The organism is Exiguobacterium sp. JMULE1 (genome assembly GCF_013337175.1).
GTDB classification, from domain to species: Bacteria; Bacillota; Bacilli; order Exiguobacteriales; family Exiguobacteriaceae; genus Exiguobacterium_A; species Exiguobacterium_A indicum.
Map to the genome: position 1 here is coordinate 1,770,775 of NZ_SGWC01000002.1, position 57,671 is coordinate 1,828,445.

The 57,671-nt window shown below is 47.5% G+C and carries 54 protein-coding genes (2 of these 54 only partly in view); 2 read left to right on the forward strand and 52 right to left on the reverse strand.

The features are described from left to right. From EXW93_RS09640 to prsW, 19 genes are all read right to left on the reverse strand, one after another. A protein-coding gene (locus tag EXW93_RS09640; protein WP_041255514.1) for a tetratricopeptide repeat protein crosses the window boundary here: on the reverse strand, positions 1 to 810 show its 5' portion. 453 nt of this gene lie to the left of the window's left edge; only the first 810 of its 1,263 coding nucleotides appear in the window; the start codon lies at positions 808 to 810; its stop codon lies beyond the left edge, outside the window. A 35-nt stretch (positions 811 to 845) separates the two neighbouring features. Further along, on the reverse strand, positions 846 to 2,102 hold the full coding sequence (gene aroA, locus EXW93_RS09645) for a 3-phosphoshikimate 1-carboxyvinyltransferase (RefSeq protein WP_174316408.1): 1,257 nt from the start codon (positions 2,100 to 2,102) through the stop codon (positions 846 to 848). Beyond that, positions 2,093 to 3,154 carry a 3-dehydroquinate synthase gene (gene aroB / locus EXW93_RS09650; protein ID WP_023468636.1) on the reverse strand — a complete coding sequence of 354 codons (1,062 nt, stop codon included), beginning with the start codon at positions 3,152 to 3,154 and terminating at the stop codon, positions 2,093 to 2,095. The genes aroA and aroB overlap by 10 nt, the downstream gene beginning before the upstream one ends. After that, complete coding sequence (gene aroC / locus EXW93_RS09655) at positions 3,151 to 4,305, reverse strand: chorismate synthase (protein ID WP_035396818.1); 1,155 nt, start codon at positions 4,303 to 4,305, stop codon at positions 3,151 to 3,153. Before aroC ends, aroB begins: the two co-directional genes overlap by 4 nt. Before the next feature lie 19 nt (positions 4,306 to 4,324). Beyond that, complete coding sequence (locus EXW93_RS09660; RefSeq protein ID WP_174316409.1) at positions 4,325 to 5,101, reverse strand: CheR family methyltransferase; 777 nt, start codon at positions 5,099 to 5,101, stop codon at positions 4,325 to 4,327. A gap of 192 nt (positions 5,102 to 5,293) precedes the next feature. Next, positions 5,294 to 5,710, reverse strand: a complete 417-nt coding sequence (gene ndk / locus EXW93_RS09665; protein WP_023468639.1) for a nucleoside-diphosphate kinase — start codon at positions 5,708 to 5,710, stop codon at positions 5,294 to 5,296. A gap of 93 nt (positions 5,711 to 5,803) precedes the next feature. Further along, entirely contained in the window at positions 5,804 to 6,766 is a 963-nt protein-coding gene (locus EXW93_RS09670; protein ID WP_023468640.1) for a polyprenyl synthetase family protein, read from the reverse strand. A 1-nt stretch (position 6,767) separates the two neighbouring features. After that, entirely contained in the window at positions 6,768 to 7,475 is a 708-nt protein-coding gene (locus tag EXW93_RS09675; RefSeq protein WP_023468641.1) for a demethylmenaquinone methyltransferase, read from the reverse strand. Between the two features lie 22 nt (positions 7,476 to 7,497). Beyond that, complete coding sequence (locus EXW93_RS09680; RefSeq protein ID WP_023468642.1) at positions 7,498 to 8,076, reverse strand: heptaprenyl diphosphate synthase component 1; 579 nt, start codon at positions 8,074 to 8,076, stop codon at positions 7,498 to 7,500. A gap of 140 nt (positions 8,077 to 8,216) precedes the next feature. After that, positions 8,217 to 8,489, reverse strand: coding sequence for an HU family DNA-binding protein (locus tag EXW93_RS09685; RefSeq protein ID WP_012370671.1), 273 nt, complete (start codon positions 8,487 to 8,489; stop codon positions 8,217 to 8,219). An 85-nt stretch (positions 8,490 to 8,574) separates the two neighbouring features. Next, a complete protein-coding gene (locus EXW93_RS09690) occupies positions 8,575 to 9,309 on the reverse strand; it encodes a hypothetical protein (protein ID WP_035396816.1) in 735 nt (244 codons plus the stop codon). After that, positions 9,306 to 9,482, reverse strand: coding sequence for a DUF2768 domain-containing protein (locus EXW93_RS09695; protein ID WP_023468644.1), 177 nt, complete (start codon positions 9,480 to 9,482; stop codon positions 9,306 to 9,308). The genes EXW93_RS09690 and EXW93_RS09695 overlap by 4 nt, the downstream gene beginning before the upstream one ends. Before the next feature lie 39 nt (positions 9,483 to 9,521). Beyond that, positions 9,522 to 10,547 (reverse strand): NAD(P)H-dependent glycerol-3-phosphate dehydrogenase, encoded by a 1,026-nt coding sequence (locus EXW93_RS09700; protein ID WP_023468645.1) that lies wholly within the window; start codon positions 10,545 to 10,547, stop codon positions 9,522 to 9,524. 14 nt (positions 10,548 to 10,561) lie between these two features. Next, positions 10,562 to 11,872: a ribosome biogenesis GTPase Der gene (gene der / locus EXW93_RS09705; protein ID WP_023468646.1), complete on the reverse strand. Its 1,311-nt coding sequence runs from the start codon at positions 11,870 to 11,872 to the stop codon at positions 10,562 to 10,564. 123 nt (positions 11,873 to 11,995) lie between these two features. Then, positions 11,996 to 13,129: a 30S ribosomal protein S1 gene (gene rpsA, locus EXW93_RS09710; RefSeq protein WP_023468647.1), complete on the reverse strand. Its 1,134-nt coding sequence runs from the start codon at positions 13,127 to 13,129 to the stop codon at positions 11,996 to 11,998. Between the two features lie 102 nt (positions 13,130 to 13,231). Then, positions 13,232 to 13,831, reverse strand: coding sequence for a lysophospholipid acyltransferase family protein (locus EXW93_RS09715; protein WP_174316410.1), 600 nt, complete (start codon positions 13,829 to 13,831; stop codon positions 13,232 to 13,234). Then, entirely contained in the window at positions 13,828 to 14,502 is a 675-nt protein-coding gene (gene cmk, locus EXW93_RS09720) for a (d)CMP kinase (RefSeq protein WP_023468649.1), read from the reverse strand. Before cmk ends, EXW93_RS09715 begins: the two co-directional genes overlap by 4 nt. A gap of 76 nt (positions 14,503 to 14,578) precedes the next feature. Beyond that, positions 14,579 to 15,235, reverse strand: coding sequence for a flagellar brake protein (locus EXW93_RS09725; RefSeq protein WP_023468650.1), 657 nt, complete (start codon positions 15,233 to 15,235; stop codon positions 14,579 to 14,581). A 19-nt stretch (positions 15,236 to 15,254) separates the two neighbouring features. After that, on the reverse strand, positions 15,255 to 15,932 hold the full coding sequence (prsW, locus tag EXW93_RS09730; RefSeq protein WP_023468651.1) for a glutamic-type intramembrane protease PrsW: 678 nt from the start codon (positions 15,930 to 15,932) through the stop codon (positions 15,255 to 15,257). A gap of 168 nt (positions 15,933 to 16,100) precedes the next feature. Here prsW and EXW93_RS09735 point away from each other — a divergent pair, with 168 nt between their 5' ends. Next, positions 16,101 to 17,069, forward strand: a complete 969-nt coding sequence (locus EXW93_RS09735; RefSeq protein WP_058713740.1) for an asparaginase — start codon at positions 16,101 to 16,103, stop codon at positions 17,067 to 17,069. Positions 17,070 to 17,122: 53 nt separating this feature from the next. Here EXW93_RS09735 and EXW93_RS09740 read toward each other — a convergent pair whose 3' ends face one another. The 8 genes from EXW93_RS09740 to EXW93_RS09775 all read right to left on the reverse strand — a co-directional run bounded on the left by EXW93_RS09740 (position 17,123) and on the right by EXW93_RS09775 (position 25,013). Continuing rightward, positions 17,123 to 18,112 (reverse strand): YpdA family putative bacillithiol disulfide reductase, encoded by a 990-nt coding sequence (locus EXW93_RS09740; RefSeq protein ID WP_174316411.1) that lies wholly within the window; start codon positions 18,110 to 18,112, stop codon positions 17,123 to 17,125. 121 nt (positions 18,113 to 18,233) lie between these two features. After that, positions 18,234 to 19,499 (reverse strand): Glu/Leu/Phe/Val family dehydrogenase, encoded by a 1,266-nt coding sequence (locus EXW93_RS09745; protein ID WP_023468654.1) that lies wholly within the window; start codon positions 19,497 to 19,499, stop codon positions 18,234 to 18,236. A gap of 134 nt (positions 19,500 to 19,633) precedes the next feature. Then, the gene (locus EXW93_RS09750; protein WP_023468655.1) at positions 19,634 to 20,578 is read right to left on the reverse strand and encodes a D-alanine--D-alanine ligase; all 945 of its coding nucleotides are present in this window, start codon (positions 20,576 to 20,578) and stop codon (positions 19,634 to 19,636) included. A 139-nt stretch (positions 20,579 to 20,717) separates the two neighbouring features. Further along, a complete protein-coding gene (locus EXW93_RS09755) occupies positions 20,718 to 21,308 on the reverse strand; it encodes an adaptor protein MecA (protein WP_023468656.1) in 591 nt (196 codons plus the stop codon). A gap of 58 nt (positions 21,309 to 21,366) precedes the next feature. After that, positions 21,367 to 22,251, reverse strand: coding sequence for a MerR family transcriptional regulator (locus tag EXW93_RS09760; protein ID WP_023468657.1), 885 nt, complete (start codon positions 22,249 to 22,251; stop codon positions 21,367 to 21,369). Between the two features lie 71 nt (positions 22,252 to 22,322). After that, complete coding sequence (locus EXW93_RS09765; RefSeq protein WP_023468658.1) at positions 22,323 to 22,517, reverse strand: hypothetical protein; 195 nt, start codon at positions 22,515 to 22,517, stop codon at positions 22,323 to 22,325. A gap of 43 nt (positions 22,518 to 22,560) precedes the next feature. Then, positions 22,561 to 23,991, reverse strand: a complete 1,431-nt coding sequence (locus EXW93_RS09770) for a RecQ family ATP-dependent DNA helicase (RefSeq protein ID WP_254606201.1) — start codon at positions 23,989 to 23,991, stop codon at positions 22,561 to 22,563. After that, positions 23,991 to 25,013, reverse strand: a complete 1,023-nt coding sequence (locus EXW93_RS09775; RefSeq protein ID WP_035396806.1) for a YpbB family protein — start codon at positions 25,011 to 25,013, stop codon at positions 23,991 to 23,993. Before EXW93_RS09775 ends, EXW93_RS09770 begins: the two co-directional genes overlap by 1 nt. Before the next feature lie 230 nt (positions 25,014 to 25,243). On the opposite strand from EXW93_RS09775, the gene EXW93_RS09780 reads away from it, so the two are divergent. Next, on the forward strand, positions 25,244 to 25,492 hold the full coding sequence (locus EXW93_RS09780; protein WP_029342027.1) for a ferredoxin: 249 nt from the start codon (positions 25,244 to 25,246) through the stop codon (positions 25,490 to 25,492). A 129-nt stretch (positions 25,493 to 25,621) separates the two neighbouring features. On the opposite strand, the gene EXW93_RS09785 is transcribed toward EXW93_RS09780, so the two are convergent. The 25 genes from EXW93_RS09785 to rseP all read right to left on the reverse strand — a co-directional run. Next, positions 25,622 to 26,581 (reverse strand): ABC transporter permease, encoded by a 960-nt coding sequence (locus EXW93_RS09785; RefSeq protein WP_023468662.1) that lies wholly within the window; start codon positions 26,579 to 26,581, stop codon positions 25,622 to 25,624. After that, positions 26,581 to 27,651 (reverse strand): ABC transporter permease, encoded by a 1,071-nt coding sequence (locus EXW93_RS09790; RefSeq protein ID WP_029342028.1) that lies wholly within the window; start codon positions 27,649 to 27,651, stop codon positions 26,581 to 26,583. The genes EXW93_RS09785 and EXW93_RS09790 overlap by 1 nt, the downstream gene beginning before the upstream one ends. Continuing rightward, a complete protein-coding gene (locus EXW93_RS09795; RefSeq protein WP_029342029.1) occupies positions 27,648 to 29,177 on the reverse strand; it encodes an ABC transporter ATP-binding protein in 1,530 nt (509 codons plus the stop codon). Before EXW93_RS09795 ends, EXW93_RS09790 begins: the two co-directional genes overlap by 4 nt. Before the next feature lie 66 nt (positions 29,178 to 29,243). Beyond that, on the reverse strand, positions 29,244 to 30,317 hold the full coding sequence (locus tag EXW93_RS09800) for a BMP family lipoprotein (protein WP_055968621.1): 1,074 nt from the start codon (positions 30,315 to 30,317) through the stop codon (positions 29,244 to 29,246). A 129-nt stretch (positions 30,318 to 30,446) separates the two neighbouring features. Beyond that, positions 30,447 to 31,166 carry a GntR family transcriptional regulator gene (locus EXW93_RS09805; protein WP_023468666.1) on the reverse strand — a complete coding sequence of 240 codons (720 nt, stop codon included), beginning with the start codon at positions 31,164 to 31,166 and terminating at the stop codon, positions 30,447 to 30,449. A gap of 222 nt (positions 31,167 to 31,388) precedes the next feature. Then, positions 31,389 to 32,402, reverse strand: coding sequence for a BMP family lipoprotein (locus tag EXW93_RS09810; protein ID WP_055968623.1), 1,014 nt, complete (start codon positions 32,400 to 32,402; stop codon positions 31,389 to 31,391). Between the two features lie 332 nt (positions 32,403 to 32,734). After that, positions 32,735 to 34,882, reverse strand: a complete 2,148-nt coding sequence (locus tag EXW93_RS09815) for a DNA translocase FtsK (RefSeq protein WP_174316413.1) — start codon at positions 34,880 to 34,882, stop codon at positions 32,735 to 32,737. Positions 34,883 to 34,950: 68 nt separating this feature from the next. Next, the gene (locus tag EXW93_RS09820; protein WP_023468670.1) at positions 34,951 to 36,615 is read right to left on the reverse strand and encodes a ribonuclease J; all 1,665 of its coding nucleotides are present in this window, start codon (positions 36,613 to 36,615) and stop codon (positions 34,951 to 34,953) included. A gap of 153 nt (positions 36,616 to 36,768) precedes the next feature. Further along, entirely contained in the window at positions 36,769 to 37,431 is a 663-nt protein-coding gene (locus EXW93_RS09825; protein WP_075642532.1) for a M15 family metallopeptidase, read from the reverse strand. Then, positions 37,431 to 38,690, reverse strand: coding sequence for a lipid II:glycine glycyltransferase FemX (locus tag EXW93_RS09830; RefSeq protein WP_029342035.1), 1,260 nt, complete (start codon positions 38,688 to 38,690; stop codon positions 37,431 to 37,433). Before EXW93_RS09830 ends, EXW93_RS09825 begins: the two co-directional genes overlap by 1 nt. Next, positions 38,687 to 40,150 carry a UDP-N-acetylmuramoyl-L-alanyl-D-glutamate--2,6-diaminopimelate ligase gene (locus EXW93_RS09835; protein ID WP_023468673.1) on the reverse strand — a complete coding sequence of 488 codons (1,464 nt, stop codon included), beginning with the start codon at positions 40,148 to 40,150 and terminating at the stop codon, positions 38,687 to 38,689. Before EXW93_RS09835 ends, EXW93_RS09830 begins: the two co-directional genes overlap by 4 nt. Before the next feature lie 59 nt (positions 40,151 to 40,209). Next, the gene (locus EXW93_RS09840) at positions 40,210 to 41,442 is read right to left on the reverse strand and encodes a M16 family metallopeptidase (RefSeq protein ID WP_023468674.1); all 1,233 of its coding nucleotides are present in this window, start codon (positions 41,440 to 41,442) and stop codon (positions 40,210 to 40,212) included. 74 nt (positions 41,443 to 41,516) lie between these two features. Beyond that, positions 41,517 to 43,736: a polyribonucleotide nucleotidyltransferase gene (pnp, locus tag EXW93_RS09845; RefSeq protein ID WP_035396793.1), complete on the reverse strand. Its 2,220-nt coding sequence runs from the start codon at positions 43,734 to 43,736 to the stop codon at positions 41,517 to 41,519. Between the two features lie 138 nt (positions 43,737 to 43,874). Next, positions 43,875 to 44,144, reverse strand: coding sequence for a 30S ribosomal protein S15 (gene rpsO / locus EXW93_RS09850; RefSeq protein WP_023468676.1), 270 nt, complete (start codon positions 44,142 to 44,144; stop codon positions 43,875 to 43,877). 123 nt (positions 44,145 to 44,267) lie between these two features. Further along, on the reverse strand, positions 44,268 to 45,197 hold the full coding sequence (locus EXW93_RS09855; RefSeq protein WP_055968627.1) for a bifunctional riboflavin kinase/FAD synthetase: 930 nt from the start codon (positions 45,195 to 45,197) through the stop codon (positions 44,268 to 44,270). A 16-nt stretch (positions 45,198 to 45,213) separates the two neighbouring features. Beyond that, positions 45,214 to 46,122, reverse strand: a complete 909-nt coding sequence (truB, locus tag EXW93_RS09860; protein ID WP_023468678.1) for a tRNA pseudouridine(55) synthase TruB — start codon at positions 46,120 to 46,122, stop codon at positions 45,214 to 45,216. A 50-nt stretch (positions 46,123 to 46,172) separates the two neighbouring features. After that, complete coding sequence (gene rbfA, locus EXW93_RS09865) at positions 46,173 to 46,514, reverse strand: 30S ribosome-binding factor RbfA (RefSeq protein WP_023468679.1); 342 nt, start codon at positions 46,512 to 46,514, stop codon at positions 46,173 to 46,175. 39 nt (positions 46,515 to 46,553) lie between these two features. Then, positions 46,554 to 48,725 carry a translation initiation factor IF-2 gene (gene infB / locus EXW93_RS09870; RefSeq protein WP_023468680.1) on the reverse strand — a complete coding sequence of 724 codons (2,172 nt, stop codon included), beginning with the start codon at positions 48,723 to 48,725 and terminating at the stop codon, positions 46,554 to 46,556. A gap of 15 nt (positions 48,726 to 48,740) precedes the next feature. After that, the gene (locus tag EXW93_RS09880; protein WP_023468681.1) at positions 48,741 to 49,043 is read right to left on the reverse strand and encodes a YlxQ family RNA-binding protein; all 303 of its coding nucleotides are present in this window, start codon (positions 49,041 to 49,043) and stop codon (positions 48,741 to 48,743) included. Then, positions 49,036 to 49,305: an RNase P modulator RnpM gene (gene rnpM / locus EXW93_RS09885; RefSeq protein WP_023468682.1), complete on the reverse strand. Its 270-nt coding sequence runs from the start codon at positions 49,303 to 49,305 to the stop codon at positions 49,036 to 49,038. Before rnpM ends, EXW93_RS09880 begins: the two co-directional genes overlap by 8 nt. Before the next feature lie 3 nt (positions 49,306 to 49,308). Next, positions 49,309 to 50,418, reverse strand: coding sequence for a transcription termination factor NusA (gene nusA, locus EXW93_RS09890; RefSeq protein ID WP_023468683.1), 1,110 nt, complete (start codon positions 50,416 to 50,418; stop codon positions 49,309 to 49,311). Between the two features lie 17 nt (positions 50,419 to 50,435). Beyond that, positions 50,436 to 50,903, reverse strand: coding sequence for a ribosome maturation factor RimP (gene rimP, locus EXW93_RS09895; RefSeq protein WP_023468684.1), 468 nt, complete (start codon positions 50,901 to 50,903; stop codon positions 50,436 to 50,438). Between the two features lie 129 nt (positions 50,904 to 51,032). Then, complete coding sequence (locus EXW93_RS09900; protein ID WP_174316770.1) at positions 51,033 to 55,304, reverse strand: PolC-type DNA polymerase III; 4,272 nt, start codon at positions 55,302 to 55,304, stop codon at positions 51,033 to 51,035. 147 nt (positions 55,305 to 55,451) lie between these two features. Then, the gene (locus tag EXW93_RS09905) at positions 55,452 to 57,152 is read right to left on the reverse strand and encodes a proline--tRNA ligase (protein WP_023468686.1); all 1,701 of its coding nucleotides are present in this window, start codon (positions 57,150 to 57,152) and stop codon (positions 55,452 to 55,454) included. Between the two features lie 34 nt (positions 57,153 to 57,186). Beyond that, positions 57,187 to 57,671: the 3' end of an RIP metalloprotease RseP gene (gene rseP, locus EXW93_RS09910; protein WP_174316414.1), read on the reverse strand. 757 nt of this gene lie beyond the right edge of the window; the window shows 485 of its 1,242 coding nt (coding positions 758-1,242); its start codon lies off the right edge, out of view; it ends in the stop codon at positions 57,187 to 57,189.

The window sequence follows — 57,671 nt, forward strand, 5'->3', positions numbered from 1 at the left end:
GTCGCGCTCCATTCCCTGTTTGATGACGTTCAGCGCTTCTTTTGTCAAACCAAGTTCGGCTTGGCTTTCCGCGTATGGTACGTACGCCGACGTATAGTCCGGATCCTGTGCAATCAATTGCTGGAATGTCTCGACCGCTTTTTGGTGTTGACCGACACGGTGAGCCGTCATCGCAAGACCAAACAGTGTATGCAAGTCGGAGCGTTCTGCGACAGCACGTTCGTACAGTGGAATCGCATCTTCAAATTGTCCTGTCATCGCGAGTGATTCCGCGTAAAGGGCATCGAGCGGCAATTCAGCACGTAACTCTGGTCGCTCCGCGATTTCGGCGAATAACGGTACCGCCTGATCAAACGCACCGAGCGTCATGTAGAGCTCAGCCAAACCGTATGCCAGTAACGGTTCGTCCGGTGCAAGGTTACGCGCTTCCTTCAGTTTCGCTAACGCTACTTCGTCAAGACCTTGCGACTGATAGAGGTCAGCGAGTAATACGAGAGAACGTGGACCATATTCCATGTCCGTTGTGTCGACCTGCTCGAGGACGGAGATCGCTTCTTCTTCGCGATCCAAATCGATATAACACTCTGCTAGTAACAAGGCGACTCCCGCATTACCCGCATATTCGACGTAAAGTGGCGCCAAGAGATCGACCGCCCGGTCAGACAATCCGAGTTCGATATAGAGATCGGCTACGGCGAGGCGGTCCTCATCCGTTCCTGTCTTTTCGAGTTTTTCTAATGCTGCTAACGCTTCTGAGGTGTGACCGTGTTCCAATTCTTCGATGATGCCATTCAATAGTTGTTCATTCAAGGCAAACGCCCCACTTTCTGTCATCCGCTTCTTGCTTACTCAGATTGGTCGGATTGAAGTTTCTTTAAATCATCATAGAACGTTGGGTAGCTGACTTCAACTACTTCGCGTCCATGAACCATAATTTCTGGATTGATCGTCGCCGCAATCGTCAACATCATCGCAAGCCGGTGATCACCTGCACTGTCGACTTCCGCTGCTTGCAGAGGTGTCGGTCCTTCGATGATCATGCCGTCATCCGTTGCCTCGATATTCGCTCCAAGACGCTGTAATGCCGTCACGACGGTCTCGATCCGATCCGTTTCCTTGACACGAAGCTCTTGTGCATCGCGAATGATTGTTCGTCCTTCCGCTTGCGTCGCAAGCAAAGCGAGTAACGGAATCTCATCAATCAAGGATGGAATCTGATCACCTTCGACCGTGATTGCTTGTAACGATGTCGTCTCGACGGTCACATCTACCGTCTCCTCTCCACCGTCTTCTGAGCGATGATTGATTTCGACACTTGCACCCATCTGGCGTAACGTCTGTAAAAAACCAATCCGTGTCGGATTCATCAAGACGTGGGTCGTCGTGATGCGACTATCCTGCCCGATCGCTGCCGCCGTCCACCAAAACGCTGCTGACGATGGATCCCCTGGAATGTCGAGTGACGTTGCTTGTAAGCGTACAGGACCTTGAACACGAATGTGCCGACCATCCTCATGTTCAACGATTGCTACGTCAACGCCGAACTGCGGCAACATCCGTTCCGTATGGTCGCGTGACAGGATCGGCTCGATGACCGTCGTCTCACCCGTCGCATGCAGACCTGCAAGCAACACGGCGCTTTTCACTTGTGCACTTGCGACTGGTAACGTATACGTCGTTCCGACAAGCGGCGTTCCTGTAATGTGAAGCGGCGCCGTCTCACCTGTGATGTTCGCTCCGAACAACGCAAGCGGTTCCGTGATCCGTTTCATCGGACGTCTACGTAAGGAAGCGTCGCCATCGAGCGCGTATGTCGCTTGACCGCCTGCTAGGATACCGCTCAAGAGACGAATCGTTGTCCCCGAGTTTCCGCAATCAATTGTCGCTTCTTGGAACGTATCCGTTCCGGTAATCCGAATTTCCTCTGGTGTTCGATCGATTTGTGCACCAAGCGCCTGCATCGCTTCTAGTGAAGCAAGACAATCGGCCCCTTCAAGTGCGTTTCTGACACGTGTCGTTCCCTCGGCGATTCCGCCGAACAGGAAAGCGCGGTGCGTCATTGATTTATCGCCTGGTACTTGTACTGTTCCTCTTAAGCCCATTCTAGACACCTCACTGTTTGATTGAATGCTTGGCGCAATCGTTCTTCGCTAATCGCTTCTAAAATGAAGCGCCCTTCTTTTTCAAGGACGAATCGAATCATTGCTTGGTGGTTCTTCTTGTCGCGACGCATCAGTTCAAGATAGGTCTTAAACGATTGTCGATTCGGTAATTCCGTTCCAAGACGGTGGAGCAATTGCCCGAGCTGCTTCGCCTGTCCGTCATTTCCTTCCAAGAACTTGACGAAGACAAGTCCGATCCCTACTGCCTCGCCATGCGCAAGACCAGGACTCGCATATTCAACGGCATGACCGAATGTATGTCCATAATTCAAGAACGCACGCATCCCTTGCTCCGTCTCATCTTGTTCGACGATATCCCGTTTCACATTGATCCCCCGTGCGAGCCAGTCTTCTAAGTCGAGTCCTTTGACAGCATCCAGCGAAATATCGAGTAACGAATCCGCAAATGATGGTCGCGCAAGGAACCCATGCTTGACTAACTCAAAGAAGCCACTTCGCCATTCCCGGTCTGGTAATGTCTGAAGGAGCGTTAAATCATATACGACACCACTTGGCTGATAAAATGCACCGACTAAGTTTTTACCGAGGGAGAGGTTGAGACCAACCTTTCCACCAACACTTGAATCATGCGCTAACAGTGTCGTCGGAATTTGAAGGAACGGGATGCCGCGCAAAAAGGTTGCCGCGACGAATCCCGCTAAATCACCAATCATTCCACCACCGAACGCAAGGATCAGGCTATGACGTGTCATCCCGTACCGAACCCCTTCTTCGAGTAGAGCGCCATAGACGGCAAGCGACTTACTGTTCTCCCCTGGCGCAACAGTGCTGATATGAACATCGATCGACGGCGATACATCCGCTAATGCAGCCTGCAATCGATCCATCTGCAAGTGATGTACTGTTTCATCCGTGATGACCCAAATGCGGTCCGCCTCGTTCAGCGCGGAAAGATGCGATAACCGGGCTAATGCCCCATTTCCGATAAGTACTGGATATGACGTGTTCAACCGGATATCAAATTCGATCAAAACGTCCGGACCTCCTCTTTGTAAGCAGCGACGGCAGCCTGAAGGCGATCGAGTGTCGATGTCCCGAACATTTCAAGGATAGCGACCGCAATCTCAAACGCGACGACGGCTTCTAGAACAACCGATGCGGCCGGAACGGCACAGGCATCACTTCGTTCGATTTGTGCAGTGAATGCTTCCTTCGTCTCGATATCGACTGATTGTAGTGGACGATAGAGCGTCGGAATCGGCTTCATCGCAATTTGGACGCGAATCGGCATGCCTGTCGACATTCCACCTTCGATTCCGCCTAGATGGTTCGTCCGCCGATGATAGCCGGATGCATCATGAACGATTTCATCTTGGACGGTACTCCCCTTGCGACGACCGAGTTCATATCCGTCACCAAAACCGACTGATTTCATCGCATTGACGCTGATGACAGCTTGCGCAATTCGACTGTCGAGCTTTAAATCGTTTTGAGTGAAGGATCCGACTCCTGGCATCATGCCCGTCACGACGACTTCGATTTCACCGCCGAGTGTATCCCCTTCTTTTTTGGCCGCATCAATTTCCTCCATCATCCGTTGCCCTGCTTGTTCGTCAGCACAGCGAACGGGTGAAGCGTCAATCGTTTCCTGATGTTCGACGGGATCTTTCCACGGTGCATCGATGCCACCAATCGACCGTACGTGCGAGAACACTTCAATCCCGAGTTCATTCAGTAATTGTTTAGCGAAGGCGCCGACGGCAACACGTGCTGCCGTCTCACGAGCGGAAGAACGTTCTAGTACATCGCGTAAATCGCGATGACCGTACTTCAATCCACCAACGAGATCCGCATGTCCGGGGCGTGGACGCGTCAACGTCCGCGGGCGCTCCAACTGTTCTTCGAGCGGTTCCGCTTGCATGACTTGTGTCCAGTGCGTATGATCCTTATTCTCGATGAACAAACTGATCGGTGATCCTGTCGTGTATCCATGACGGATCCCGCCACGCGCATCGATTTGATCCTGTTCGATTTGCATGCGTCGTCCGCGTCCGTATCCGCCTTGGCGACGTGTCATTTCACGCTGGATGGCTTCGAAATCAATCGTGAGTCCTGCTGGCATCCCATCGATGATGACGGTCAACCCTTTTCCATGTGATTCTCCTGCTGTCATGTAACGCATTCGCTTCATCCCTTCCTGATCAACTGATTTTTTCGTAAAAGAAGCTCTGTTTCATCTTTAACCCAAACCGTTCGGGTTGGAAAATTTGTTCCGTTCCACCAACGAATAAGATTCCGCCTGGCTTTAAGGCCTCGACGAACGAACGATAGACGTGCGCTTTCGCTTCTTCTGTAAAATAAATCAGCACGTTGCGGCAGATGATTAAATCAAACCCCGTATCGTACCGGTCTCCTAACAGATTATGTTTACTGAAACGAACGAGTCGTTTGATTTCCGGAACGACTTCGAACGTTTGCTCTTGCTCAATGAAGTATTTCTTTTTACGCGCTTCGACGACTTCATTCAATGCAGAAGCTCCGTATCGACCAAGCTTGGCTTTTTCTAGGACGAGTTCATCCAAATCTGTTGCTTGAATCGTAAAGGCGGATGGATCGAGCCGTTCACTTAAAATCATCGCAAGGGAGTATGGTTCTTCTCCGGTCGAACAAGCTGCGCTCCACGTCCGGATTCGTCCATGTGCTCGCGACTCTAGGATCGGTAAGATATCTTGTTCCAATTGTTGCCAACGAATCGGATTACGGAAAAATTCACTGACATTGATCGTCATTCGATCTAAAAACTCGTCGTATAACGATGTGTCCTTATCCATTGCCTGCATATAAGAAGCAAATGTACTATATCCTTTTTTGTCACGTAACGCCGTCAATCGCCGTTTCATCTGTGCTTCTTTATACTGACCGAGATCAATCCCTGATTTGGTCTTGAATCGTTGAATAAAAAGTTCATAATCTTCCAATTGGCACACCTCGCTCACTATCGATATCGAATGGTCATCTCCATGACCGGTTCAACTTATTTTCTATAGTAGCATAAAGCTATAGGCATTCCAAAAAGCAATTCGACAATTGGGTCATTCCGTTTTACAAGAACACGACAAAAGGGATTCGATCAAATCGAATCCCTTCCCCGTTGTCTTTCTATTCATGAATTACGCGTTGACTGGCTGTCCTTGAAACCAGAGGGCAAGCTCACGCTCCGCGCTCTCGACACTATCTGAACCATGGATGACGTTCTCACTCATCGTGTTCGCGAAATCACCACGGATCGTTCCAGGTGCTGCTTCAAGTGGTTTTGTTTTCCCGATCATCAAACGCGAGACGGCAACGACGTCTGCACCCTCGACACGAAGTGCAACGACAGGACCTGATGTGAGGAAAGTGACCAACTCTCCAAAGAACGGTTTCTCCGCATGCTCTTCGTAATGTGCTTTTGCTAACTCTTCTGTGACGTTCATCATTTTCATTTCACGAATGATGAATCCTTTGCGTTCGATCCGTCCAATGATTTCCCCAATCAATCCACGTTCTACGCCATCCGGTTTGACCATCAAAAATGTCTGTTCCATCTCTAGTTCCCCCTATGAAATGCTTTTAGAAAAGCGCTTACATAGTCAGTTTACTGGCTTTTAAGAAGAACAGCAAGAAATTTTTGACAATCTTCAACCTTTTCGTTTTCCAACGTAGCGCGCGACTTCTTCAAGCGATCGCTTCGCAGAGGATTTAGGTAATGGTTCGAGACGTTTGATGGCACGATGGATGTAATGATCGACTGTTTGTTGCGTTCGTTCGAGAGCACCCGAAGTTTGAAGAAACGACAATAAAGGTGCGACTTCTTCATGCGTTGGCATACTCTCGATTTTTGAAAGACGTTCATAAAAGACAGCATCTTCTGCACCATAAAAGACAGGTAATGTTTTGTGTCCATGACGCAAATCCTCTGCTACGGGCTTACCAAGTTCTGTGCGATTCGCTGTGAAATCAAGCAAATCGTCAGCAATTTGAAACGCAAGTCCGATATCTCGTCCAAACAACCGTAACGCTTTCGTATCGGCTGCAGAACAGTTCGCAACAATGGCACCTAGGTGACAACTCGCTTCGATGAGAATGGCTGTTTTTCGTTCGATCCGTTTGATGTAGCGTTTAATCGACTGTTCCCAATCATATTGGTCATAGATTTGTTCAATCTCACCTTCGCAAATTTCACGCATCGTATGGACCATCACTTGGACAAGTTCCGGCTTTCCGACTTCACCAATCAATCGAATCGCCTCTCCAAACAGATAGTTCCCGGAATACAGTGCGACTTCTTCATCAAAGTATTGCATGACAGTCGGTTTCCCTCGTCGTAGTTCCGCGTCATCAATGACATCGTCATGAACGAGTGATGCCATATGGACGAGCTCAAGACTGGCCGCCACACGAATCAGCTCATCCCGATCTGCTTCACCGAATTTAGACGCTAACAATACGAATGCCGGTCGAATCCGTTTTCCACCAGCCTTCAACAGTTGCTTTCCTGCCGCATCGATCGTTGGTTCCTCAGAAGCGATATGACTGATCAGAAAACGATCGACTAAATTAACTTCCTTCGTGACATCACGGTATATGGAATGCAGTGACATCTCACCACTTCTTCCCAAGGTGCATCGCAGCAGCCCCACCCGCGAATGCCTTGACTTCCACTTGCATGAAGCCTGCCTGTTCGAAGAGTTGTTTCAGTTCGACGCGGTCGAGGAACACTTCCGTCGATTCTTGTAGCCAGTTGTATTGATCGTATGATTTCGCAAGCAATCGCCCGACTTGTGGCATGATTTTTCCGAAATACAATGAATATGCCTCGCGGAAAATCGGTGCCGTCGGTTGACTCGTCTCGAGACAGACGACCGTTCCACCTGGTTTTAAGACACGATGCATCTCTTTGATGACCTGTAGATAATCCGGTACGTTTCGTAGACCAAACCCGATCGTCACATAATCGAACGAGTTATCACCGAACGGTAGATCCATCGCATTTCCGTGAATCAATTCGATGTTTTTCATATCGAGCGCTTCTACCTTCTCCACGCCGACTCTTAGCATGTTCTCTGAAAAATCAAGTCCTTTGATGACACCTGTCGGACCGGCTGCTTTCGCTAGTTGAATCGTCCAGTCCGCTGTTCCACAACAAAGATCGAGACATTTAGCACCCGGGAAGACTTGCATCCGGCGCATCGTCTCGCGTCTCCATAGTTTATGCAGTCGGAAGCTGATGACTGAATTCATTTGATCATAGTTCGTTGATATCGATTGAAACACTTCATATACTTTTTTTTCTTTATCTTTTGCCTGCACACCGCTCACCCTTTCCAAGATCTCATGCTACCGCCATCTGCTCGAGATGCGATAACAGTAATTTCTGTGCGACCAGATCCAATTGTTCTGCCTGTTGTTGAATGATCTGCCGCCCCTGTCGTGTCAGCCATTCTCGTTTCGTGATTGCTGCGAGTCCTTGCATTAATCCGAACTCTGCTGTTAACCATAAGAGAACTCGTTCTTCCGTCGATGCATAATTCATTTCGTGAAGGGCACACTTTGCCTCGTTGACCCGTTGAATCGTCCGTCCGAGTGAAACGAGAATCTCTTTTGGTAACCCAGCTAGCTGTTCGAAAAAGTAGCTCGAGAATAAATCTCCTGCTAATACAAGCAACTGTCGCTCCTTCGAACCGCGTAGCGTTTCATTGACACGCTCATGCAGACGTAGCGCTACTTGTGCGAAATGAATCGCTTTGACGAGTGCTTCCGTATCCAGCGTGTCATGTTGAGCGACATCAATCAACCAACTGATCTGTTCACGATCGATGGAAGGGAAATCCACATGTCGAGCCAATCGTGTCGTTTGTTTAGTGGTGAGTGCAGTGATGATTTCATCCACGCGCAGCTCATGTTGTTCCATGCTTTTACCCCCCGATCTCCAGTGCCATCTCGTTGATGGACGTTCTTCTTTTTTAATATACCATAATCGGCGGGCTTTCACGCTTCTGAATGTCCACAAAAAAGCCGCCCGAGAAAATCTCGGGCGACTATGTAGCCGGATTACTTCACAGCATCTTTCAATGCTTTACCTGGTTTGAAGGCAGGTACTTTACTTGCTGGAATCTCGATATCTTCTTTCGTACGTGGGTTGCGACCTTTACGGGCTGCACGCTCACGGACTTCGAAGTTACCAAATCCAATCAATTGGACTTTTTCTCCAGACTGAAGTGTCTCAGTGATCGATTCGAATGTTGATTCAACAACTTTCGTCACGTCTTTTTTTGTAAGACCTGATTTTTCGACGACTGCTTGAATGAGTTCAGTTTTGTTCATTACTTTCACCCCCTCCCAATCACTTCTTCGAGGGTAATCATACCCCATAAACGTTGCTATTACAACATTTTCGTGTAAATAACGTTCAATTTTCAGATTCTTCGCTCGATTTCTCTGAAAACACAGGTTCGCCTTTTTCGTTTATCGTGTAGCTTTGAGAATAGGCAGGAACAAAAGGTTGATCTTCATAGAGCAAATACCGAATATCTTGACCGACTTTCGGCTTTTTCTTCGCAGTTTGAACAGCTTTCTTCAACTCTGGTAAATAGTTGATGAAGAGGCGTCCTTGACCATCGACATAGATTGACAACTTTTCATCTGAATACGGACTTGGGACAGTCGGTTCTTTTTTGATGAATAGTTTTTTATAGTCAAGCGTAAACTGGTTTTTTCCGAACGATCCTTTAAACGGATACTTTTCGTTCTTCTTCCGATACGCATCAATCCGAACTTGGAGCTTCTGTAACTCTTCTGCAACAAGTAAATCCATCAACTTAACAGTTGGTTTCGTGTCGACATCAACTAACAGATAGATGAATGTTCCGCCACCTTCAAAACTGTTTGATGGTGGGTCACTCATATAACGCGGAATGAGCCGCCCTAATTCGATTTGATAACGCTCCATGAGCGGAGTGTCCGCTTCCATCGTCTTAATGGGCAAAACACCCGTGTCTTTTTGATACGCATCGACAGCATCCTGTACGGTACGTAACTGTTGCGGATACGGTACGCGGTTCGACGGTTTCTGACTGTCTGGAAATAGACAACCTGATAACAACGTCACCGGAATGAGCATGAGGATCACGAACCACTTCTTCATGCGCTTGGTCCCGCCATGACGATGAACACCATGATGATCGATGCGACGATGAAACAGACGAATGCCAAAGTCGATACGAGAATCTGCCATATCCCTTTCAATTTCGTCCGACTGACCGTGACCAGCAAGACACTGATCGCAAAGAGTCCGATGCCAGCGAACGAGATCCACATTTTTATTAATCCTGGACTCAAGGTTTCCACCCCACTCCGTTAATCTTTCGTCGTGAAGAGATGCTCGATTTCATTTTTTTGTGGTCGTTGCATCAACTTTTTGACTTCTTCTTCCGGCGTATGACCATCGAAAAGAACGTGGTATAACGCAGAAGTGATTGGCAGTTCGCACTGCTTCGTCTCCGCTAAATCATAGGCGGCTTGTGTCGCACGAACACCTTCGACGACCATTCCCATGTTTTCTAGCACCGTTTCTAACTTTTCACCGCGACCGATGGCATTCCCCGCACGCCAATTGCGACTATGGACCGATGTACAAGTAACGATCAAGTCACCCATTCCCGTCAATCCAGTAAACGTCATCGGTTTAGCTCCAAGCATCGTACCGAGACGCGCCATTTCGACCATTCCACGCGTTATCAAAGCAGCTTTCGCGTTGTCACCATAACCAAGACCATCCGTCATCCCGGCGGCAAGCGCGATGATGTTCTTCAAAGCACCACCGAGTTCTGCGCCAATGATATCCGCATTCAGATAGACACGGAAGTTTTCATTCGTGAACAGCTCTTGAACACGACCTGCTTCTTCTAAATCTTCTGAAGCAATCGTTACCGTCGTCGGTTTACGTAATGCGACCTCTTCAGCATGGGATGGACCCGTCAAGACACAAATCGCTTTACGCTTCGCTGGATCGACCTCTGCTTCGATTAATTCTGACAACCGAAGATGTGTCTTTGGCTCGATTCCTTTCGATGCATGGATCAAAACGACAGGTTCCGTCAGCAACTCATTTAGTTGACGAGAAACCGCTCGAATCGCAGAGGATGGTGTGACGATCAAGATATGCGTCGCCCCTTCGACCGCTTCTTTAAGATCCGTCGTTGCCTTTAATGCTTTTGGTAACGCAACACCTGGCAAGAACTGCGTATTTTCATGATGCTCATTGATGCGGTCGACATTCATTTGTTCACGACCGTAAAGAATGACTTCTTGATCATTATCAGCTAAGACGAGCGAGAGGGCTGTTCCCCAGCTCCCTGCTCCGATGACTGCGATTTTGGTCATACTGACTCACCTCATTATTGTTTTTGACGGGCTAAAATCCGGATTGGTGTACCTGTGAAGTCAAATGCCTCCCGGATCCGGTTCTCAAGATATCGTTTATAAGAGAAGTGCAGCAATTCTGGATCATTGACGAACAAGACGAACGTTGGCGGACGTGACGCGACTTGAGTCGCATAGTTGATCCGAAGACGAACCCCTTTATCCGTCGGCGCCGGGTTCATCGCGACAGCGTCAACGATGACATCGTTCAAGACACTTGTCTGAATCCGTTGTGCATGACTGTGTGCTGCTTGTTGAATGACCGGTAACAACGTCTGCAAACGACGTTTTGTTTTTGCTGAGACGAAGACGATCGGTGCATAGTCAAGGAAACGGAATTCTTCCCGGATCTCTTCTTGCATCTTTTTCATCGTCTTATCATCTTTTTCGACAGCATCCCATTTATTGACGACAATGATGACCGCACGACCTGCTTCGTGCGCATATCCCGCCACTTTTTTATCTTGCTCGATGATGCCTTCTTCGCCATCAAGAACGACACAGACGACATCTGCCCGTTCGATTGCTTTTTGAGCACGCATGACGCTAAAACGTTCTGTTGATTCATAGACTTTCCCGCGTTTTCGCATCCCGGCCGTATCGATGATGACGTATTCTTGATCATCCCGTGTAAACGGTGTATCGATCGCATCGCGTGTCGTACCAGCGATGTTCGAGACGATGACACGTTCTTCACCGAGAATCGAGTTCGTCATACTTGATTTCCCGACGTTCGGACGACCAATCAAGGCAAACTTGATCGTACTTTCGTCATATTCTAATTCTTCTTTATCTGGTGCGAGTTCAAGGACACGATCAAGTAAATCACCGAGACCAAGACCATGTGTACCAGAAATCGGGAACAAGTCTCCGAATCCAAGGGAGTAAAATTCATACATTAAATCACGCATTTCAAAGTTATCGACTTTGTTGACAGCGACGACGACCGGTTTGTTCGAACGGAATAACATGTTCGCGACTTCCTCATCCGCTGCTGTAATTCCTTCGCGTCCGTTCACCATGAAAATGATGACATCCGCTTCATCAATGGCGAGCTCCGCCTGATGACGCATCATTTGAAGTAGGGGCTCATCCCCGACTTCGATTCCACCTGTATCAATCAAATGAAAATGACGATTCAGCCATTCTCCAGTTCCGTAAATACGGTCGCGGGTAACGCCTGGCTTGTCTTCTACGATTGAAACCCGATCTCCAATCACCCGGTTAAAAATCGTCGACTTTCCGATATTTGGGCGACCTACGATCGCCACGACTGGAATTGCCATCCCAACACCTTCTTTCTCTTCTCTCGCTTCATAGCCGTTCTATTGTATCAAATCAAACTGTCATATACCATAACAAACCGCATATAAAAAGCGGACACGCTTGTGTCCGCTTTGTGTCATTACTTATTCTTTCTGATCAGAATCGTCTTCAGTCAAGTCAGCGACTGAGAATCCTTCTGATTGATTCGTATAATCCGAATAATCGTCAGCGGATGATTCTTCCTCTTCAAGGACACGTGTTGATAGCGAAATCTTATGCTCATCAAGACGCACTTCGAGTACTTTCGCCTCAATTTCCTGTCCTTCTTCGAGTACTTCCGAAGGTGAACCGATGTGACGGTTCGCGATTTGCGAAATGTGTAAAAGTCCTTCTACTTGTGGCGCAAGTTCGATGAAGGCCCCGAACTGGACGAGACGACGCACACGTCCTTTGACGATATCGCCAGCTTCGATCTTCCCTTCCATCTGTTGCCATGGACCAGGTTGTGTTTCCTTGATCGATAACTTCACCTTTTCCGTATCACGGTCGACACCAAGTACTTTGACTTCGACTTTTTGACCTTCCGTGACGATATCCGAAGGACGTTCGACACGGTGGTGTGCCATCTCCGAGATATGAACGAGACCGTCGACGCCACCGATATCAACGAAAGCACCAAAGTCCGTTAAACGTTGGACTGTACCTTCGAGGATTTGACCTACTTCTAAATTTTCGAGTGTCTCTTTTTTCTTCGCGTTCAATTCGCCTTCAACGACGGCTTTATGCGAGAGAATGACACGGTTCTTCTCTTGATCGAGTTCAACGACCTTGACTTCGATCGAACGACCGATGTAATCCGAGAAATCCTCGACATAATGCCGTTCGACGAGTGACGCCGGAATGAATCCGCGGACACCGATATCAACGACGAGTCCACCTTTGACGATGTCCTTGACGACAACTTCAAAGATCTCACCTGATTTATACTTCTCTTCTACTTGCTCCCACGCTTTGAGCGCGTCGATTTCTCGTTTCGAGACGACGACCTCTTCATCCGTGATTTTCTTGACCTTCACTTGTAGTTCATCTCCGACGTTCAGCACGCCGCGAATATCATCGAGATGAAGACTCGATACTTCGCTGATCGGTAAGATGGCTTCTGTTTTATATCCGATATCAATGAGTGCTTGCTTGTCTTCAATTTTCACGACCATTCCGGTAACTACCTGGTCCCGATGAATTTCAAAATCAGGCATATCTTTCATTTCTTCGACCATTCCAAAACAACCTCCTCACGATGAGTACAAGAAACGCCTGACATGTGTCAATGCGTTTATCCTGCTTCTAACTTCTTACAATTCTGACTATTTGTCAAGGTATTAAGCGTGATTGAAGTAGACGGATTTGATTTCGTCCATGATTCGGTCAGAAATCGATTTCGCCGCGCCCCGTTGGTCACGTAAATCCGAGATATCAACTGGTTTTCCGATCGCAACATGCATCCGTTTGAACGGGCGGTATGATCCGATGATTGCAATCGGTAAAATCTGAGCATTCGATCGTAACGCAAAGAAGCCGACACCTGGTTGTGCTGATGTGAATTCACCTGGCGCAGATCGCGTTCCTTCTGGGAAAATACCGACCGTCTCATCCGTATTCAAGAGCTCAATCGTCCGTTTCAAAGCTTGACGATCGCCTTGACCGCGACCGACAGGATATGTTCCTGCCGCAATCATTAATTGTTTTAAGGCAGGAACTTTGAACAGTTCTTCTTTTGCCATGTAACGAACCGCGCGTTTTGGCGGAATCGCGCTGACGAGGAAGACTGGGTCCCAGTTCGAGCTGTGGTTGGCACAGACAAGTAAGGAACCGTCTTTCGGAATGTTCTCTTGCCCAGTCACTTTCAATCGGAAGACTGTTTTCGCAATGATCCAGACGACAAACCGCGCAATCCGGTAAATGGTATCTTGACGTTTCATTTTAGGACACCCTCTGCTAGCTCCATCAATCGGACGACGACTTCATCAATCGTCATCTCTGTCGTATCGAGATATAGTGCATCGTCAGCTTGGCGTAATGGCGAGACTTCACGCTCACTGTCGCGCTTATCACGCAGTGCGATCTCTTCTTGAAGAATCGTGATGTCACTGTCCATTCCACGCGCGATATTTTCACGATGTCTTCGAGCTGCACGCTCTTCCACAGTTGCCGTTAAAAAGACTTTTAATTCTGCATCCGGCAATACGACTGTGCCGATATCACGTCCATCCATGACGATTCCGCCGCGTTCAGCTAATTTTCGCTGTGCCGTGACGAGTGCAGCCCGGACTTCTTTTTGACGAGCGACGAACGAGACATTATTCGTGATTTCGATGGAACGAATCGCATCCGTCACTTCGCGATCACCAATAAAGACACGTTGCCCGTTTTCGCCTGGTGTTAAACGAATATCAAGCGATTTCATTAATTCTCCGAGCGCTTCCCCATTATTGAGATCAAGCGATTGTTCAAGTGCTGCCAACGTCACGGCCCGGTACATAGCTCCTGTATCGATGTATACATAGTCAAGGCGTGCTGCCAATTGTTTTGCGATCGTACTTTTCCCAGCACCCGCTGGTCCATCTAAAGCGATTTGAATCTTTTTCATCATCCATCCAATCCTTCCATCTTCCCTATGATTGATAGGGATTCATTCTTCCGAACGTTATCATAGCAAAAAAATGCGGTCAGGTGAATGGATTCATGCCCCTTCTTGAACTTTTCATTTGCATTTGATAACAGTGACGCAATACAAGTTCACGACTTCTGTCGGGAATCATCGTAAATTGGAAGGCTAGTTCATACCTTTCTTCCCGTCGATCGATTCGAACAAGTTCAGCCACGACGTCCAGTGTACTTGATACTCCATCACCCGTAGGTAAGATGAATGTCATCTCCACTTCTTCATCTTTTGCAATCGGTAATTGATCTGACAAGATCATCATTCCACCAGCCGATAGATCGAGCGTCACCGTCGTAAACGGCTCGAAATGCGCTTTATGAGGATGTACAGCGACATCGAGTATTTGCGGCACTCGAACGAACTGACGTCGTTGGATGCGTTCGATTTGATCATCCTTTGGTCGTTTCAAAGCATAACGTTGACCACGAAGTGGATCATTTTGTCGTTCAACGACGACCGTATCAAATCCAAATAATTTGCCTTTCTCCTTGAAAAAATAAAATGAAACTTCTTCTTGCTCTGACAAGATGAATGTTTTAAGTGTCGCGACCTCACTCGGCGCTTCAATCCAAATCAAACGGTTCGTCACGGCCGTCACTTTTGAGCGACCTTGTCGATCCTCACTATTCGAAAGCATTACCAAATCCCCGATTTCCATCATGTTACTCCGCTCCTACTCTCTATTCGATACCATCTGAATGTTGTTTTTTCCGTTTAAATCGTCGATTCAAACGATTGGCACCTCGTACTTGAAATAATCCAATCGTCCATAAGATGACCATAAAGACGATTGGCAAAAAGGATATACCACCATTTTCCAATATTAACAAATTAAATAAGATATGCGCAAATACCGGAAGCGCAATCGAGAGGGATAGCCAACGATAAGGATGAGGCGAGAATTTCGCCATCCCCATGAAGAATCCCATGATGACCGCAAACAATGCATGCCCAGATACGGGTAAGAGTGCCCGGAAGAGCATATGTTCGACGGTTCCATTCACCATCAGATATAAAATATTCTCAAGCGTTGCGAACCCAAGTGAACAGGCTACCGCGTAGATGATCCCGTCGTAATAATCATTAAACCGTTGATGAATATAGACCGTATAAAAGACGACAAACCATTTGGCGAATTCTTCCGTAACGGCTGTTCGAATCAACTGCACCTCTTCACGCCCACCAAATTCGGTCTGGACGATATAGTCGATGAACATCAAGGGAAAGACGAGTAATATGCCGAAAATGAAACTTCGAAGGATATAGCCGACTGGCTCCGACTCATGTTCGTGACGGAGATAAAAATAAGTTAGGAGTGCGATGCCTGGGGCAACTCCGGAGAAAACGATTTGAACCACGCTTCCTCTCCCCCTTTCTTCCTCATTTATAAGAATAAAGGTTTCTTGGAAAAAAGAAAACGTCCTCGTTGTTTCAAGAGGGAAAAAGGTTACAATATGGGAGAACGAATCGAATCCGTCATAGAAAGTAGGTGAAGGTCTTCTGTCTGTAGACAAGGACCCTTTAGCATGAAATCATTATTACTCATTCATACGGGTGGAACGATCGCCATGGCACAGGATCATGCTGGTCATGTCCTACCAAACGATATCAATCCACTCGACGCCTCACTCCCGCGAGCAACAGATATTGCCAACATCACGACGCGTCACTTCGCAAACTTACCTTCTCCGCACATGACACCTGACATCATGTTGCGTCTAGCCCATTTCATCGAGAGTGAGTTCAAGAAGGAACATTACGACGGCGTCGTCATCACTCACGGCACGGACACACTGGAAGAGACGGCTTATTTCTTACATTTGACGCTTGGTGCACCCGTTCCGATCGTTTTGACAGGAGCTATGCGTTCTTCCAATGAGGTCGGATCCGATGGTGAATTTAATCTGATTACGGCACTTCGTGTCGCTGTCAGTGAAGCTGCGCGCGGAAAAGGTGTTCTAGTCGTCTTCAACGGGGAAATTCATTCGGCATTCAACGTCACAAAAACACATACGTCATCCGTCGATACATTCAAATCCGTTCATTTCGGAAACCTTGGAATGGTAACGAAGGATCATGTCTACTTATTCAATACACCACTCTTAAAACAAACACACATGGTGACTTCGCTCTCAAAACGCGTCGCCGTTCTCAAAGTCTATGCCGGTATGGAACCCGACCTGTTACTTGCTGTGAAACAACTCGGCTATGATGGACTCGTCCTTGAAGTCCTTGGTCAAGGAAATGTACCACCAAGTATCGTAGATGCGATCGCTGAATTGATTACCGTCATGCCGATCGTCATCGTCAGCCGTTGTTTCAACGGAATCGTTCAAGACGTCTATGGATATACGGGTGGCGGACAACAATTAAAAGAACTCGGCGTCATTTTCTCAAATGGACTGAATTCACAAAAAGCACGGCTTAAACTGATGGTCGAACTTGAAATCGATGCTTCACAACTAGAACTCGAAGAATCATTTCGTGTTGAATAAATGAACAAAACCTCTTGATTCGGAAATTTTCCTTCCAAATCAAGAGGTTTTGTTTAGGCTTGTATCGATGCACCACGTAACCGTTCAACAAGATGATTGGCAATACTTGCACCGTGAAAACGACCATTTTCAATGAATATCTTATTGGCGTCATATCCTGCTGCCACGACACCTGCGATATAGATGCCCGGGACATTCGACTCCATCGTCTCTTCGTCATGACTTGGAATACCTGTTTTACGATCAATCGTAATGCCTGTGTCAGCGAACAATCCGACATCGGGTGTGTAACCTGTCATCGCAAACACAAAATCAGCACGGACGGTCTGTTTATCTCCATCTATTTGATAAACCACCTCTTGCTCCGTAATTTCTTCGATTGACGCTCCAAAAATCATCTTGACCTTTTCCGAACGAACGAGAGATTCGAAGTTCGGCAACACCCATGGTTTGATGGATGGACTATACTCCGGTCCACGGTAAAGGACTGTCACACGTGCTCCCGCTTTTTCAAGTTCAATCGCTGCATCGACGCTCGAGTTTTTTCCACCGATAACGACGACATCTTGATCAAAATACGGATGTCCTTCCGTAAAGTAGTGCGAGACATGAGGTAATTCCTCTCCAGGAACATCCATTCGGTTCGGTAAACCATAATAACCTGTCGCAAGCACGACGAAGCGAGCTTCTCGGCTTCTTTTTTCCCCGGAACGCTCCGAATGGATAATAAAATGATCCGCTTGACGTTCAATCCGCTCAACCGTCTCAAACGGACGAATCGTCAACTGTTTTCGTTTGACGACTTCTCGATAATAGACGAGCGCGTCGAGACGTCGCGGTTTTAATTCTTTATTGATAAACGGTATACCACCAATTTCTAACTTCTCACTACTTGAAAAGAACGTTTGATGCGTCGGATAACGATAGATCGCTTCGACGATATTTCCCTTTTCGAGCACTTCGACGTCTAGTCCCCGATCTTGCATTTCGATCGCTGCCGATAACCCACACGGTCCTGCACCGATTACGATACAATCTAACATTCGAATATCTCCTCTTCCGGTTGCTTTTTTTATATCTTAGCAAATCTCTACCATAGACGAAAGAAATTGCAATGCAAAACGCCCGCTCTTCGTAAAGAAGAAGCGGACGTTCATCTTAATATTAGACCCAGCCACGGAAACGAGATGCTTCCGCCATCTTCCGGACACCTACCATATAAGCGGCAAGTCGCATGTCGACATTTCGCGTCTGCGCTGTCTGATAGACTTGGTTGAACGAGTTCACGAGTACTTTTTCAAGTTTCTCGTGTACTTCCTCTTCCGTCCAGTAATATCCTTGGTTGTTCTGTACCCATTCGAAGTAAGAAACCGTTACGCCACCACTCGAAGCAAGAACATCCGGAACGATCAAAATGTCACGTTCAGCGAGAATTTTCGTCGCTTCGTTCGTCGTCGGACCGTTAGCCGCTTCAACGACGATCGCTGCTTTGATATCGTGCGCATTGTCTTCTGTGATTTGATTCTCGATTGCTGCCGGAACAAGAATATCACATTCAAGTTCAAGCAATTCTTTATTCGAGATCGTATTTTTGAACAATGTCGTCACGGTACCGAACGAGTCACGACGGTCGAGTAGGTATGGAATATCGAGACCGTTTGGATCATGGAGTGCCCCGTACGCATCGCTGATCGCGATGACTTTTGCACCTAAATCATACATGAATTTCGATAAGAAACTTCCGGCGTTGCCGAATCCTTGAACGACGACACGTGCGCCTTCGAGCGAGATACCCTTTTTAGCAGCCGCTTCCCGAATCATGATTGCGACACCTTTCGCCGTCGCTGTCTCACGACCGTGTGAGCCACCGAGGACGAGCGGTTTCCCTGTAATGAAACCAGGTGAGTTGAATTCATCGATTCGACTGTATTCGTCCATCATCCATGCCATGATTTGCGAGTTCGTGAAGACGTCAGGTGCTGGAATATCCTTCGTCGGTCCAACGATTTGACTGATAGCACGGACATACCCACGGCTGAGACGTTCGATTTCACGGAAGCTCATCTCACGTGGATCACAGATGATTCCGCCTTTCCCGCCGCCGTATGGTAAGTCAACGATACCTGCCTTCAGACTCATCCAGACGGATAATGCTTTGACTTCGACTTCCGTCACGTTCGGGTGGAAACGAATTCCACCTTTCGTTGGTCCAACGGCATCGTTATGTTGCGCACGATATCCTGTGAAGATTTTCGTCGAACCATCATCCATCCGTACCGGAATCCGGACTGTCAACATCCGGAGTGGTTCTTTAAGTAATTCGTACATCTCGTCTGGATAACCAAGTTTCCCTAGTGCCTCCTTGACGATTTCTTGTGTCGCTTCCAGTACGTTCTTGCGATGATTCGCATGTTGTTGGTCAGTGATCATTCCAACGTTCCTCCCCATAAGTGGCATCCCCTATGCCGTTTCCTTGTTCGGATAAAGTATACTCTTTTCTCGAACGTAATGAAAGGGGTTACGCCTATATTTGTAAGCGCTTTCTCACTTCTTTTCCTAGGATATCATTGATTTGGTTGTTTTGTTTGACGATGTCGTTCGATCGCAAGTTCCATGAAATATTCGACCAATTCCGGATATTCAATTCCCACTGCTCGTGCACCGTCCGGGAATAGACTAGTCGAAGTCATACCAGGAAGTGTATTCGTCTCCAAGATGACTGGATTTCCGGATTCCGGCACAAGGAAATCAGATCGCGAGTATCCTGCACAGCCAAGGACTTGATGCGCTTTAACAGCCCATTCTTGAAGTTTTTCTGTCGTTGCTTCATCCAGTTCAGCAGGACAAATATGCTCCGAACCACCGATGGCATATTTGGATTCATAGTCATAAAAGGCGTTCTTCGGAATGATCTCGATGACAGGTAGTGCTTTTTCTGCCCCTTTATGACCGACGACCGGGACTGTCACTTCACGCCCTTTAATGAATTGTTCAACAAGCACTGCATCGTCCGCTTCGAACGCCTTCGCGATTCCTTCACGTAACATCTTCTCGTCTTGAGCAATCGTCAATCCGTTTGATGAGCCTTCTTGTGCTGGTTTGACGACACAAGGAAATTGACCATCCCACTCTGCGATTTTCGCTTCGATATCAGCTCCACGCTCTAACAGCACATCACGGGCGATCGTAATGCCTGCTTTATCAAAGTGAACTTTCGAACGTGCCTTATCCATCGCAAGCGCTGACGCTAACACACCTGAACCTGTATATGGAATGTCTGCCAGTTCAAGCAATGCTTGTACGCGTCCATCTTCACCAATTTTCCCGTGAAGAGCGATGACAGCCACATCTACATCCAGCTGGAAGAGTTCATGCGCTTGATCAGGATGGAAATCAACAGCCGTGACCTCATGCCCTTTACTGTTTAATGCTTCCATGATCGACTTTCCACTGTTTAATGAAACCTCCCGTTCTCCTGAAGTCCCACCGTATAATACTGCCACTTTCATCCTACTTCACTCCTTCTTCTTACGTTCAATGATTATCATACCATCCTTCTGACGATGAAAAAATACAAAATGGTGCCACTTCCAGCAGAAGACAAAAAGGTGCGGCATCCCCCTGTGATGGAATGTCGCACCTGATGTTTTACATATTAAACTGTTCGGCTATCGTTGCGACGGCATGTTCCGCCTGAATCGTTTTCCCATACTCCGCCATGACGAGTGGACTTTTCGGGCTCGGCTCACCGTATTCAGACAAAATCGTCGTCACCGTCTGCTCGAGCGCCTCGTTCATTCGTTCTTGGAAATAGAGATAATAGCTTCCCTCGAAGAAGTAGAGGCTACCACCTGTCTCTGTCCGAGGCATATGTCGCAATAATCCATGACTCGCTTGAATGACGTCTTCTAGCGAGTGTAGAGCATATAAGACGTGATGGACGATATCGACTGTCATGCGGATTTCGACTTGATCGAACTCCTCGTTCATCTCTTCTGGCAAATCGCCTTCACGACGTACATCAACGAGCATCCCGTCATTCGGAAAGAATGTAACGAAAAATTCGAGTGTTCCCGCTGCTTGAAAACCAAAATTCGATTCGGCTTCTTCTAATAGATTGCGCAATAAAGCTTGTCCCTTCCCGATAGCCAACGTTTCTGGTCGGACGTCGTGAAGCGATAACTCTTGCTTTGTGATGAAGACACGAAGGTGTCCTTGTTTCATTTGTTCAAACCTCATAATAGACTCCTCCAGTCAAAACCGGAAACACAGATGTCTCCGTTCGTTATGAACCATACTATACACCAGTTGTCGGAGTGAGTCGACTTAACCAACTTTTCCAAGATTGATCGTCTGCACCAAGTAAATGTGGACCATATCGTTCCGGGAGCTGATCGACCGCATAACCACCAAGACCAATCTCAAGATCCGGAAAATCAGACATTAGACGTGCTAACGCTTCATCAAGTAACGGTAAATGATCGGATAACGTGCAGGAAAGAATAACGGCTTTCGGTTGCAACTGATGCGTGACCGTCACCAAGTCCTGAACCGGTATACCGGAACCGAGGAAAATGACATCAAATCCAGATTGACGTAAGTAAAGCGTGAAGAACAGTAGCCCGAGTTCGTGTTCTTCTTCAGGAGCGCAGACACAGACGATTCGCGGTAAAAATGGATTGATCGGCATCTGTAACGACAGTGTCGAGAGGCGAGCTCTTAGAAATGCCGTCGCAAAATGCTCATGCGCAATCGTAATCTCTCCCGACTCCCACTTCACTCCAATCTCATGTAAGAGCGGACCGACGATGTCCTGAATGACTTTATCGAAGCTAAACATCGAGAATGCTTTATTCATAATATCGTGCGCATGTCGTTCTTCAAAGTTCGTCAATGCCTGGAACAACTGATCTCGCAGTTCGACTCCATAATCGTGCGGTACCTCAGCCCGATTAACAGGCATCTCATACAACTGGATTGCTTTAGAGACAGACAATCCCTCTTTTTGTTTATCGACGATCCAGCGTAATTTCGCGACGTCGTTATCACTATAAATGCGATGTCCGGATTCACTTCGATCCGGATCGAGCACCTGATATCTCCGCTCCCAAGCACGAATGGTCGTCGGGTTGAGTCCCACTAACGCAGCGACTGCTTTGATATTATATTTCCCACGATCCATGCATCGTGCCTCCTTCCCCTTCCTTTCTAGTATACGCTGAAAGGAAAAAAATCTCCGTTCACAATGTGCCCTTACATCATGAAACCGATGGAGACGAAGGCGATGATGATCGTGATCATGAGTACCGTCAGCGTGATTGCTAGCGGATTTTTTCGAAACGGTTGTTTCAATCGCTCGTTACGAACGTGTTCGATACGCGAAGAACGCGGTGGCAATGACTGATCCTCTTCGTTCTGATGCAACCGTCGTTGATCTTGTTTACTCAATGTTTATCACCTTTTCTTGAAAAATATAACGATATTGTCTAGTTTACACCGAATCTAGTGATGAAAAAAAGACTTGTTCTAAACGCATTTTCCAATCTACCGGTTGATGGGTCTTTCTCTTCACCGGATTTTCCCATTCAATCGTTCCGCACACATCACAACACCGTGGTTGTACGATTGCCTGCTCATCAAAATGATGCAACAACATCGTACGGCGACATTCGTTCCGATGAATGTAGTCCATCATCAGGTTGACCTCTTGTCTTTTTAATTGTTTACGTTCCGTTTGCCACTGGATGATGCGTTCCTTCGACCACCCGTTCTCGAGTTGCGATTTGAGTAATCGATATGCCGGATCTTCCGGATTAAGACGAAGACGACTTTCCATCTTGGCATAGGATTCGCCTTGATTCATCCCTTGTTGCAATTGATCGATCCATAAGACGGGTGCATATTGCGTGTCGATCAAGTACGTCTGTAATTGTTCATCTTGAGCAGCGTAGAGTAAAATCGCCGTTGCCTCTTTACCATCACGACCAGCACGTCCGACTTCCTGCATATAGGCTTCAATCGTCGCAGGAATCGTATAGTGAATGACCGTTCGGACGTTACCTTTATCGACACCCATTCCGAACGCACTCGTACACACGAGACAGTCCATCTCATCATGAAGAAACTGTTGTTGAACAAGTTGGCGATCTTCTATCGTCAACCCAGCATGATAATAGGTCGCACCGTCAATGATTCCAGCAATTCGTTCCGCTTCTTTACGGGTCGTCGTATAGATGACGCATGGGCGAACGATGCGTTCCATCCACCGAGCAACTGCCGCATCTTTTTCTTCTCGATCAACGCGATCGACAACATATTGGATTTCTGGTCGGTTGACAGAACGACGGATGATTTGTGGCTCATGCATACGCAGTTGTGTTCGAATATCTTGCTCGACAGCACGAGTTGCTGTTGCCGTTAAGGCGAGACATGGTGGAAGGCCGAGTTCTTGTCGAATGTGACCAAGTCTTGCATACTCCGGTCGAAATTCGTGACCCCATTGGGAGATACAATGCGCCTCATCTACGACGAAGAGCGCAATCTTTACCTGTTTTAGCCGAGCCCGAATCTGCGGCAGCGCGAGTTGCTCCGGTGATAAGTAAAGATATCGTAGATGTTCGAGTACAGATAAAATCTGTTCTTTCTCTTCTCGCGTCTCGACAGATGTTAATTTAGCGACAGATCGCTCTCCTCGGCGCTTGATTTGCATGACCTGGTCTTCAATCAACGAGAGTAAAGGAGACAAAATCAACGTCAGCCCTTCATTTTGTACATAAGAAGGAAATTGATAACAGACAGACTTTCCTCCACCTGTCGGCAAAATTGCTAGTGTATCTGTTCCGTTTAGGATGGCATCGATGATTTGGCGTTGCCCTGGTCGAAATGCTTCGTAACCAAAATGACGATGCAATAACGCTTCCATTACATTCCCTCCCATTTACTACGTGCTAACACCAATCGAATTTGAAAATAAGATATATCGGATTGCATCTCACTCTTGATTCGCTTTAGCGCGTAGGTTCCGAGTCGCTGTGCAATCTGTCGTACCTCTTCTTGCTGAGATGGCGTGACAAAATGATCCAGCGGAAACGAAGGAGCATACATCGCAATCTCAACGAGATGATCTTCCATCGTACTATTTTTTAATCGTCTTCGGATCGCAACCGCTTCAACGGTTAACCCCTGTTGCAATAACTCCCATGTTTTTTTCGCAGACTGCGTCATTTTTGTCGTGTGTAGATCAGCGCCTATTTGCTTTAAAAGTGGTGTTTTTTCCAAGTCATCGATGCACTTTCGCCAAGCGATCGTAAATTCGTATTGGACAGTCTCCACATCTGTTTTCATCATTTGAGCTAATTGTGGATAAGACCATCCTGCTTGCACGCCAGACAAGCGGTAACTAATTAATGTCGCATCTCGTTCTGATAAGCGCTCAAGGAGAAATATCAACTCTTGCTGCATATCATGTAACCATTCTGCTCGATTTGAGATGATCGGAAGAACACTTTTTACCCATTCACGGACGATGGTTTCCTGTTGCACAGGAATGAACGGCTGTTTTGCTTCCAAGCAAATCATGGTTTGAACCAAAAGGCTGAGTCGTTTCCACATCATCTCAGCATAACCACGAAGTTCTCCACCTAGTTGATCAATGATCGCACGATCCGTTTGATTTATTAGTCGTGCGCCTTCGTGCGTCAGTCGCAAGGTCTCTTGCCGCTCAATCCAATTCTTCTGCGCGAGTTCAGCCAAGATTGTTTCGAATCGTTGTTTACTGACTAATACAGTACCGAACACCGATTCCAAATCATAAAAATGGGCATCTTGCAGAGAAGTCGCTGATTTCTTTCCTTGAAAAACATGATAAAGACTCCGGTCTGATCGTTCATTTCGAAGGCGCTGAATCGATTCCAGAAAAATACGCTCGAGTAAAGAAACTTCCATATGTCACGCTCCCTTCTAATGTAAATTGTTTATCAATTTGAAGATGATTTCCCATCCTTTTTCTTTTCGTTACGTTTTAGACATACTATTTGCGGGCATGTGATGATATATACATTTTCTGTTGTCACTTACGCTTCGTCATTGAAATGCAACGATGAGTCCGATACAATGACATATAGATGAGAACAGCGTGTTTCAATAATGTTTTCGTATAGAGAGGAGACCGTTCAATGGCTAAATTTACGATTGTCGACAAAGATACTTGCATCGCTTGTGGTGCTTGTGGAGCAGCGGCACCAGATATCTATGATTATGATGATGAGGGTTTGGCGTATGTCATTCTTGATGATAACAATGGTACTGCCGAAATTCCAGAAGCATTATTCGACGATATGATTGATGCATTCGAAGGTTGCCCGACGGATTCAATCAAAGTAGCAGATGAATCGTTCGAAGGCGATGCGTTAAAATTCGAATAAGTGAATAAAAAAAGATGTTTCCTCGCGAAGCATCTTTTTTTATTGGACTTTTTCTCATTCAATCTATCGATTATCTAAAAAAACCGGACATCGCCAATTGGCAACATCCGGTCTATGATTAGTAAAAATTTAGCGTTTTCCTTTGATATACGGTACACCGACAGCTTTTGGTGCATCCGCACGACCAACGACACCAGCAAGTGCTAAGATCGTCAATAAATACGGCGCAATCAACAGATACACTTGTGGAATTTGATCGAGTAACGGCAATTGCTGACCGATGATCGAAATCGCTTGAGCGAACCCGAAGAAAAGGGCTGCCCCCATGGCACCGAGTGGGTTCCATTTTCCGAAGATCATCGCTGCAATCGCGAGGAAGCCTTGACCGAGAATCGTCGTCACACTGAAGTTCAATGAAATCGACGTCGCGTAGACAGCACCAGCAAGACCACCGAAACCACCAGAGATCATAACACCGATGAAACGCATCTTCGTGACGTTGATTCCCATCGTGTCCGCTGCCATCGGGTGTTCTCCGACAGAACGTAAGCGAAGACCGAATGGTGTCTTGAAGATGATGTACCAGGCGACGAACGCGAGAACGATTGCGATATACGATGTGTAGTAGACGTTTGCGAAGAACATCTTCAAGACTGGAATATCAGACAAGAATGGTACATTCTCTTTCGAAATCCGGTTTGGAATCGAATCTGTCTGTCCTTTACTGTAAAGTGCCCGAACAAGGAAGATTGCAAGACCGACCGCAAGCAAGTTGATCGCTACTCCAAGAACCGTTTGGTCTGCTCGGAATAGGATTGCTGGAATCGCAAGGAACAGTGAGAAAACTGCTCCAACGACGATCGCGATGAGCATCGCAAGCCAAGGACTCGCAGCACCCAAGCCCATTTTCGATAAAGTCAATGCTGTGACGACACCTGTGAAGGCACCCATGACCATTAATCCTTCTAACGCGATATTGACGACGCCAGAACGCTCACTGAAAATGCCGCCAAGTGCTGCAATGATTAACGGAGCCGAATAGGCGAGTGCGATTGGCACGATGATATAAAGTACTTCAAGAAAGCCCATTATTGACCGGCTCCTTTCGCTTTTTTAGATTCTTTCTTAACCGTGAACTTCTCGATGACGAGACGAATCGCGTAACCCGAAGCCACGAAGATGATGATGAATGCGATGATGATTTTGATCAGTTCCGGTGGAATACCAATCTGTTGCATCGACAGACCACCGATGTTGAGTCCTGCAAACAGTAACGCCGCGAGAACGACACCGATCGGGTTATTCGCACCTAACAAGGCAACCGCGATTCCGTCGAATCCAACACCTGTGAAGGACGCGTTCAATGTCATGTTTTGGAACGTCCCAAGACCTTCCATCGCTCCAGCGAGACCTGCGAACACACCTGAGATGACGAACGATAAGATGATGTTTCGGTTAACGCCCATCCCTGCATATTCTGCAGCATTTTTATTGAATCCAACTGCTCGGAGTTCATAACCAAGCGTTGTTTTCCACAAAATGAACCAGAAGACGAGGGCAGCGATGACTGCGATGAAAATCCCGTTATGCAATCGTGAAAAATCCGTCATCTCTTGTAAGAACGGTGAAGCAAGGGATGCTGATTCCTTGACTGACTCCGTCCGCTCGTTCGTAATACCGATGACATGACGTAAAATATCATTCGTCACATACAATGCGATATAGTTCATCATGATTGACGTGATGACTTCATGCACATGAAACTTCGCTTTTAAGATACCAGGAATCGATGCCCAAAGTGCACCTGCTAAACCTGCTCCAATTAGAGCAAGCGGTAAATGAATCGCCATCGGTAGATCAAACTCAATCCCGATCCAAACTGCGACCATCCACCCGACGAGAACCTGACCTTCAACCCCGATGTTAAAGAGTCCAGTTCGGAAAGCAAATGCGACAGCAAGACCGGCAAAGATCAACGGAGCTGCTGCTCGCAATGTTTCACCGATGCTGTATGGTTCGCCAAAAATACCATAGAATAACTGATCAAAACCGGCAATCGGATCATACCCGCCGATGACCATGACGATCGCCCCGACGACCATTCCAAGGATGATGGAAAGAATCGGAATGAGGATGCCGTAAAAACGCTCTAACTTCATGAATGACCTACCTCCTCTTTCTTACCGCCGGCCATCAAGAAGCCAAGCTCGATCTCATTCGTTTCTTTTGGATCCAAGAAGGCAACTGTTTTTCCTTCATAAAGAACGGCAATCCGATCTGATACTTGAAGAATTTCTTCGAGTTCGAATGAAATCAACAAGACAGCGCGACCTTTTTCGCGTTCAAGAACCAACTGTTCATGAATGAACTCGATTGCTCCGACATCAAGACCACGTGTCGGCTGTGCTGCAATCAATAGGTCTGGTGAACGATCGACTTCACGCGCAATGATCGCTTTTTGCTGGTTACCACCTGACAAGGCACGAGCAAACGTCTCTGGACTTGGAGTTCGGACGTCGAACTTCTCGATGAGCGTTTTTGCTTTTTCCATGACTTGTTTATAGTTCATGATGCCTGCTTTTGAATACGGTTGTTTGTAATACGTTTGTAAGACCATGTTATGTCCGATTGAATAATCGAGGACAAGTCCATGTTTATGACGGTCTTGCGGAATGTGACCGACACCTGATTCCGTCACTTTACGTGGCTTCAAGTTTTTGATCGATTTATTGTTGAGGAAGATTTCTCCACTATCCGCTTTACGGAGACCAGTGATGGCTTCAATCAATTCCGTTTGCCCGTTTCCGTCGATTCCGGCAATTCCGACGATCTCTCCGGCACGAATGTCGAGATTTAATCCATCGACGGCTTTGATGCCGCGACTGTCCTTGACGACTAGATCCTTGATGTCGAGAACGAGTTCTTGTGGAGTTGCCTTGGAATACTCCGCATTAAAGTTGACTTCACGACCTACCATCATTTCAGCAAGACGCGACTGTGTCATCGTCTCATCGATATCGACCGTTCCGATATACTTACCACGGCGAATCGTCGTACAGCGATCAGCTACTTCCATGATTTCCTTCAGTTTGTGCGTGATGAGGATGATCGACTTTCCTTCTGCGATCAAGCGATTCATGATCTGAATCAATTCTTTGATCTCTTGTGGTGTCAAGACAGCAGATGGTTCATCGAAGATCAAGATGTCTGCACCACGGTACAACGTCTTTAAAATTTCAACACGCTGTTGCATTCCGACTGAGATATCCTCGATTTTTGCATCAGGATCAACAGCAAGACCATACTGTTCAGAAATCTGGCGTACCTTCTCACGTGCAGTTGCACGGTCGATCTTAATTCCGGCACGTGGCTCTGCACCTAAAATGATGTTTTCAGTAACAGTGAAATTTTGAACGAGCATGAAGTGTTGGTGCACCATACCGATTCCAAGATCGTTCGCGACGTTCGGACTCGTAATATTGGCTTTTTCACCACGTACACGAATTTCTCCAGCCTCAGGCTGATACAAACCAAATAAGACGTTCATCAGCGTCGATTTTCCGGCACCGTTTTCACCAAGTAAAGCGTGAATCTCACCTTTCCGAAGCTGGAGCGTGATGTTATCATTTGCGACGAAACTGCCAAACTCTTTTCTGATGTTTAGCATCTCAATGACGTATTCCAAGAAAATCCACTCCCATGTTTAGTTTAAAAGGGGGAGCCGCAATGCTAGCGACCCCCGCTTTCATTATTATTTCAGTGACGCTTCGTATTCTTTGTACTCGTCGTCTGTCGCTGGGACTTTAACGTCGCCATCGATGATTTGTTTTTTGTACTCTTCGACTTTGTCGAGCGCTTCTTTCGAAACGTTGTCTTTTGAAGGTGCGATATCAACACCGCCGTCTTTCAGACCAAACTCAACGACTTTACCTGCAGGGAAGTTGCCGTCTTTCGTATCTTTAGCGACTTGTTCAACTGCTGTATCAACACGTTTAACCATTGACGTCAATGTGACGTTCTCAGGCATACCTTCTTCGACTTGGTCACGGTCTACACCGATAACCCAAACATCTTCACCGTTTTTCTTACGGTTTTTCGCTTCTGTGAATACCCCTTGTCCTGTACCACCAGCTGCATGATAGATGACGTCGACTTTTTTACCGTACATACCTGAAGCGATTGCTTGTCCTTTTTCAGCAGCATTAAAGTCTTCTGCATATTGAACTTCGATGTCAGCATCAGGGTTGACTGCTTTAACACCTGCTTTGAATCCACTTTCGAACTTCTTGATCAAGTCAGAGTTAACGCCGCCGACGAATCCGACTTTATCTGATTTCGTTGTCAAACCAGCAACGACACCAACGAGGAACGATCCTTCATTTTCTTTGAAGACGATTGACGCTACGTTTGGCTTGTCAACGACCATATCGACGAGTGCGAAGTTGCTCTTTTTGAATTGATCCGCTACTTTACCGATATCTTCCCCCATCAAGAACCCGATACCGAGGATCAAGTCATATTTAGCACGAGCTAATTGCTGAAGGTTTGGTTGGTAATCCGATTGTTTTGCAGATTGAAGATATTTGTAACCAGTACCTTCTTTTAAGTCGTTGTCTTTTCCGAACTTTTGGATACCTTCCCAAGCAGATTGGTTGAATGATTTATCATCAACACCGCCTGTATCTGTAACCATACCTACTTTAAAGCCGTCTGATTTGCTGCCGCTACCTGAATCTTTTGAATCGTCGTTGCCACCACATGCTGCAAGGACCGAACTCATTGCTAAACCTGTTGCTGCTAATGCGAGAAGTGACTTCTTTTTCATCTGGAAAATCCCCTTTCGAATATGGTCATACAAAGTTCAAGACTACGTCTAGCACCCGAGGCTGGCGATGAGGAGCGTTACGTAGGTTATGACGGAAAGCGCTTTCAGTATTCATCCTAAAACAATGGCTCACACACGTTTACGGATGACGTGGAAATCAAACTTATCTGCTCGGAAATAGTTCGCTGAAAAAAGAACGGAACGGTCGAGCTCATCATAATGCGTTTGACGCAACGCGAGCAAAGGTTGGTCCGTATGTAATTGTTCAGCGATTTTCGGATCAATACGTGGCTCGATGTGCGTCACGGCATGCGTGACACGTCGTCCAAGTTCTTTTTCTAAAGCATCAAATAATGATGTCGAAGAGGTGAACTGCTCTTCATTTTTAATATAATGGCTTGGAATCTTATCGATACAATAGACGACAGGAACATCCCCTGCGAGTCGGATTCGTTCGATTCGATAAACCAATTCATCCGGACCAAGTTGAAAACGCTCTCGGTCGCGCTCAGTCGGTTGGACCATCTCGGATGATAACACTTCTGATGTCGGAACCATACCTGCTCGCGCAATCATTTCTGTTACGCTGTACAATTCTTCGATTCCAGAAGTAAACGGTGGTCTTGCATTGATAAACGTACCGACACCGTGTTTACGGATGACGATGTTCTCATCTTCAAGAATTCGTAAAGCCTCTCGAAGAGTAGCTCGACTGACGCCAAGTTGCTTTGAAAGTTCAAACTCTGAAGGGAGCTTCTCGCCTTCCTTGTAAACGCCGTCATCGATGTCAGACTTGATCTTTTCAATCACACGTAAATAAAGCAAACGATGATCTAATTTAATCGACATGACGCATCTCCATCCTCTATCTAGTTGTAACCAGTGCTCAGACTTCTGACGTATGAGAACTCCAGCCAAGATAAGTATATGACGCCCAACACAATCCTGCAATCATTTTGTAACAGGTTAGAAGTCTGACTTCTGGCGCTTTTGTAACCCTTTTCATAACGCAATCAATAATGGAAGAAAATAGGGCATTCTACCTAAGAATGCCCCTTCTTTTTTCAACGCTTATTGCTCAGGTACTTCGATTTTTCCAGAAACGACATCTGTTTTTGCTTTCTCAAGCGCAGTCAACGTCTTCTTCGAAATCTTTTCAGATGGTACGATATCAACGCCATCTTCTTTCAGACCATAACGAATCGTTTTGCCGCCCTCGAGTTTACCGTCCTTCGCTGCGTTTGCTGTATCTTCGACTGCACGGTCGACACGTTTGATGACAGAAGTTAATGTAACATCTTCCGGCATACCCTCTTCTTTTTGGTCTCGGTCGACACCGATGACTGAGACGTTTTCACCGTTTTTCTTACGGTTCTTCGCCTCTGTGAAGACACCGTTTCCTGTACCACCTGCTGCTGGGAAGATGATATCTGCGCCTTTACCATACATTCCAGCTGCGATCGCTTGACCTTTTTCTGGAGCTGCGAAGTCTTCCGCATATTGGACATCGATTTTAATCTTCGGATTGACGGACTTAGCACCTGCTTCGAAACCGGCACGGAAACGCTCGATGACGTCCATCTTCATCCCACCAACGAAACCGATATGATTTTTTTTCGTCTCCATTGCAGCAACGATCCCTGCAAGATACGCTCCTTCATTTTCCTTGAATGTGATCGACGTGACGTTTTTTCCTTCAACGACGTTATCGATGATTGCGAATTGTGTGTCTTTGAATTGATCAGCAACTGTTTTGATATCCTCATTGAACGTGTTCCCGATTCCGAAAACTAAATCTTCTCCCCCACGAGCAAGACGTGATAGATTCGGCTGATAATCTTGTTGCGATTTAGATTGTAGATAAGAGAACCCTTCATTCTTTTGAAGTTTGTTGTCTTTACCGTACGCTTGCAGACCTTCCCAAGCGGATTGGTTGAACGATTTATCATCGATCCCACCCTTATCGGCTACCATCGCAACAGAGAATTGATCTTTTTGATCGGCTTTCTCACCTGAACCACCACAAGCAGCAAGACCAACTGTCGCTACTGACATCATCGATACGATTACCTGTTTCTTCTTCATTTCATCCATCTCCTCTGCAATTATGAGAGCGCTTTCATTATCTATTTGTGAAAAAGCCGCTCCCAGCCCTCGTGTTGAAGGTCGGTCACTCATATGACTGAGTATGCCAAAAACACTACTGAAAATCAACAGACGTCTGACAACTATTTTCATGAAAGCGATTTTATTTTTGATGCCTTCATTAATTTTTCCAGTCATTTCTATTTTTACAAAATCATCATGTCTTTTTTTCATGTGCCTTTTCTTTTTTCGAGATACCGAGTCTTCTCTATACATTTTTCTAGAAAAGAAAAGGAAGCCTTGGAATATTCCACGACTTCCTTTCTACTCGATTAACGTCCCATGACGCGGCGTGGTTTAGATCCTTCAGATGGACCAATCAGACCGTTTTCTTCTAACGCATCAATAAGACGGGCAGCTCGGTTGTAACCGATGCGGTACTTTCGTTGAATCATCGACGTTGATGCCGTCTCTTGTGTCAGAATGAACTGAACGACCTCATCGTATAGTGGATCGTCGACCTCTGTTTCGCCCTCTGGTACATCTTTTGGAATCATCGCTTCAACATACTGTGCCTTTTGCTGACTGATGACATGATTGACGACCTTCTCGACTTCTTCGTCCGATAAAAAGGCTCCTTGTACGCGGACCGGTTTGTTCATGCCGTTACCAAGTAACAACATATCTCCTCGTCCGAGCAATTTATCAGCGCCTCCCGTATCAAGAATCGTCCGCGAGTCAGTCGCACTCGATACACTGAATGCGATCCGCGACGGGATATTCGCCTTGATGACACCGGTGATGATGTCAACACTCGGACGCTGCGTCGCAATGACCATATGAATTCCTGCTGCTCGCGCCATTTGTGCAAGTCGCATGATCGCATCTTCGACTTCGTTTGACGCGACCATCATCAAGTCAGCTAACTCATCGACGATGACAACGATGTACGGTAATCGTTGATGCACTTTCTCCTCTGCGTTCATCTTATCAATGAGTGCATTGTAGCCTTCGATGTTGCGCGCTCCGTTTTGACTGAAGATCTCATAACGGCGTTCCATTTCCGAGACAACCTGTTTTAATGCCTGTGCCGCTTTTTTAGGATCGGTGACGACGGGCGCTAAGAGGTGCGGAATGCCGTTGTAGACGTTCAATTCGACCATTTTCGGGTCAATCATCATCAAGCGGACTTCATCCGGTCGTGCCCGCATCAATATCGAGACAATCATCCCATTGATACAGACCGATTTACCGGAACCCGTCGAACCGGCAACTAAGACGTGTGGCATCTTATTCAACTTCGCTGTCACCGTCTCACCAGAAATGCTTCGTCCGAGTGCGACGAGCAAACGATCGCTGTCCGATTGGACGCTCTCCGCTCCTAGTACTTCTCGAAGTGATACCATGGCCACTTCACGGTTCGGCACCTCGATTCCAACAGCCGCTTTACCCGGAATCGGTGCTTCGATCCGGATATCTTTTGCGGCTAACGCTAGCGCTAAGTCATCGGCGAGTCCCGTGATTCGACTAAGCTTGATTCCTTGTTTTGGTTCAATCTCGTACTTCGTGACACTAGGTCCGAGATGAATCTTTAAAACTTTTGCTCCGATCCCGAACGACTTTAAGGTCGCGATTAATTTCGTCGCATTGTCCTTCAATCGTTTGTTCTCACCGGACAAGTCTTTTGATGTTGGTTCTGCTAACAAATCAAGCGACGGCAATTGATAACCGTCGGGTGTCTCTGTCATCGTCAACGGTCCTTGTGTCTCCGCTGCTTGCGGTTCAACATGATCCGTGAAACCGATGATCGGAACGTCTTGAATGTTGACTGAAGGATCTTCTGCTTCTTGTTCCGTTTCGATGGGTTCCTCGATAGTTGCTGGTCGCAATGTCTTCGTTTTTTTCTCACGAACCGGTTTCGCTTTCAACTCTTTTTCGACACGAGGACGTGGTGTCCGTTCACGATTGCGAAACTCTTCTGCACGTTCTCGGAGCCCAAGCCACAGCTCTCCATAAAACGATGGGTTTAGTATATGAACGGCCGTTCCGATGAAGAACAGACCAATCAAGAAGGCACCCACGCTCGAAATATAATAAGCTGCGTTTTGATAGAGCCATCCATTGAGAATACCACGTGGTGCTCCGAGCAATAGATCAATCCAGACGACTGAACCCATCAGTAACATCGACCATGCCCATTTTTGAGCACGCGACGCATTCGAGAGGAGTAAAAGTAGCACAGCACCGATTCCACCATATAATAAGGAACCGAACTGACCAATTAACCGCTCTCCTCCATCGGCTAGCGTCAGTCCGACTTTCCCGAACTCCCCGAAAGCGAGAACGAAAGCTAATAATGAGACGATTGCGATGATGGTCGCATATGTACGATACGCAATCGGCTGACGTTGTTTCTTCGCTGCCGGTCGTTTCCGTGGCGGCGTTTTTTTTCGTACAGGTTTTCGTTTCGTCGTCGCCATACGTCATCCCTCCTGATAAAAAAACGGCTCAGTGGACCAGGTATTGGTCAATCTGAGCCGCTCGTTTGTTAAATCTCCATGATGATTGGAAGAATCATCGGGCGGCGTTTCGTCTGTTCATAGAGATAAGCACTCAGTTTATCTCGAATCAACGACTTCATCTCCGTCCAATCCAATTCTCCGTTTAATTTACCTTGTAGTTGTTTCGCAACGATTCGGTTTGCTTCGTTGATCATATCCTCTGATTCACGCATGTAGACGAATCCGCGAGAGATGATTTCTGGTCCCGATACGATCGTTTTGTTTTTCCGGCTGATCGTAATGACACAAAGGACGACACCGTCTTGCGATAACAAGCGACGATCACGAAGGACGATGTTTCCGACATCACCCACACCGATTCCGTCGATCAAGACGTTTCCAGCGTTCACTTTGCGTGACATCCGTGCTTTGCGCTTCTCGAACTCAACGACATCCCCATTCTCGATGATGAAGATGTTGTTCGCATTGACGCCAACCGTCTGTGCGAGACGACTGTGTGCCTTTTGCATCCGGAATTCTCCGTGAATCGGTAGGAAAAATTTCGGTTTGATCAAGTTGAGCATCAACTTCAGATCTTCCGCATGACCGTGACCGGATACGTGTACTTTCCGTTGGTTGTAAATGACATTCGCACCAGCACGGAACAAAAGATCGATCGTTTTCGAAACCGACTTTTCGTTACCCGGAATCGGCGAAGCCGCAACGACGACCGTATCGTTCAAGCGAATATTGACTTGCTTATGTGCGTTACGCGCCATTCGTGTCAAGGCTGCCATCGGCTCACCTTGCGATCCTGTCGTCAAGATGACGACTTGGTTGTCGTCGAGGCGGTTGATGTCAGATAGATCAATCAATGTTTTCTGTTTGAAGCGTAAGTAATTCAAACGCTGTGCCACTTCGACGTTATTGACCATGCTACGACCAACGACCGCTACTTTTCGATTGTTCGCTTCTGCTGCCGCAAACACTTGTTGTAGACGATGAATGTTCGAAGCAAATGAAGCGACGATGACACGTCCTGGTGCCTCATAGATGACGTCGTTCAGTTCAGAACCGACGATCGATTCTGATCCAGACATCCCTGGTCGCTCTGCATTCGTTGAGTCAGACAGTAAGCAAAGTACTCCCCGTTGACCAATTGCTGCAATCTTTCCGAAATCCGCCTGTTTTCCATCGACTGGTGTGTAATCGAACTTGAAATCCCCTGTATGGACGATTGCACCTTGAGATGTTTGAATACAAACCCCGACTGCATCCGGAATCGAGTGGTTGACCCGGAAGAACGTAATAAAATGACCTGCAACGGTTAATTTCGTCTTGGCATCAATTGGACGAAGATCTGCCTTTTTCAATAAACCGGCTTCTTTTAATTTGTGTTCAATCAAACCGAGCGTCAAACGCGTTCCGTAAACCGGTACTTTTAAGTCACGCAAGACGTAACTGAGTGCCCCGATATGATCCTCGTGACCATGGGTAATGAAAATCCCTTGAATCCGCTCTTTGTTTTCTTTTAAATAACTGATGTCTGGAATGACTTTATCGATTCCAAGCATCTCGTCTCCTGGGAACATTAATCCGGCATCGATGACGAAGATGTCCTCGTCGAGTTCGACGACGTACATGTTCTTCCCGATCTCACCGGCGCCACCAAGAGCAAAGACGCTTACTTTTTCCGTCTTCTTCTTTGACACAACATGACCTCCTATAATTCATATTCACTTTTCGTGAGCCGTCCACTTATCACTATCACTATTCTAGCCGAATTTTCACAATCTGCCAACAATCGGACTAGGAAATCTAAAAAAAACGTCATTCCTGCCACATTACTCCAGGAATGACGTTGATCACGTATTCAACAAATCTTCGACTTCTTCCGTTCGTTTCGCTTTTTCCGAACGGCTTGGACGTTCACCAGCCTTCAGTTCGTCGAGCGAATACCCGAACGTCATCTCAAAATGAGGATAGTCGACGAATCGTTTCCAATCGCCTCCCCATTCGAAACCGAGCGCTTTTCCGATATCCGCGACTTCACGCCAATCACTTTTCCCTGACCGATTCCCATCATACTCAAGATCATATGAAATCTCTCCATTCACGAGCTGAACGAAATCGACAGCGAGTCCATAATTGTGCATTGATTCACCACCACGTGCATTCGTGACGACTTCCCCTGCCTTAGAACGTCCTTGTTCATAAAGCGCGTTCTGTTGCTGAATCGAGCGGTATCCTTGCGTAATCTTGATATCGATATTGTAGCACGAATGCGCAACACGGATCAGATCCTTTGCCCCTGTCTCGACAGCAGGGTGGAGACGCTTCAGGTTCGTCTCGCTTGCATTAATTAAGCGATCTTCCCCCGCTACATCTCGTGGACAACTATCAATCCCGAGCTCCGGTTGATCCATTAAAATCGTCGGCATCCGATTCATGGATGCCGCAAGAAACAATCCAATCGCAAACATCGTCAATAAAAATACGATCCAACCGAAGATTGTTCCCCGTTTCATCAGCGGCGAAGCTTCTTCCGAAGTTTTTGTAGAATCGGCAACCCAGTCTCAAGCAACAGATAGAGCGGACGATTGAGTACATAATCGAACTCACCGATTTTTTCAATCATCCGGCTACCCCAACCAGATTTAAAGGCATAGAGTCCCGCGTAATGATCATCCGGGTCTGTCGAACCACTGACTCCACCGAAGTCATAGGAGAGCGCACCATGTTCTTTCGCATATTGCATCATCGTCCACTGCATCAAGTGGTTCGGCATGAATTCCCGGTACTCGTTCGATGAAGCGCCGTATAAGTAATACGAGCGACGACCAGCAAGCGTCAAAAGACCACCAGACAGGATGACACCGTTTGGATGTTTGGCAGCAATCGTCATCAGTTCCGTCTTCGACTTCTCGGCTTTTTCGATTTGTGCTGTCGTCTGCTCCAAGCGATTGTTTAAGCTCTTTAACTTTTTCTCAGCCGTCTCTTTCTCAAGCTGACGATGAATCTTCGAGAGTTCCTTATCGGCTTGAAGTAATAAAGCTTCTGTATTCTCAAGCGCACGTACGACATCGAGTTTCGTCAAAAACAAGACCGCATCACCTTTTGGATGGAGATGATCGTACAGATTCTCGAAATAATCCAGACCGCGGATCGAGAAACCATCCCGTTCGCCCGTCTCGACCATCAGTTTCGCAAATGTCTTTAGCCCTTCACGATCCGCTTGTTCGCATACGATACCTTTGCGTTCAGCAAGGCGGACGTTGTAGCGGAACTTCGAATGGAAACCGTCGAAGATCTCTTTTTCTGTCCCTACAAGACTCGTCTCCATCGTAAAGCGTGGCTGCGCGTAGTCAAAACCGCCACCGAAGCCATTATGTTTAAAGCCAAGTCCTTGCATCTCCTGCAACAGACCAGGATATTCTTCCCGCTCGACGTTTGGATCAAATTTAATCGCAATTGCCTTCTGTTGTTTTGCGACACGAATCGCTTCGTCACGAAGGGCGCGAAGTGCGTCCGTATCCGTATAATCGACGACGAAACCGCGCGGTGCATAACAAAGCGTGAACGGTAGCTTCGGTACTTTCTTGAACAAAAGAAGACCAACTCCGGCAATCTCACCGGAAGCCGTTCCGACCGCGATCCGTTCATGTGTCCATCCTGTCGCGCTTTTGACTTCTCCCCATGCTGGAAGCTGGAGTAAGTCGCCTTTGGGATGTGTTTTTACGAATGTTTCAAATTGATCTATGGTTACAACGATTGGTTGATAAGTCACTTCTGTTCCTCCATTTGCCGTATCATCTCTTTGACGATGATTTCCTCATCGAGCGGGAATTTCTCATCCCCAATGATTTGATATTTTTCATGGCCCTTACCGGCTAAGATGACGATATTATCTGGTCGTGCGAGTCGTGCTGCGTAACGCACAGCCTCTTCCCGATCACCGATTTCAACGAACTGATCGTGGGTCATCCCTTTGGCGATGCCGGATGTAATCGACTCATATGCTTCATATCGTGGATCATCCGTTGTGATGACAACGGTTCCTGCGTACGTCGAAGCGAGTTCGCCCATCTTTGGTCGTTTCGTCACATCGCGATTTCCACCTGTCCCGATCAGGAAGACGATCTTTTCCTTCGGTACGTCAACGAGTGCTTTCAGACACTGTTCGATGCCGTCAGGCGTATGCGCATAGTCGACATACACGTTATATCCTTCAATCGGCAAGCGTTGCATCCGACCTTTTGCCGGACGGATTGCTGAAATCGCGCCTGCAATCGTCGCTAGCTCATATCCGCAAGATAAGAGGATCCCTGTCGCAAGCAACAGATTGTAGACGTTGAAGCGACCGATGAAATTCGCCGTGACATCGACTTGTTCTTCCTTGTACAGCATCGTGAACGTCGTTTGTTGAAGCGACTGTTCAATCGCTGTTGCTCGAAGATCAGCTGCGTTGTCGATGCCGTATGTCATGACACGAGCACCTGTCATCATCTCATACAGCTCACTCGTCGGATCATCCGCATTCAAGACCGCGACTTTCTCTGTCGACAGCCGTTGACCGAGTTGTGCAAACAACAATCCTTTGGCACGCGCATAGTTTTCAAACGTTTTGTGGAAATCAAGGTGATCATGCGTCAGATTCGTAAATCCCGCAACGTCGTAATCGACACCCGTTACCCGACCAAGCTCTAATCCATGTGAAGAGACTTCCATGATGACATCTTGGACATCTTCTTCGTGCATCTGATACAGAAAGGCTTGTAACTCGGAGCTTTGTGGTGTCGTATTGCGACTTGGCACGACGCGGTCACCAATCTTGACTTCAACCGTACCGATGATGCCCGTCTTCCGACCAAGGTGCGCTAATATATCACGGACGATCGTCGTCGTCGTCGTTTTCCCATTCGTTCCCGTAATACCAATCATCCGCATCTTTTCAGAAGGATAATCATAGAATTTGCCAGCCAACTCGGCAATGGCACGTGATGTACTACGAACAAGAATGACAGGAATCGACACGTCGACCGGTTGTTCCGCAACGATCGCGACCGCTCCTTGTGCTTCCGCCTGTTTAGCATAGTCGTGTCCATCAACAGTATATCCTTTGATGGCGACGAACAATGTTCCCGGTTTAACATCCCGTGAATCGGTCGTAATGGACGTAACGTCCACTTCTACCATTCGTTCGATTTTTTGCGTCTGTATGACTTGAATCAATTCAGCTAAATTCAACGGTATTCCTTCTTTCTCGACATCGTCATTTCATATGTTTCATCTATTCCGTTCTGCTATCATGCTTCCTCTTCTTCGTCTGCCGGAAGAATATAGGCCTTTGCCGGTTCCTCCGAAAAGATGTGCTCAATCAGCCCTTCGATATCCGATGGACGAATCCGTTCGACATCCGCTAACACTTCTTCAAGTGATGGATGGCGATGTAGATGCAACTCATTTCGGGCGTTTCGATTCATGTGACTCGATGTGCCTTCGTTGCCTAGAATCAGAGAACCTTTCAGCTGTTCAATCCCATCTTCGAGTTCCTTCGTCGATAATCCATCCCGCTTCAAGCGATCGATTTCAGCAGCGAGGACCTGTTCGACCTCTTCGACCGATTCCGGAGACGTGCCGACATAGATCGTGAACGTTCCATGATCGTCAAACGTCGTGTAATAGGAAAAGACTGAATAGGCAAGACCGCGTTCCTCTCGGATGGATTGGAACAAGCGACTCGACATCGTCGCACCGAATGCATTATTGAGTAAGGCGAGGGCAGGCAAACGTGGGTCAGCAGAAGGAATCGCACGGAAATTATAACAAATATGAGCCTGCTCCGTATCCTTTTCCTTACGAATCACACCATTTTGTAACCTTGGCTCTGTCGTCTCGCGTGTCTTCGATCGTGATTCGAGAATCGACATCCGCTCTTGAATCTGCGCAATCAACTCGTCTGAGACGTTTCCGGCAACGGAAATGACGATTTGATCCGGAGCATACGCTTCTTCGAGATATCGTCCGATCATCGCACGATCAATCCGAAGCACACTCTCTTCCGTTCCAAGAATCGGTCGAGCCATGACATCTTCTCCGTAAGCCGCAACAGCTAATAACTCATGGACGAGATCATCCGGTGTGTCATCGTACATCTTGATCTCTTCAATGACGACCTTTTTCTCTTTTTCCAGTTCATCCGCGTCAAACGTCGATTCAAGGAACATGTCCGCCAATACGTGAAAGGCTTCGCCTGCATGTTCATCTAGTGTCTTGACGTAATAACACGTTTGATCCTTACTCGTGAACGCATTAATATTTCCACCAAGTCGGTCAAAGTAAACCGCAATCTCTTTTGCCGTATGGCGTTTTGTTCCTTTAAACATCATATGCTCGATGAGATGACTGATACCATGCTCCTCGATCTGTTCCGTCCGACTTCCTGCTTGAATGAAGATTCCGGTCGCGACGCTGCGTGCTTCCGGCATCCGTTCAACGATCAGTCGAACTCCGTTTTCTAATTGTATCCGTTCGATCATAGTAATTCCTCCAAATATAGGAAACAAGGTGGCTCTCGTTGCATTCTCTGCACCGTCGAGCCACCTTGGATTCATTAGTTACGACGTGGTGGACGTTGTCCGTCACGTGGTGGGCGTGAACCCTGATCCCGACGTGGCGGGCGGTTCTCACGCTCTGTCTTTTTCTTTTCTTCGTATGCAGCACGATCTTCTTCACTTAAGCCTTCGACGAGCAGGACTTTGTGTGAAGCGTTGACGCGTCCTTTGTCATCGATTTCCGTGACACGGACTTTTAGCTTATCTCCAAGTTTGACGACATCTTCCGTTTGACCGACACGGTTAAGTGCGAGTTCCGAAATGTGGACGAGTGCGTCTTTTCCTTTGAACAATTCGACGAATGCACCGAATTTCTCAACACGACGAACTGTTCCATCGAACTCTTCACCGACGACGACTTCACGGACGATATCTTCGACCAATTGACGGGCACGATCGATGCCGGCTTGATCCGTCGAAGCGATAAAGACGGTTCCGTCTTGATCGATGTCGATCTTGACGCCTGTCTCATCGATGATACCGTTGATGACTTTACCACCAGGTCCGATGACATCACGGATTTTATCTGGATTGATTTTGAGTGTGACGATTTTTGGTGCGTATTGTGACAATTCGACACGTGGTTCAGCGATGACCGTTTGCATATGCTCAAGAATGTGCAGACGACCAAGACGTGCTTGCTCGAGTGCTTCTTCGAGGATTTGACGCGTGATTCCGCCGATTTTCATATCCATTTGCAGAGCTGTGACACCTTCGTGAGTTCCAGCGACTTTGAAGTCCATATCTCCGAGATGATCTTCCATCCCTTGGATATCTGTCAAGATCGAGTAATTGTCGCCTTCCATGATCAAGCCCATCGCGATACCAGCGACAGGTGCTTTAAGTGGAACACCAGCATCCATCATGGCAAGGATCGAACCACAGATTGAAGCCTGTGATGAAGAACCGTTCGACTCAAGGACTTCTGACACGAGACGAATCGTGTACGGGAAATCGACTTCATTCGGAAGAACTGGTAAGAGTGCGCGTTCTCCAAGTGCCCCGTGACCAATTTCACGACGACCTGGTGCACGCATCGGACGTGCTTCCCCGACTGAGAATGGCGGGAAGTTATAGTGGTGCATGAAACGCTTCTCTTCCTTCAGACCCAGTCCATCGATGATTTGAGCGTCACCCGCAACACCGAGTGTCGCAACAGACAAGACTTGCGTCTGACCGCGTGTGAACAAACCTGAACCGTGTGCACGTGGTAAGAGACCGACTTCTGAATCAAGTGGACGGATCTCAGCAAGACCACGACCATCTGGACGGATTTTATCTTCTGTGATCAGACGGCGGACTTCGTCTTTGACGAACTTGTTGAGAACGCCTGATACTTCTGCTAGTTGTTCTGCTGTGACTGACTCGTCAGCTGCATACAACTCGATGTATTTTGCGATGACTTCGTTGATGGCAACGTCACGTGCTTGTTTTTCTTCGACTTGAACTGCTTGTGTGACTTCTGCCAATGCTTCTGCTTTCAGGCGATTGACGATTGTCTCATCGAAGCTTGATACCGTATATTCGAACTTCTCTTTACCGACTTGTGCGACGATCCCCTCTTGGAAAGCGATCATTTCCTTGATGACATCGTGTCCAAGCAAGATCGCTTCAAGCATTGCTTGTTCCGATACTTCCTTCGCACCTGCTTCGACCATGTTGACGGCATGTTTTGTTCCGGCAACTTGAAGGTCGATATCGCTGACTTCCATTTGCGCTGAAGTCGGGTTCACGACGAACTCTCCGTCGACGCGACCGATCGTCACGCCTGCGATTGGACCATCGAATGGAATATCCGAGATCGAAAGGGCAATCGAAGCCCCGATCATCGCAGCGACTTCTGGTGAATTATCAGCATCTGACGAAAGGACCGTCGTCGCGACTTGTACGTCGTGACGGAAACCGTCCGGGAATAATGGACGGATCGGACGGTCGATCAGACGCGAAGTCAAGATCGCGCTCTCTCCAGGGCGTCCTTCACGTTTAAGGAATCCACCTGGGATTTTCCCTGCCGCATATAATTTTTCTTCATAGTTCACTGTTAATGGGAAGAAATCTAAGTCCTTCGGTTGTTTTGATGCAACGACCGTAGCAAGAACGGCTGTATCGCCGTAGCGAATCAATGCTGCTCCGTTCGCTTGTTTTGCTAATTGACCGATTTCAATCGTTAATGGACGTCCACCGAGTTCGGTCGAAAACGTCTGTTTTGTTTGTGACATGCACAAATCTCCTCTCACTGCTATCCGTTTTTTCATTCAAATCTAATTATGTAGGTTCTTGCGCAAAAAGTCCATGAATCGGCAAAAAAAAGAAACAGGAGACGATGCTCCTGCTTCCCTACCTCGTTCTCGTCGGGATTAGCGACGGAGACCAAGACGCTCGATCAACGAACGGTAACGTGCAACATCCTTGTTACGAAGGTATGTGAGCAAGTTACGGCGACGACCGACCATTTTCAAGAGACCACGACGTGAGTGGTGATCCTTTTTGTGTGTACGTAAGTGATCGTTCAAAGTTGTGATCTGTTCAGTTAAAACAGCAACTTGTACTTCCGGCGAACCAGTATCGCCTTGTTTCGTAGCATATGCTTCGATGATTTCGTTTTTACGTTCTTTTGTGAGTGCCATTGTCACTCCACCTCCATCTTATGAATGACCGTATTCCCGAGCATCGGATGGTGAGACCAGATGCCAAGTGAATCGGCTGTACGTAATCGTACTGACCTATCATAACGAACCCTGTCCGTACTGTCAAACGCTTAATCGTGTATTTGCCTCTTCGCGGTCTCGTGTCAACTGTTCTTTCAATTGATCGATACCATTGAAGGCTTTTTCATCGCGTAAATAAGCAATCCATTCAAGCGTCAATTCTTGACCATAAAGATCCTCATCAAAGTCAAGAAGATGTGTCTCAATACTGACGTCTCCCGTCTCATAAAACGTCGGGCGTCTGCCGACGTTCGTCATCGCTTTGAATCGACGACCGTCCGCTAAGCGAACGAATGTCGCATACACACCAAGTTTCGGTATGACGTAGGCGAATTCTGGGCGCATGTTGGCTGTCGGGAAGCCAATTTGTCGACCGCGTGCGTCACCGTGAATGATCGTGCCTTTGATTTGGTAGGGTTCTCCAAGCAAACGTGCAGCCGGTTCGACTTCTCCTGCAGCAAGTAAACGACGAATCCGGGTTGAGCTGATTTTTTCTGCTTCTTCTTGGAACTCTGCTACAACGGTGTGCGTGAACGTGCCACGACTATGAAAATCAAGCGTCGTCATTTTGCCAGCTCCGAAGCGACCATAGGAATAATCAAATCCAGCGACGACATGCTCTGCACCGGACGCAATCAGATATTCATCGACGAAAGCTTGCGGTGACAATTCCGAGAAAGGAATCGTGAACTCAATGACGTAAACACGATCGACACCAAGGCGTTCGATTTTCTCTAATTTACGTTCAAGCGGCGTGATGTAGCGGACCGGTTCATCCCCTTTACCAAGTACTTGTTTCGGATGTGGATCAAAGGTCATGACAGCCAAAGGCAGGCGACGAGCCTCCGCTTCTTTCCGTGCTGCTGCGATGACTTGCTGATGTCCGAGATGTACACCGTCAAAAAAGCCAAGTGCGATGACAGCAGGGGCTTTTTGAGGCTGTTCCGGATATGTCAAATGTATGATGTCCATGATGCTCTCTCCGATCTTAATCGATTTGTAGCATGACCTCGACGCGTGCTACCTGTTCTTCTGGAAGACGTCGATATAGCGCTAAAGGTACGTCCTCTTCATTATAGACAGTAAACAGCTCGAATTCGACTGGAATGCTTGTCAGCTTTGCTCCGTTCAAGACACGTTGCGCTGTTGCTGCATCAACCGTCAATCGTGGCCATTTTTGGATGACGTGTTCGATCGGAAGGACGTGTTGCATCCGCTCTTCGACTGTCTCATACGATTCGAGTGTCTCGAGTGTGACGGTGTCCGTCTCAGCAATCGCACCAGAACCTGTCCGGCGTAAGTCGCTCATGTGTGCCGCATAACCGAGTCGTTCTCCGATTTCGACTGCTAGTGTCCGGATATAGGTCCCTTTTCCACATGCGATATCAAGGCGGAAGCGACAAAGACCATCTTCGAACACAAGGTCCGATGTCCGTTCCAATCGATCGATACGGACGATCCGTGTCGGTCGCTCGACTTCAATCCCTTTTCGTGCATATTCGTATAGTTTCTTCCCGTTCACTTTGACTGCTGAATAATACGGTGGCGTCTGTTCGATCTCTCCTGTCAAGGCGCTCAGAATATCAGCGATCGCCTCTTCAGTAATACTTTCGGGTTCGACCGGTGTTTCACGAACGATCTCTCCGTGTGCATCTTCTGTCGTCGTTGCAAAACCGATCGTCACTTCCGCCGCGTAACGTTTTCCTTCATCCGTGATGAAACGGGCAAGTTTCGTCGCTCGACCGAGACAAATCGGTAAGACACCTGTTACTTCTGGGTCAAGCGTCCCTGTATGTCCGACTTTTTTCGTCTGAAACAAGCGACGTAGACGAAAGACACAATCATGACTCGTCATGCCGGCTGGTTTATCTAGTGGTAATACTCCGATGGGTTCCACGTGATGTCCTCCTTGAAAAAAGGCAACCACACGCGTGGTTGCCTTAGGTGTTAATCTTTGTTCAAATTCCGAAGCAACTCATCAATGCGTGATCCGTATTCGACAGAAGAATCGACCTCGAACAATAGTTCAGGTGTTTTCCGCAGACGAATCCGCGATCCGATTTCCTTACGCATGAAGCCTTTTGATTTTTCAAGACCGATGCGCGCATCCTCACGTGCTTTTTCGTCACCGAGGACTGAATAGAAGATCGTCGCTTGTTGCAAGTCTCCTGTCACTTCGACACCTGTGACGGTAATCGGCTTGACGCGTGGATCCTTGACATCCTTGATGAGCAGTTGCGTAATTTCCTTACGCACCTGTTCGGCGACACGATTCGAGCGTAAACTCATGTTTGTTCCCTCCAGTTCGGAAGAATGGATTCCGTTCTGTTACTTCCGTTTGACTTCTTCCATGATGAACGCTTCGATGACATCATCGACTTTTACGTCATCATAACGTTCGATCTTAATACCACACTCGTAACCAGCAGCGACTTCCTTGACATCATCTTTAAAGCGGCGAAGTGTATCGAGTTTTCCTTCGTAAATGACGATGCTGTCACGAACGACACGGACACCTGCATCACGCGTTAACTTACCTTCCGTGACATATCCACCTGCGATCGTACCGACTTTCGATACTTTGATGACATCGCGGACTTCAGCTTGACCGATGATTTTCTCGACGAATTCAGGATCAAGGAGACCTTTCATCGCTTGCTCGATTTCTTCAATCGCGTTATAGATGATCCGGTGAAGACGAATTTCAACCTTCTCCTGATCTGCCATTGATTTCGCGTTACCATCCGGACGAACGTTGAATCCGATGATGATTGCATTTGCTGCTGAGGCGAGGATGACGTCACCTTCCGTGATCGCACCAACACCTGAGTGTACGATGTTAATTTTAACACCTTCGACATCAATTTTCTTCAATGAACCGGCTAAGGCTTCAACTGAACCTTGGACATCACCTTTGATGATGATGTTGAGGTCCTTGACTTCGCCTTCTTTGATGCGGTCGAAGAGATCTTCTAAGCTAACTTTCGCTGAATCGCGACGTTGTGCTTCGATTTCACGTTGGTAACGTGCTTCACCGATTTGGCGTGCTTTTTTCTCATCTTCGAATGCGAAGAATTGATCGCCCGCTTTCGGAACATCATTTAAACCTGTGATTTCGATTGGCGTCGATGGTCCAACTTCTTTGACACGACGACCGATATCGTTGACCATTGCCCGGATACGACCGAACGTGTGACCGACGACGATCGGGTCACCGACACGAAGTGTTCCGTGTTGAACGAGAAGGGTAGCGACTGGACCGCGTCCTTTATCGAGTTTCGCCTCGATGACTGTTCCGCGACCGTTCATGTCTGGTGTTGATTTGTATTCTTGAACTTCTGAAACGAGAAGGATCATCTCGAGCAATTCGTCGATACCGTCTCCTTTAAGAGCTGAAACCGGTACGAAGATCGTATCGCCGCCCCAGTCTTCTGCAACGAGTTCGAACTCTGTCAATTCTTGTTTGACACGGTCAGGGTTTGCGCCTTCTTTATCCATCTTGTTGACCGCGACGATGATCGGAACGCCAGCTGCTTTCGCGTGGCTGATCGCTTCTTCCGTCTGCGGCATGACACCGTCATCGGCTGCAACGACGATGATCGCGATATCCGTGACATCTGCTCCACGTGCACGCATCGTTGTGAACGCCGCGTGACCTGGTGTATCGAGGAACGTGATCTTCTTGCCGTCGATCTCAACTTGGTAAGCACCGATGTGCTGCGTGATCCCGCCGGCTTCGCCTGCAGTGACCTTCGTGTTACGGATCGAGTCGAGCAATGTCGTTTTACCGTGGTCGACGTGTCCCATGATCGTAACGACCGGTGGACGCTCAGACAATTCGTACTGGTCAAGGTTCAATTCGTATTGATCAAAGTCCGTCTCATCGACTTGGACTGTCTTTTCGACTTCAAAACCAAACTCTGTCGCGAGCAGTTCGACTGTCTCGTCATCAAGATCTTGGTTGATCGTCGCCATGACACCGAGACCCATCAATTTCATGATCAGTTCATTCGGTTTTTTCGCCATTTTTTCAGCGAGTTCACCGACTGTCAAGTTGTCAGAGTATTGAACGACATTTGCCATCGCCTCTTCTTGCGCCCGGCGAGCTGCTTTCCGTTGACTCGACTTCGAGTTCGGATCCGCAACTTCAAGTTTGCGTGGTTCTGCTTTCTTTTGGTTCGGACGACGTTTGCCGCCACGGTTGTTACGGTTGCCGAATTCTGGGCGTCCGCCTTTGCTGTTACGTGATTGGTTACCTGCTGGTTTGTTTGTACTTCCTGGTCGGTTCGGTTTATTATCTGATTTCACTTGTTTTGGAGCCTCCGTCTTTTGAGCCCGATATTTTTCGGGATTAAATACTTGATCGAGTTGCTGTACTGTCTGTTCATCTAATACTGCCATATGATTCTTGACTGGTTTCTCCAGCTTTTCGAGCTGGGTGATGACCTGCTTACTTGTTACGTTTTGTTCCTTGGCGAATTCGTATACACGTTTACCCAAAGGATCCACCTCCAATTAGTCGTTCGAGAGGAGTTCAGTTAGCTTTTTCGCAAATCCGGCTTCATTGACTGACACGACAACACGCGCATCCTTTCCTAATGCTTGACCGAGAATCGTCCGGTCGGCGACTTCTAGGTAAGGAACTTGATAACTCGTACATTTATCTGTGACTTTCTTACGCGTGGCAGCCCCCGCATCTGCTGCTAAAAGAACAAGCTTCGCTTGTCCTCCTCGTACTTCTTTCAGTACGAGTTCTTCTCCCGTCGTCACTTTTCTAGCTCGATTCGCGAGACCGAGAAGGGATTCCCATTTACTCATTTGTACCTCCCGCGATTTCAAGCAATTCATCGTATAAGGCATCTGTCGTCTTGACCTTCAAATGATGATCAAGCGTCCGTTTTTTCTTCGCCGTCGCAATGACTGCCGCATCTTTCGATAAATAGGCACCTCGCCCATTCATCTTACCATTTAAATCGATGACGACCTCTTGTTCAGGTGTCCGGACGACACGAATTAATTCTTTTTTCGGTTTCATTTCTTGTGTGATGACACACTTACGTAATGGTACCTTTTTTTGCACGAATTATTCCTCGCCTTCGACTTGGACCGCTTCTACTGCCGGCTCTTCCGTCGCGAAGACATCTTCGAGATCCATTGCTTCCGCTTCAGACTCGCTCTTGATGTCGATTTTCCATCCTGTCAATTTCGCTGCGAGACGCGCGTTTTGACCACGTTTCCCGATTGCAAGCGACAATTGGAAATCTGGAACGACGACGATTGTCGCTTTCGCTGGTTCGTTCACATAGACCGCAACGACTTGAGCTGGGCTGAGTGCGTTCGCGACATATTCTTTCGGATCATCCGAGTAACGGACGATATCGATTTTTTCCCCGTTTAAATCATTGACGATGCGTTGAACACGCGCCCCTTTTTGTCCGACACATGCACCGACTGGATCGATGTCATCCGCCGCGACTGCGATTTTCGAACGGTCGCCCGCTTCACGCGCCACAGACTTGACTTCGACTTCGCCACTTGAAATCTCTGGTACTTCGATTTCAAAGAGACGTTTTAAGAGACCTGGATGTGTCCGTGATACAAGAATCGATGCCCCTGATCCTTTGACCATTGGATCAACTTTCGTGACGTACACCTTGATGCGATCACGAATCCCGAAACGCTCGTTCGGCATTTGCTCGTGTGTCGTCAAGACAGCTTCGATACCTTCTAGGTTGACGTACAAGTTGCGTGCATCTTGACGCTCGACGATACCTGTCATGATCTCATCTTCACGATCCGCGAAGTGATTGTAGATGCGTTCGCGTTCTGCTTCACGCATTTTTTGTGTGACGATCTGTTTCGCTGTTTGTGCTGCAACACGACCGAAGTCGCCTGGCGTCACTTCGACTTTATGGAAATCGCCGAGTTCATATGTCGGATCGATCTCGTGCGCTTCTTCAAGCGAAAGTTGCTCTTCTGGTTGTGTCAATCGTTCGACGACTTCCTTAAGCGCGAAGACACGGATGTCTCCTGTCTGCTGGTCGAATTCGACCTTTACAGCCTCCGATTCTTTTCCGAAGTTGCGTCGGTACGCTGAAATCAATGCCTGTTCGAGCGCATCGATGATGATGTTCTTGTCAATTTCCTTCTCTTTCGCGATTTGATTGATCGCCTCGAGTAACTGTGGTCCCATCGTTCTCTTCCTTTCCGTCAGAACATTACCGCAAGTCGCGCAAGTGAAATCTTGTCGACCGGTATCTCAATTTTCAATTTTCTTGTTTTGACACGCACTTCGATTTCAAGCATCTCAGGTGTGTACGCGAGCAACGTTCCTTCGAATTCAACCGCATTCTTTACTGGATCGTGCGTTTTGATGTACACATGTTTCCCAATCGCCTTTTCGAAGTCCTCGTCTTTCTTCAGTGGACGTTCCGCTCCTGGACTAGCGACGTCGAGGTAATACGGCTCGTCGATCGGATCATTGTCATTCAATGCTTCCGATAACTGTTCATTGATTTTGACGCAGTCTTCAAGATCCACGCCACCCTCTTTGTCGATGGAGACACGTAGGAACCAATCCGCCCCTTCTTTGACGAATTCAACGTCGACTAGCTCCATCCCCTCTCGTTCGACGATTGGTTTTGCGAGCGCTTCGACCTTTTCCGTTACGTTCGTCATCTTCATCCTCCTTCAAAAAACAAACAAGAAAGGAGCAGGTCCCCCTACTCCTTCCAAGTCGTAGTATAAAAAACATTTCCTCACTCAATATAGCATAGGAAAGCGCTCAAAGCAAGTGTTCCTAAGGGTTTACAAGTCGAACAAGGAGAGCTGATTCTCGTCCGGTAACCCTTCGAGACAGCCTAGGTTATCGAGCGTCTCAATGATCGATTTCGATAACTTAGCGCGTTTTTGGAGGTCTTCCTTCGAGAGGAATTCGCCGCCTTTACGTGCTTCGACGATCTGCTTCGCTGCATTCGTCCCGAGACCTGTCACGGCATTAAACGGTGGTAACAACGTATCTCCGTCAATGAGGAATTCCGTTGCACTTGAGCGGTAGAGATCGACCTTTTGGAACGTAAAGCCACGTTCGATCATCTCAAGCGCGATTTCAAGAACCGTATACAGCCCTTTATCCTTCGCCGTCGCTTCAAATCCTTTATCCTTGATATCTTGCAAGACTTTCCGAACGGCAGCAGAGCCTTTATTCATCGCACCGATATCAAAGTCACCCGCACGAACCGTAAAGTACGAAGCGTAGTAATACATCGGATGGTGGACCTTATAGTAAGCAATCCGGACAGCCATCAAGACGTAGGCGGCAGCATGGGCTTTCGGGAACATGTACTTGATTTTCTTACAAGAATCGATATACCAGAGAGGTACATCGTTCTCGATCATCGCCTCTTCCATGTCAATCGAGAGTCCTTTCCCTTTTCGGACCGACTCCATGATTTTAAAGGCAAGCGACGGTTCAAGACCGGCGTAGATCAAGTAGACCATGATGTCATCTCGACAACCGATGACGTCTTTTAGTTCACACGTTCCGTTGTAGATCAATTCGCTGGCGTTTCCGAGCCAGACATCCGTTCCGTGCGAGAGTCCTGAAATCTGAACGAGCTCTGAGAACGTCGTCGGTTTCGTCTCTTCTAACATTTGGCGGACGAACTTTGTTCCAAACTCCGGAATGCCGAGCGTTCCTGTTTTTGAATCAATCTGTTCCGGCGTTACACCGATCGATTCCGTCGAACTGAAGATTTTCATGACTTCTGGGTCATCGACCGGAATCGTCTTCGGATCACGTCCTGACAGATCTTGTAGCATCCGGATCATTGTCGGGTCATCGTGACCGAGGATATCGAGTTTGAGTAAGTTATCGTGAATCGAGTGGAAGTCAAAGTGTGTCGTCTTCCATTCAGAACCCATATCGTCTGCCGGATACTGAATCGGACTAATATCGTAAATATCCATATAGTCCGGTACAACGATGATCCCACCCGGGTGTTGTCCGGTCGTCCGTTTGACACCGGTGACACCACTGACGAGACGATCGACTTCCGCATTCCGATACGTCAACTCATTCTCCGACTGATACCCTTTGACGTAGCCATACGCTGTCTTCTCAGCGATCGTACCGATCGTTCCGGCACGGTAGACGTAATCGTCACCGAACAGGACTTTCGTATAGGCGTGTGCTTGTGGCTGGTATTCTCCACTGAAGTTCAAATCGATATCCGGTACTTTATCCCCTTTAAATCCGAGGAACGTCTCGAACGGAATATCATGACCATCCTTAAATAATGGGACATCACATTTCGAACAAGACTTATCCGGTAAATCGAATCCCGAACCGACGGAACCGTCATCGAAGAACTCCGATTCCTTACAATTCGGACAGACGTAATGCGGTGGCAATGGATTGACTTCCGTGATCTCGGTCATCGTCGCAACGAGACTTGATCCGACCGATCCTCGTGAACCGACCAAATAGCCGTCGTCGAGTGATTTTTTAACGAGTTTATGGGAAATCAGATAGATAACGGCGAATCCGTGACCGATGATCGACTTCAACTCTTTTTCGAGGCGGGCTTCGACGATCTCCGGTAACGTGTCGCCGTAAATCCGGTGCGCCATATCGTACGACAAGTTCCGTACTTCTTCATCTGCCCCTTCGATCTTCGGTGTATAGAGATCCTTTGGAATGATGTCGATGTTCTCGAACTGTTCCGCGACGGCTTGACTGTTCGTGATGACGAGACGTTCCGACACATCCGGTCCGAGGAACTTGAAGTCATCCATCATTTCCTTCGTCGTCCGGAAGTGTGCCGGTGGCAGTTGTTTTCGCATGTTCAGCATGTTCGCTCCACCTTGCGTCCGGATCAAGATCTCCCGGTACGTCGCGTCATGTTGATCGAGGTAATGCACATTCCCTGTCGCGACTGGTAAGATATCATGTTCTTCCGCGACGCGGATGATCTTTTTGATCAGTTCGCGCAGTTCGAGTTCATTCTGAACGATTTCCCGTTCAATCAAATGACCATACATCGCGGGTGGCTGAATCTCGATGAAATCATAGAACTGCATCACTTTTGCTAAATCTTCGTCCGACTTGTTCAAGGCAGCATCAAACACCTCGCCATTATCGCAAGCTGATCCAATGATCAATCCATCCCGATGCGCGACGAGTTGCGAGCGTGGTGTGCGGACGACACGGTGCACGTGTTTCGTGTGAGCAATCGAAATCAATTGGTACAGATTCTTCAAGCCCGTCCGGTTCTTCGCATAGACCGTCGCGTGGTATGGCCGTGCCCGCGAGATATCTTTCCCCATCTCCCGGTTGAGCGAAGCGTGTGTCTTCATGTCGAACATCTCATCTGCCATTTGCAGCAATTTGACCATCAAATAGCCTGTCGCTTCCGCGTCATAGATGGCGCGGTGATGCTGCGTCAATTCGATGTCAAATCGTTTCGCGAGTGTGTTCAATCGATGGTTTTTTAGCGTCGGCATCAAAACACGGGCTAGCTCAAGCGTATCAATGACTGGCAAGACCGATTCATCGTGTCCACCGGAACGGAGTGTCGCATTCAAGAATCCGATATCGAATGAGGCATTATGGGCAACGAGAATCGAATCGCCGACCCAGTCCATAAATTCCTTGACGACTTGTTCCGGGTCTGGTTTTCCGCGGACCATATCATCGGTGATTCCTGTCAAATCAATCGTCGTCGCCGACAATAGATGCTTCGGATCCGCGAACGCTTCGAACTTATCTATGATATCACCGTCGTGGATCTTGACGGCTGCAAGTTCGATGATCTTGTTGTACATCGCCGATAGACCCGTCGTCTCGACGTCAAAGACAACGAATGTCGCGTCATCTAAGTTACGGTCCACGGGATGATAGGCGACTTGCACCCCGTCATCGACGACATTCGCTTCGATTCCATACAATACCTTGATATCGTTTTTCTTTCCGGCATAGTAGGCATCCGGGAAACTTTGGGCACCCGCGTGATCCGTGATCGCAACAGCAGGATGACCCCATTTCGCCGCGCGTTCAACGTATTTCGTCACGTTCATGACGGCGTCCATTTGACTCATTTGCGAGTGCGCATGTAACTCGACACGCTTCTCGCCTGCCCAAGGGTCAGCAGGGGCTTCCATCTTCACCTCTGACAGTTGGGCAATCATCATACAAAGATCGCGCAGGAACGTATCGAACTCAACGCGACCTGCCGCTTGAATCCACATCCCTTTTTTGATCGCAGAGAGTATCTTGACGTCTGTTTCGTCACGCGCAAACATCTTGACGACGAGGGAGTCCGTATAATCCGTCATTTTGAACGTAAAGATTGTCTTTCCACTTCGTAGTTCACGACTCTCTGCCGAGAAGACGAGACCACGAATCGCAATCCGTCGTTCCTCATCTTGGATCGTCTTAATCGGGACAATCTCATCTTGAATTGGTTTCCCGATCCGAATCTCAACCGGTCCTTCATCGTCATCCCGCGATTGTTCTCGTTTGAACTGCAACTCGAGCATCCGTTTTGCTTCTTCCATGTCTTCCTGTTTTACCTGATTGCGCAACGCTTCTTGTTTCGATTCGTTGATTTGAACAATCGGTTCACAGTTGAATTTCGGAAATCCGTAAGCACTATAAAGTAACTGCAATTCCCCACATAAGCTACTTTTTAAGAATCCTGCTTCCGGTTCACTTCGGACTGGAATGAATAATTTCTGTTCTTTGAACTCCGGTAAGACACGTCCGAGTTGTGTCCGCAGCGCCGATGAAACGTCGGCGAGATCTTGCACGACATATGGCCAGTAATCATGATATAGGCGTTCGTCTGGTCGACTATCCGCGTATAGGATAACTTTGACTTCGGCGAATTGCTGATACCGACTTATCAAACGACTCGTAAAGAGTTGATAGACGTTTTGGGGCAAAACGTGTGGCAAGCGGATTTCAAATGTCCAGGTTGCTTTTGCTTTATTGACGCGAAGCTTCTCAAGAACTGCTTCGTTAAAGTATTCTTCAATGATACCGTTCGGTAATTCCAAGTCACTCAGCAACAGTGACATGCGTTGTTGTGTATCCACTCGCAATTGTGCTGTCTGATCGCTTCACACCGTGACAGCAACTCCTCCTCCTCTTGCGGATTGCCCAAGGGGCGAATGGGTGTGAGACAAGAAAACAGTCACTTTATGAAAAGTGACCGTCTCCATTCTTTATTCTAAACCTTCATAGAGTGAACGAACAGCCTCAACGACTTGTTCTTGTCCAATTTCTTCTGCATCGCCACCGCGACGAGCTTTTAATTCGACGATTCCTTCTGCCGCTTTTTTGCCGACGTTCAAGCGAACCGGTAGACCAATCAAATCCGCATCGGCGAATTTGACGCCTGCTCGTTCTTTCCGGTCGTCAAGCAGGACGCTGAATCCTGCAGCTGTCAATTCACGGTATAGTGTTTCTCCGAGTTCAAGCTGTTCTGCATTTTTACCATTGACGACAATCAAATGGACATCGTATGGTGCGATCGCTTTTGGCCAAATGATTCCGCGCTCATCATAATGTTGTTCGACGACTGCCGACAATGTCCGCGAGACACCGATGCCGTAACATCCCATGATGAGTGGTTGTGCTTTACCGCCTTCATCAAGGAACGTCGCTCCCATTCCTTCAGAGTAACGTGTTCCGAGTTTGAAGACTTGACCGACTTCGATGCCACGTGCGAATTTAACGTTTCCGTTGCCGTCTGGTGACGCGTCACCTTCTTCGACGAAGCGCAAGTCCGTATAGTCTGCTTCGAAATCACGGCTTGGATCGACATGGATATAATGTGTTTCCGCTTTGTTTGCACCACAGACAGCGTTCGTCAAGGCACGTACCGCGTAATCGGCGACGATCTTCATGTCTGCCCCGATCGGTCCGAGTGTTCCAGGCGTTGAGTGAAGCGCTGCTTCAATCTCTTCGTCGCTCGCCATCGTGATGTCGAGTGCGCCCAGATAGTTTTTCAATTTGATATCGTTGACTTCGTGATCGCCCCGGACGAGTGCCATGACAAGTCCTTGTTCCGTTTTGAAAATGACGGTCTTGATCGATTCATTTGCTGGTAAGTTCAGATGTGCACTGACCGCTTCAATCGTCTTCGCATCTGCCGTATGCACTTCTTCAAGTGCTTCTGGTGCTTTGTCTTGCTTCGGATAGGCATCGATCGACTCTGCCATCTCTAAGTTCGCTGCATAATCCGATTGGTCCGAGTAGACGATCGTGTCTTCACCGATTGCTGCTAACGCATGGAACTCATGTGTTCCACTACCACCGATTGCACCCGAGTCAGCGACGACTGGACGGAACTCAAGACCCACACGTGAGAAAATCCGCGAATACGTATCAAACATGTTTTGATACTCTTCGTCTAAGCTCTCTTGTGACGAATGGAACGAGTATGCATCTTTCATGATGAACTCACGACCACGTAATAAACCGAAACGTGGGCGACGTTCGTCACGGTATTTCATTTGAATCTGGAAGAGATTGACCGGTAACTTTTTGTACGAGTTCAATTCATCACGAACGATTGAAGTGATCAGTTCCTCGTGCGTCGCTCCGAGCGCGAACCGGCGATCATGACGATCCGTCAAGCGCATTAATTCAGGTCCATAGATATCCCAGCGTCCTGTTTCTTCCCATAGTTCAGCTGGTTGAATCGCTGGCATCAGTAATTCTTGCGCACCCGCTGCCTCTAATTCCTCGCGAATGATTGTCTCGATGTTTGCGAGAACCCGTTTTGCGAGTGGGAGATACGAATAGATTCCAGCGGCATTTTGACGCATGAATCCTGCACGAAGCAAGAGTTGGTGACTGATGGCTTCTGCATCAGATGGTACTTCACGCAACGTTGGCATGAATAGTTTTGATTGTTTCATAATGAGTCACGAACTCCTTTGACTGAGTGATTAATTAAAAGAATTTTTGAATGTCGTTCCAAGTAACGACGAGCATGAGTAACATCAAAAGCGCAAAACCGACGAAGTGAACCAATCCTTCTTTTTGAGGATCGACCGGTTTACCGCGTAAGGCTTCAAGGAAGAGGAACAGCAAGCGTCCTCCGTCAAGTGCTGGAAGTGGCAACAAGTTGAAGACTGCTAAGTTAACGGACAACAGTGCCGTCCATGTCAAGAGCATCGAGAACCCACTATCTGCGACCTGATCGGTCATCTTGACGATCCCGACTGGCCCTGATAATTGATCGACGCCAACGACACCGGTCACGAGATCTCCAACAGCTCCGACGATGAGCGTCGACATCCGCCATGTTTCTGAAACGCCCGTTTGTAGTGCTGTTCCGAATGATTTTTCTGTCTCATTCGTAACACCAATGATGCCGACCTTCTGTTCTCCTTGCTGCTGCACTTTTGGCGTGATCTCAGTTGTCGTCTCTTTCC

Coding starts and splice junctions, on each gene's coding strand:
- EXW93_RS09685 (WP_012370671.1), bottom strand. CDS start 8,489: ATGAACAAAACTGAACTCATTCAAGCAGTCGTCGAAAAATCAGGTCTT.
- EXW93_RS09840 (WP_023468674.1), bottom strand. CDS start 41,442: ATGATCGAACGGATACAATTAGAAAACGGAGTTCGACTGATCGTTGAA.
- ndk (WP_023468639.1), bottom strand. CDS start 5,710: ATGGAACAGACATTTTTGATGGTCAAACCGGATGGCGTAGAACGTGGA.
- aroC (WP_035396818.1), bottom strand. CDS start 4,305: ATGCGTTACATGACAGCAGGAGAATCACATGGAAAAGGGTTGACCGTC.
- EXW93_RS09780 (WP_029342027.1), top strand. CDS start 25,244: ATGGCTAAATTTACGATTGTCGACAAAGATACTTGCATCGCTTGTGGT.
- EXW93_RS09755 (WP_023468656.1), bottom strand. CDS start 21,308: ATGAGGTTTGAACAAATGAAACAAGGACACCTTCGTGTCTTCATCACA.
- EXW93_RS09760 (WP_023468657.1), bottom strand. CDS start 22,251: ATGGATCGTGGGAAATATAATATCAAAGCAGTCGCTGCGTTAGTGGGA.
- EXW93_RS09815 (WP_174316413.1), bottom strand. CDS start 34,882: ATGGCGACGACGAAACGAAAACCTGTACGAAAAAAAACGCCGCCACGG.
- der (WP_023468646.1), bottom strand. CDS start 11,872: ATGGCAATTCCAGTCGTGGCGATCGTAGGTCGCCCAAATATCGGAAAG.
- EXW93_RS09680 (WP_023468642.1), bottom strand. CDS start 8,076: ATGGAACAACATGAGCTGCGCGTGGATGAAATCATCACTGCACTCACC.
- nusA (WP_023468683.1), bottom strand. CDS start 50,418: ATGGGACCACAGTTACTCGAGGCGATCAATCAAATCGCGAAAGAGAAG.
- EXW93_RS09670 (WP_023468640.1), bottom strand. CDS start 6,766: ATGTCACTGCATTCCATATACCGTGATGTCACGAAGGAAGTTAATTTA.
- EXW93_RS09900 (WP_174316770.1), bottom strand. CDS start 55,304: ATGTCACTGTTGCTGAGTGACTTGGAATTACCGAACGGTATCATTGAA.
- EXW93_RS09770 (WP_254606201.1), bottom strand. CDS start 23,991: ATGGAAGCGTTATTGCATCGTCATTTTGGTTACGAAGCATTTCGACCA.
- EXW93_RS09785 (WP_023468662.1), bottom strand. CDS start 26,581: ATGGGCTTTCTTGAAGTACTTTATATCATCGTGCCAATCGCACTCGCC.
- pnp (WP_035396793.1), bottom strand. CDS start 43,736: ATGTCACAAACAAAACAGACGTTTTCGACCGAACTCGGTGGACGTCCA.
- cmk (WP_023468649.1), bottom strand. CDS start 14,502: ATGATGAAAAAGATTCAAATCGCTTTAGATGGACCAGCGGGTGCTGGG.
- EXW93_RS09790 (WP_029342028.1), bottom strand. CDS start 27,651: ATGAAGTTAGAGCGTTTTTACGGCATCCTCATTCCGATTCTTTCCATC.
- EXW93_RS09735 (WP_058713740.1), top strand. CDS start 16,101: ATGAAATCATTATTACTCATTCATACGGGTGGAACGATCGCCATGGCA.
- EXW93_RS09690 (WP_035396816.1), bottom strand. CDS start 9,309: ATGAAGAAGTGGTTCGTGATCCTCATGCTCATTCCGGTGACGTTGTTA.
- EXW93_RS09825 (WP_075642532.1), bottom strand. CDS start 37,431: ATGAAACGGGGAACAATCTTCGGTTGGATCGTATTTTTATTGACGATG.
- EXW93_RS09745 (WP_023468654.1), bottom strand. CDS start 19,499: ATGATCACTGACCAACAACATGCGAATCATCGCAAGAACGTACTGGAA.
- EXW93_RS09810 (WP_055968623.1), bottom strand. CDS start 32,402: ATGAAGAAGAAACAGGTAATCGTATCGATGATGTCAGTAGCGACAGTT.
- EXW93_RS09750 (WP_023468655.1), bottom strand. CDS start 20,578: ATGAAAGTGGCAGTATTATACGGTGGGACTTCAGGAGAACGGGAGGTT.
- EXW93_RS09855 (WP_055968627.1), bottom strand. CDS start 45,197: ATGGACATCATACATTTGACATATCCGGAACAGCCTCAAAAAGCCCCT.
- rpsA (WP_023468647.1), bottom strand. CDS start 13,129: ATGGTCGAAGAAATGAAAGATATGCCTGATTTTGAAATTCATCGGGAC.
- EXW93_RS09880 (WP_023468681.1), bottom strand. CDS start 49,043: ATGAGTAAATGGGAATCCCTTCTCGGTCTCGCGAATCGAGCTAGAAAA.
- EXW93_RS09700 (WP_023468645.1), bottom strand. CDS start 10,547: ATGACCAAAATCGCAGTCATCGGAGCAGGGAGCTGGGGAACAGCCCTC.
- EXW93_RS09725 (WP_023468650.1), bottom strand. CDS start 15,235: ATGATGGAAATCGGGGATTTGGTAATGCTTTCGAATAGTGAGGATCGA.
- aroA (WP_174316408.1), bottom strand. CDS start 2,102: ATGGGCTTAAGAGGAACAGTACAAGTACCAGGCGATAAATCAATGACG.
- rimP (WP_023468684.1), bottom strand. CDS start 50,903: ATGACGAACGTAACGGAAAAGGTCGAAGCGCTCGCAAAACCAATCGTC.
- EXW93_RS09740 (WP_174316411.1), bottom strand. CDS start 18,112: ATGTTAGATTGTATCGTAATCGGTGCAGGACCGTGTGGGTTATCGGCA.
- EXW93_RS09775 (WP_035396806.1), bottom strand. CDS start 25,013: ATGGAAGTTTCTTTACTCGAGCGTATTTTTCTGGAATCGATTCAGCGC.
- rbfA (WP_023468679.1), bottom strand. CDS start 46,514: ATGAGTTTACGCTCGAATCGTGTCGCCGAACAGGTGCGTAAGGAAATT.
- rpsO (WP_023468676.1), bottom strand. CDS start 44,144: ATGGCACTCACAAAAGAACGTAAAAACGAAATCATCGAAGCATATGCT.
- EXW93_RS09695 (WP_023468644.1), bottom strand. CDS start 9,482: ATGTGGATCTCGTTCGCTGGCATCGGACTCTTTGCGATCAGTGTCTTG.
- EXW93_RS09905 (WP_023468686.1), bottom strand. CDS start 57,152: ATGAAACAATCAAAACTATTCATGCCAACGTTGCGTGAAGTACCATCT.
- EXW93_RS09805 (WP_023468666.1), bottom strand. CDS start 31,166: ATGTCGATTAAATTAGATCATCGTTTGCTTTATTTACGTGTGATTGAA.
- EXW93_RS09800 (WP_055968621.1), bottom strand. CDS start 30,317: ATGAAAAAGAAGTCACTTCTCGCATTAGCAGCAACAGGTTTAGCAATG.
- EXW93_RS09715 (WP_174316410.1), bottom strand. CDS start 13,831: ATGAAACGTCAAGATACCATTTACCGGATTGCGCGGTTTGTCGTCTGG.